Consider the following 57,671-nt stretch of genomic DNA (forward strand, 5'->3'; position numbering starts at 1 on the left):
GCTGATAAAGGATGGATTACTGCTGATGCGCAAGGAATTTCAATTATGACTGTACTATTATTTGGAGCTGGTACGGATTATTGTCTATTTCTAATTTCAAGATATCGAGAGTTTCTTCTTGTGGAGCAAAATAAATTTAAAGCGCTACAGCTTGCAATTAAAGAATCAGGTGGAGCTATCATTATGAGTGCTCTTACAGTTGTAGTAGGATTAGGTACTCTATTACTTGCTCATATAGGTTCTTTCCATAGATTTGCAGTACCTTTTAGCGTGGCTGTTTTCCTTATGGGAATCGCTTCTTTGACAATTTTACCAGCATTATTAGCTATTTTGGGGAGAGTAGCATTTTTCCCATTCATCCCAAGAACAACAGAAATGAATGAAGAATATGCTAAGAAAAAAAAGAAAACTATCAAGGTAAAGGAATCGAAAGGGTTCTTAAGCAAAAAACTTGGAGATCTTGTTATTCGTAAACCATGGACAATTATCCTGCTAACACTATTCTTATTAGGTGGATTGGCTTCATTTGTTCCACGTATCCAATTTACGTATGATTTATTAGAATCATTTCCAAAAGATATGCCTTCACGTGAAGGATTTGATTTAATCTCTGATCATTTTTCACCTGGTGAGTTAGCACCTGTACAAATTGTTGTTGATACAAAAGGAAAAGATGTACCTGTCAAAGAAGAATTAACAAAACTTTCTTTTATAGATCAAGTAACAGAACCAGTGCAAGGGAAACAGAATAATCAATTACAAATGTTTGAAGTTTCAATAAAAGATAATCCGTATTCTATTGAGGGGATGAATAAAATCCCTGAGTTAAGAAAAAGTTTGAAACAGGTAATGAAAAGTGCTGAAATAAGTGATGCTAATAACGACATATGGATTGGAGGAGAGACGGCTACATTATACGATACGAAACAAACAACTGAACGTGATCAAAATGTGATTATTCCTGTTATGATTGGTATTATCGCATTATTATTACTTGTATATTTACGTTCTGTTGTGGCGATGATCTACTTAATTGTAACAGTGGTATTATCATTCTTCTCTGCATTAGGGGCAGGATGGTTACTACTTCACTATGGTATGGATGCTCCTGCAATACAAGGAGCGATTCCTCTATATGCATTTGTGTTCTTGATAGCATTAGGAGAGGACTATAACATATTTATGGTTTCTGAAATATGGAAAAACAAAAGAAGCCAGCCACACCTTGAAGCAGTCAAAAACGGGGTGGTTCAAACAGGTAGTGTTATTACGTCTGCTGGTTTAATCTTAGCAGGAACATTTGCTGTATTAGCTACTTTACCAATCCAGGTACTTGTTCAATTTGGTATTGTTACAGCAATAGGAGTACTTCTGGATACATTTATAGTAAGACCTCTTCTTGTTCCTTCACTTACAGTCGTTTTAGGCCGTTTCGCTTTTTGGCCAGGAAAGCTTTGGAAGAAGAAAGAGACAAAAAAAGTAGATGCTTGATAGTATAATAAAATTAAAAAACCAAGGAAACTTTGATTGAACTGTACCCCGAATCGTGGACACTTAAAAAAAGTCCATGATTCGGGGTTTTTGTGTGTTTTCACACCGATTTCCTCGTTATAATGAAAACAATGATAAAAGTGAGGTACGGGGAATGAGTAACATTATTTTTAATGAAATTCAAATAAAACAATTAGAGAAGAATGAAAATGTAGTAAAAGTATCGGAACGTTCTATTACTTACCATGCTGATTTTAAAGTAAAAGCTGTGAAAGAAAATCAGAATGGGAAAGGGCCGAATCAAATCTTTTTAGAGAATGGATTCGATCTAGATATTATTGGCGAAAGAAAGCCAAATCAATGCTTAAAACGCTGGAGAAAGACGTATGAACAGTTTGGCGAAGAAGGATTTTATACAGAACGTCGCGGAAAAGGAAATGTCGGTCGTCCTTCCACAAAACAGTTATCTTCTGATGACAAGCTAAAGAAAGCGGAAGCGCGTATTGCTTTTTTAGAAGCGGAACTTGAATTTTTAAAAAAGTTAGACGAGCTCGAAAGGCAGGCGCTGAAAAAGAAACGCTAACACCGTGTGAGAAATATACGCTCATTGAACAAATGATTCGTCACTTCAATTTCCCACGAATGGTACGTTATTTTTGCGAACTAGCTGGTGTGAGTCGAAGTGGTTATTATGCTTGGCTCCAAAAAGCAGACATGTACACTGAAAAAGAATTATGTGATGAGAAAGATTATGAATTGATTCAGGAAATTTTCAACCAAAAGAAGAAAAAATGTGGTGCGAGATTTATCAAAATGACTTTAGAAAATACAAAGGGAATTAAAATGAATCTAAAGCGTATCTTTCGGATTATGCGGAAATACAATCTAGTGACAAAGACTCGTCGTGCGAATCCATACAAACAAATAGCTAAGGCGACGCAAGAACACAAGGCTTGTCCTAACCTACTCCAACGTCAATTCAATCAAGAAGAGCCGGAAAAAAGTATGTTAACTGATATTACATATTTATTTTATGGAAAAGGGAAGAAAGCTTATTTATCTTGCGTAAAAGATAGTACCACACGAGAGATTTTAGCCTATCACGTCTCTCCCTCTTTACAAATGGATATCGTCTATCAAACATTAGACAAATTGAAAGATAGATTAGGAGATACAATTCATCCTGAAGCACTTTTACATTCAGATCAAGGCACACATTACACGCATCCTGAATTTCAGCGACGTGTAAAAGAAATGGGGATAAAACAATCTATGTCACGTAGGGGAAACTGTCTGGATAATGCCCCGATGGAGTCCTTTTTTGGTCATATGAAGGATGAATTAGATTATAAAGATTGTCCAACGTTTCAATCTCTTCAACAGGTGATAGAGGAGTACATGAAGGATTATAATTACTATCGTTATCAGTGGACACTAAAAAAGATGGCTCCGGTACAGTGGTCTTACCCCTGTCAAGTAGACAGTAAAAGATTAGATGCCTTTTCATTAAGCAGCCTTAGTTCCAAATTCAGCAGGACTAAGGTTGTTTAATTTTTTTTGGAATCGTTTGTTATTGTAATACCTCATATATCTTCTAATGGCTTTGAAAACTTGCTCTTTTTCATGAAACTCATTTCTGTAAAAACATTCTGTCTTAAAATGACTAAAAAAACTCTCTACACATGCATTATCATAACAATTGCCCTTCCTAGACATACTTACATTCATTTTGTATTTTTTAAGTAATAGGTTGTATTTTTTGGACGTGTATTGATACCCTTGATCGCTATGTAATACTGTTCCGTGGACATTTCTTTTTCTTAAGGCCTTATTCACTGTGTCTATAACTAATTTTAAATTGTTGCTTTCGCTTACTTGGTAGGCTACAATTTCGTTATTATAAAGATCCATTATCACTGAAAGATACATACGCTTACCGTTAAAAGTGAGATAGGTTATATCTGTAACCCATTTTTCATTTGGCTTGCTGGCTGAAAATTCCCTGTTTAAACGATTTTTTGATACGACACATTGTTCTTTTAAGCCAAAATGCCTCCACTTTTTCTTTCGAATCTTAGCTTGTATCCCCATTTTCTTCATTAAACGGTACACTCTTTTATGATTTATCTGTAAACCACAATACTTTTTGAGCCATGTACAAACTCTTGGATAACCAAAACTACCATTTATATCTGGATCTAGTTCGCATTCCACTATTTTGGACATAATAAATTGGTCTTCCTTCATCTTTTCAGAGGGATTAGTTCTTCTTTTTTCCCATTTGTAATATCCACTTCTTGAGACCCCCGCAATTTCACAAAGAAACACAATTGGAAAGCTATGCTTTAATGTATGAATGATCTCGTATTCTATTGATTTGTCTCTTTTGACCTCATCTCCTTTTTCGCAGCTAAGAGCTTTTTTAAGTATGCATTTTCTACTTCTAATCGTTCTATTCTATCATCATGACTTGTTTTTATTGAACTTGCATTTGTTTGTCTAGATCTCCCTCGTTTTTCTTGTAGGCCAAGAATACCCTCACTATTGTAGTTTTTAATCCATCTGTCTATAACTGAATATGTAACTCCTAATTCCCTTCCAATTAATTTACTACCCATTCCTCTATGTAAGTACATTTCAATAGCTTTCATTTTAAAATCAATCGAAAAAGTTCTTCTAATTTTCCCCATAAAAAAATCCCCTCCATAATAAACAGTACAGTAACTTTCTTTCAACTGTCTACTATGAGGGGATAATACCAGATTATTTACTTCACTCTCTTTTCCTCATATCTCTTTACAACCCGATAAAAAATGGTTCGACTTGAGGGGAACGAAGAAACTTATATATCATTATTAAAGCATTTAAACAAGTAGGTGATAGTATGGGAACATTGTTAGAGGAATGTATTGAAGCTTTGGGCCAGAATATAAGAATCTTATCTAAAGAAGAAAGAGAAATGGTTCTTACAAATTTTGAAACTACTTTTCTTATTACACAATGGGGACGTATTGAATGGTCAAAAATAACTCAGTGCATTGAAATAAATACAATTGATGAAATAACTTCATATTTGAATAGTTGTTACGATGAATATAATAAGAAAGTTTATTTAATTTGGGATGAAGGGACATTACCAATTATTAAGACAGATTTAGATAAGGTTTTAGAAGTAATAGACGATGTTACTGCGGTTAGCTTTGATACTTGGATATATGCGCCTCATGTAGGTTATGCCATTGAGCTATATCATGATGGAAACATTAGAATAGGATTAAAATAACAATAAAAAGTCAGATTTCTGTATGCTATGCAGTATCTGGCTTTTTATTATGTTCCAAAAGGTATACCTTTTGGTACGGTACAAACCAATATATAAGGAGTACGGCAACGATTCGTACATTGACCCGCCATATCTATAAAAAACAGAATTTCTCTATCTTTTTTACTTTTATGAATTCGAAATACTCTATTTAAAATATTTTTTAACAACATATATATTAAATTTATCCCAATAGAATGTATTATGTTTTACATAAATGTTAAAAATTTATGTTTATTTTACACGTGTGTAAATTTTTAACATTTTTATTTTTCTCAATTCTATAACTTTATTCTTAAATTATACTTAATATGGAAGTCCAATATTAGTTGAAAGATTTTGAGATAAGACATTTATCTTAAATTCTTACTTAGAGGAGTGATTTATGTATGACTTAGGAATTAAATGGAGGTAATATGCATCTGGAAAAATTAAGAAAAGACTTGGAAGTTTTAGACTCCTATGCTTTTTATCGTATTCATCAAAAAATATAATCAATATTGTTCAAAATAAGTATTCATTTAATACATCCACTTGTAGAATTATTGAAAAAATTGGTATTTCATATGAACGTTAGAACGGATTTGAACGAAAGGACTGATTTATATGAATAGAAGAAAGAATGGTAGATTACAAAAAACAAAGAAAGTATTTATAACATCTGCTATTTTGACAACAACATTATTTACACCTATCGCTATAAATAGTTTGAATGTTTATGCTGAAACTGCAACGCAATATGAACAGAGGGAGTTCGACCTTCCAGGTACAGGTAGTTTTTGGGGTGAAGCAAAAAGGGAAAGAAGAAGTGAGCAAAAAAACTATATGCCAACAGGAATCTATGTAAAACCAAATGAACAGGTTACAATTGAAGTATCGGGAACGCAAAAGATTAGAGCGATTATTGGGACACATCAATATGATAAAGAATGGGGAAAAGAAATTGATCTTTCTCCTGGTTCTAATACCATCTCTTCTCCAAACGGCGGCTTATTAGGATTTGATAACTATCAAGATACAGGAACAGTTAAGGTGAAAGTAACACAAGGCGGTAGTCCTGTTCCATTCTTTGAATTAGGGAAGCACACGAAAGAAGACTGGATTGCCATGATGAACAAATATCCAGATGCACATGCGGTACAATTGAAATCAGAACGAGCAGTACTTACTGTCACTCGTAATAGTGCCAATAAATATATTGTGGATCAGAATCCTGAGCCTCTATTAAAAAAATATGATGAAATGATTCAAGCGCAAGATAAAATATCGGGATTATCTAAAACAGATCCTAATCCGTTACATCGTTCAACTCAGCGTATTTGGGCTTTTGTAGAAAATCCTAATAAACAAGAGTGGGGTATGTATGCAAGTTGGGATGGAGCCGTATTTACTACTGCTGGCGAAGCAATTAAAAGTACTTTAAATATAAATGAATTTGGATGGGGACAAATGCATGAAGCGGGACATGCAAGACAACAACACCCATGGACGTGGAATGATTTAAGAAATATGGGTGAAGTAACTGTTAATCTATATTCTTTAGCTGCACAAAAGCAATTATTCCCGAATCAACCAACACGTTTAGAAAAAGAGGGAGATTATGATAGAGCCTTTGCATACTTAAAACAAACGAATAAAGAATATAAAAATATTGATGACCTGTTTGTGAAACTTGTTATGATTTGGCAGCTTCATTTAGCATATGGCGATGATTTTTATCCAAATCTTCACAAACTATATCGAGAGTTACCAGAGGATCAACTTCCAAAAACGGACGAAGATAAAATACAAGCATTTATTTACAATACATCGAAAGTAGCAAAACAAAATTTACTTCCGTTTTTTGATAAATGGGGATTGAAAGCAACCCAAGAAACGAGACAAAAAGTAGAAGCTTTAAATAATCCAACATTAATTGCACCTATATGGGAAGCGACAGATGCTAAACCTGTTAAACCACTTGCTGTATTGTCCAAAAAAATAATGAAGGCAAGTGCCAACAGTGAGGAATCATGGCGTGATCCAGCAAGTAACGCAATTGATGATAATCCAAATACAATTTGGCATAGTCAATGGAGCACACCAAATCAATATCCATATAATTTAACGCTAGACCTCGGTGAAATACGAACGGTCACCCAAATAGCATGTCTCCCAAGACAAGATTGGTCGGAAAATGGTCGTATTTTAGGCTACAATATTTATACAAGCATGGATGGATCTAACTATAAAAAAGTATCTTCTGGAACATGGGAAAGTAATGGAGGAAAAGAATTTGCAACATTCGAACCTGTTTCTGCGAAATATGTAAAACTAGAAGTGACAAACGGAAGAAATGGATATGCTTCAGCAGCTGAAGTAGATATTCGGGGATACTAATCGTTTACACATATGAATGAGCACGTTATCGCAGGATGGATTTTCAAATGATTTGAGAAACAGCTCTGTGATAATGTGTTTTTTTAACATTTCATGTTTAGTTTTTACTTTGCAATTTCTGATACTGCTTTAGTACTCTAAAGTTTTTTTCGTAAATCATTACTATTTAAATGCCAATCAACAAAGCTTCGAAGTATTGTCTCAATTTTTCCCTTAGCATATTCATTTCTTATTAAATCTCCCTATGTCGGTTTATTAAATGGTACCGATAATCCAGCCGCAATATAAGTAGTCAGAGTGCAATATTATAAATTAGGGATGTTCAAAAAATTCGTTTTAAAATCGAATGAGAAATGGGACCAACTGTTTATAAAGGTATACCTTTATAAACGGTAGGTCCATATCTATGAAACATTGAAACATCAAGTTTATAAAGGTTATATAAAACATTTTATAAACGTTTATTTTCAATGAACAGCTTTATAAACGAAAATGGTATAATTGTGGTAACAAATGTAAGGAGAATACCAAACGTGGCAAATATTTATGGATATATACGTGTAAGCACAAAAGATCAAAATGAACAACGTCAATTACATAAGATGATGGAACGAGGAGTGGAAGCCCGACGTATTTTTGTCGATAAAGCAAGTGGACGACATTTTGATCGTCCTCAGTATCAATTATTACGAAAAATATTGAGTACAGGTGATATTATTTACATAGATGCCTTAGATCGTATGGGGCGTAATTATGATGAAGTAATTGCGGAGTGGAAATACATAACGAGAGAATTACAAGCAGATATAGTTGTTTTAGAAAATGAGACGCTGTTTGATAGTCGTAAATTCCGTGAGATGGGTGACATGGGACGATTAATGGAAGATCAATTTTTATCTTTGCTATCTTATGTTGCAGATCAAGAGCGTAAAAAGATTCACCAGAGACAAGCCGAAGGGATTGCAGTAGCAAAATCTCAAGGGAAGCATTTAGGACGTCCTCAGTTTAACCTTTCAACATTAAGCTCAAAGCAATTACTTCTAATAGAAGAAACTTATCCGAAGTGGAAAAATAGAGAAATAACTGGGGTTCAATTCATGGAGGTACTAGACTTGAAGAAAAATACTTTTTACAAAGTAATAAAAGAATATGAAAATACATTAAATGTCGGAGACTAAAATATGAAGAGTAAATTAATTATTGTGCTATGCCTTATAGGGATATTGGTTCCTAGTTCAAAAACTTTAGCAAATGGAGAAATTATTACAAAAAAAGAAGTGCGTAATTATTATTATATTGTAGATAAAGAAAACAACAATTATACGTGGAAAATTGGTTATAAAAGTTCTAATTCAATAATAAAGGAAAATAAGGAAAATGAGTCGAACTTAGAAGATTTTCGAAATGCCGTTAACAAATTAAGCCAACAAAATTTAGAATTGTATGTATCAATAGCATATTTGGTTATATTACTTTTAATTCTCTTAATATCTTTCATAAAAAAGAAGAATGATATTCCAAAATGGTTTTTGATATTCATGTTTGTTCTATTAATAATATCAATAAATGCTGTAGTGCAGACATCAATTAGTTTATCTGTAACAGATAAAGAAGTACAATTTCTTTATCTAAGACTAACTCACTAAAAAAAGATCCCCTAATATTGGGATCTTTTTTTTCAAAAGGCTAGTTTTTTGGTAACAAACTTTGCGCTTAAGGGGTACGTGAACATCGCCATCAAGCTAAGGTTTTGAAGTACCCCCTAAATGAAAATTTTCTTTCTCTACAGTTAGTTATTTTGAGAAGTCAGCTCATTTTTTTGTTTTGGGGGTGTTTACTTTTCTTAAGTTGATGGGCATGGGGTCTCGCCACATCGCTATCAAAACAATATTCCCTTAAAGTAAAAAAATACGCTATTCTTTCTGTAGAATCATAGGAAAGGATGGCGTTTTTGATATGAACTTATCGGTTTTTGATGAACTAGAATTGTTTTCTAAAGAGTTACAACGATATGTGTCACCTGATGCTTTAGAGCAATTAGCTAAAAATATAGGATTTGTTAAACGAAAAAGTAAATACCGCGCACAAGATTTAGTGGCCTTATGTATTTGGTTAAGTCAAAACATAGCTCATACGGTTCCGGTGCAAAAACTTCAAGATACATGCAAGTAACCTCTAAATTTTGGACATACTGATACTATTACTCTAAAAAAGGTGTGTGATCGGTATGAAAAAGGAAAATTTGTTCAAATGGAAGCATTATCAACCTGGTTCTGGTGCAAAAACTTAAGGACAATTGCAATGAATCTATAAATCTTGGACATACTGTTACTATTACTTTAGAAAGGGTGTGTGATTGGTATGGAAAAGGAAAATGTATTCAAATGGAAGGGTTCTGGTGCGAAAACTTCAAGATAATTGCAAGTAATCTCGAAATCTTGGACATACTGATACTATTACTCTAAAAAAGGTGCGTGATCAGTATGGAAAAGGGAAATTTATTCAAGTGGAAGCATTATCATCATGATATTATTTTGCAAACAGTAAGATGGTACCTACGGTACAACTTGAGCTTTCGTGATTTGGTGGAAATGATGGAGGAACGGGGCTTATCCGTTGCTCATACAACGATTATGCGTTGGGTTCATCAGTATGGTCCTGAATTAGACAAAAGAATCCGTCGTCATCTCAAGCAAACCAATGACTCTTGGAGAGTCGATGAAACATATATCAAAGTAAAAAGTCAATGGATGTACCTGTATCGTGCTGTCGATTCGAAAGGAAATACCATCGATTTTTACCTAAGCAAAGCAAGAAACCACAAGGCTGCAAAGCGATTCTTCAAGAAAGCTTTGCAGTCTTTTCATATTTCTGAGCCTCGTGTCGTGACAGTAGATAAGAATCCAGCTTATCCTATAGCAGTTGAAGAATTGAGAAAAGAAAAAAAGATGTCATTAGGCATCCAACTAAGGCAAGTGAAATATCTCAATAACATAGTGGAACAAGATCATCGGTTTATTAAAAAGCGAGTTCGTTCGATGTTAGGATTGAAATCCTTTCGCACAGCTACATCCATTATTTCTGGAATAGAAGCTATGCATATGGTAAAAAAAGGGCAACTTGTTTTACTGGACAAGTCTGTCCAAAATCAAGTGAAGTTCATCCATCAACTATTTGGAATTGCTGCTTAAGGCTAGATTCCACTAGGAAACTTTTCGCCTCTTTATATCTTTCCTAAGTATTTGCACCAGAACCGTTGTGTCCATATGATTATATTAACTCCAAATTTATGATATATTATAAAGAAGAATTCTAATTAGTTAATGCTCACTTAATAAAATACCTAGCTATGTATAAAACTAGTATATATTATATAAATCTTATTGATCTTTTATTCTAACCAAAGGGAAATGAACAATTAAATAGCTATAAGCATTTGAAGATAATATGTACATAGGGGAGTGATAATGTTGAAGTACATAGAAATAGGAATAGGAAATACTTGGTTAGTTAGGACGGAAACAGAGTTAAACGATGGAACTGAATATGAGGAAAAAGGTATAGTAAGACCGATAAAATTTCATTCATTATACGTAAGGATTTGGATTCGAAACACTGTATTTATATTCAACTTAAAAGAAGGCTTTAAAAAGGTAAAAAAAAATCGGAAAAAATTTAAAATCATTTTTGGTATAGTGAGTTTTTAGATGCTTTATTTGTAAACGATAACCTAAACATGTACACTTTTGTTTGTCTAAGGAAGTACAGAACCACTCATTCTTTTTATTCAAATAATCATTAATCTGATAAGATTTCCCAACAATGTCATTGACTGTGGTAGGGTGTAATATACGTTTTTCATAGCGCATATTAATCAACTAAAAGAACAGTTTTACATACTTCGGATTGATTGGAAAATAGCCAAATTTATCAATGATAAGTATTTTAGCTTAGATAAGTTTGTAAGCTTTTGACTTTGAATTTTGTTTGAATATTTAGCTTCATCTCTATATTAACCACTCAAGGTTAGTATGAAGGATTGAGTTAAAGTTGCCCATATTTAAGTTGTTATTTATATTATTGAATTTTTTATGGGAAATAGTAAAGTATAAAGAATTTTTTACACCGATTGATAATTCAATCGGTGTTTTCTATTTTAGAGTAGTTAAATAGATGGTTTATTGAACGTGTCTTATCCTTTACAGTGTGAGCAGGAGGATTAAAAAAGTGGAAATGCTTGATAATCGTGAACATTTCATCTTTAGATAAATATAAGGGGTATTTTTTTATTAGTCATTCAAAAGAATAATTTTTATTTTGTCAGCTTATATAAGTTAGGTATCGTTATAATAGACAGAATATTCTCTAGTTTATTTCTCAACTTCATGACATTGTAAATTTATTGTAAATTTATTGTAAATATTATAAATTATTATTTATATTTTATGATTTAGTCACATTGATAAATATTTAAAGAGGAGAGGGAAAAATGACAATTGTTCTATTAAATAGAGTAAGTAAAGAAAAAAAAAATTATATTGAATGGCTTAAAGATTCAAAAGAACAAATAATTATTTTAAATCATAAGGAAACCCTTCATACTTTTGATAGTAATGTCACAAAAAAAGGGTTTGACAACTTCTCTGATAATGGATTGGTGGATCTCGAAGTTATAGAATTACATAATAAAAAAGCAATTAAAGCTTTAATTGCTTTAGAGGAAAGTGAAATAATTAGGGCAGCTTCTTTGCGACAGTATTTAAATATTGAAGGACAACATTTAGAAAGTGCCCTTCATTTTCGAGATAAGTTTTTAATGAAATCACACTTGCAGAGGAATGGTGTTAAAATCCCTAATTTCAGAAAAATTAATAATCGGATAGACTTGATAGATTTTATAGAAAAAGAAAAATATCCTGTTATTGTAAAACCAAGAAGTAGTTGGTCATCTAAAGGTATACATGTACTATATGATAAGTATGATTTAAAAAAATGTTTATTAACGAATACTCTAGAAGATTATTTAGTAGAAAAATATATAGAAGCTCCAGTTTTTCATGTAGACGGATTGATTTTAAATAATAAGATAGAATTTATTTGCTCTTCAGCCTATATAAATACATGTCTTTCTTATAGGGAAAATATAGGAATGGGTTCAGTTTTATTTGAAGAGGATAATGAATTTGCAAATCAGTTAATGAATTTTGTAGAAGAAGCTCTTTTCAGAATGCCATTAGCTAAGGATATGTCTTTTCATGTTGAAGTTTTTTATGATAAGAGTAACGAAGAATTTCTAATATGTGAAATGGGGAGTAGAACTATTGGAGCTGGAACCGATAAGTTATTCGAATATTCCTTTAATTTAGATTTTGATAAAATAATAACTCAAGCTCAGTCTGATGTTGAAATAGATATGAATATTATCAAAAATAATGTATCTGGCCAACTGTTTATTCCCCCAAAAAAAGGCTTTCTAATGTCAATACCACAGGAGTTGCCTTTTGAATGGTGCTTTAATTATGAAATTAAAGGGATGATAGGTACATATTATGGAGGATCAAAAAAATCTACAGATTCATATGCAGTTGTCTATTTTGAAGGGCGAAATCAAGATGAACTTTTAAAGAGGGCTGAAGAAGTCGAAAAATACATTGTTGAGAATACTATTTGGGAGTTTAAATAGTATTTCTATTTAAACTTTATGTTTCGAATGAAGATAATAATTATAATAACTTTGTTGCATAATGCTAAGTGGCTTTATATGTTTTATTCTGAATAATAAAATAAAAGGGCGGTAGCGAACATGGGGGAAATTTTTACTGAGTCAAGTGTATGGGAATTCTTAAAACCAAGATTAGATAGTAATTTTACACCTTTAAGATCGATTAGGCTAAAAATAACTGATAGATGTCACTGGAATTGTTGGTGGTGTCATAATGAAGGAACAGGGGAAAGGAATCCTAAAATTACTAAAGATATTGAATTTAAAGGTGAATTTGCAGATGAGTTCTTGAATTTATGTGAAAAATTGAATATAAATGAGATTCATATTACTGGTGGGGAACCAAGTACGTACAAGGGACTGGTGGAATCTATAAAATTTTTAAAAAAGCATGGTTTTATAGTGAAAATGACTAGTATAGGAAATACCAAAGAAATAATGGATGAAATTTTTAATGCTGGAATAGATGGTATAAATTTTAGTTTACATGCGATTGAAACAGAAGAATTACACTCAACTCAAGTAGATCGTACTTTAAAGTGGACTAAAGTTCAACAAGATAGACAGTTTCAAAGTATACTATCTGCTAAAAAGGCAGGTATAAAGGTAAAGTTAAATACGGTAATGGCTTCACAAAAAGATATTCCTAGAATTAAACAAGTAATTGATTGGGCATTCGAAAACGATATTGATATGAGAATATTACCTGAAATTAATTTCTTGGAGAAGTCTGTAAATACCATTCGGAATTTTTTGAATTTTTATGGTGCAGTTGAAAAAAGAAGGCAATATACTCTGGGTGTTTCAAGTGGAACAATTTTTTATGATATACCAGGGAAAAAAGAAATAGGATTTAAAATTTTAATGCCTAGTTATTTAGATTCAATGTGTAATAGCTGTGATATGAAAAAGAATGGAACCTGCAGAGAATATTTCTATGGTATTCGTTTTGAAAATAAATTAGGTATGCACAATGTTCGTTTATGTGTACATAAGACTAATAGCGATACATATATGAGAATGGATGAATTTTTGGATAGTGAACAATTTAAAGAAATAAAAAATACACAGGAAGATTACAAAATGTAACCGTCAAGGCGAATTTTACACTTTAGGTTGTGATATAGCCCACTTGACATGGAGTCTCTACAGGTATGATAAATAGTCTTGAAGCCTTGGTGTTAAAAGAACCATGGCTGTTACAGAAAGGCTATCATACCTGTTTCTCTAAATAAGGTGGACGATAAATGTGGCTAAAAGTGTAAAGTTCATATTAGCGAAAACTGTAAAATTTATTCTGGCGTTTACACAAAAATTGTTTTTTTAATAAGTATGAAAAAAAGTGGGGTGCCTTTATGAAAGAAATTGAATTGAGATTTAAAATTGATGATGCAAATGAGATTTTGGACAAGTTGGAAAACTCAGAGTTTGAATTTTTGCTAGAAACGTTTCAAAAAGATGAATATTTTAAGCATAAAGGATTAGAAAAAGAAGAAGAAAAAAAAGGGGCATATATATATAGAATGAGACATGATTCTGTAAAAGGAATTAGTGCTGTTAAAAAGTTAACTTTTGAACCAGGGGTATGGGAAGAATTTGAAGTTAATGTAGAAGGGAAAAATGCAGAGTTTATCCAAATGTTATTAAAAGATTCTATGTCCTCTATTTTAACTATAGATAAATCTAGAAAGAGTTTTCAAAAAGATGACTTTTCTATAAATGTTGATGTTATTAAAGGGTTAGGAGAGTTTATTGAAGTAGAGTTACTTGCAGAGGATAATACGGAAAAAGAGATCAAAAGGATTGAAGCATTAATGATTTCTTTGGGTATAGATAAATCAAAGATTATTAAAGATGGTTATGTAACTTTAGTGAAAAAAGAGAAGGGGCTATTATGAACTATATGACATCTAAAGAAATTATTAATAAATTTATAAACTTTTTTTTAAACGTTAATTATAGTTTGTTAAGTGAAAAAAAAATTGTGCGTTCTAAAAAAGAAGAAACATATTTTAATATGTCTGCCATAGCAGCCAATATAGATTTATTTAATGATTTAAATAATGAGCAAGATATAAATAGAAACTTTGTTACTAAACAACAAGTTTTTTTTAGCAATAAGTTAGATGGAGTAGGAAACACACCTCTAGCTAATCCGACTGAAGTTTCGTTAAGCATTTTTAATAAACAAAATTACTCGCCTTCCTTAACAATAAAGCATATATTGGAATTTTTAGGGGAGATAGGGATACAAAAAGAAAAATTGTTATTCCGTATAGCTAATAATGATGTTATAAAAAATGCATACCTTTCTGAAGGTATAACTGAAAAACAAATATTTATTTGGGATAAAATGGAGGTTTTTAATATAGGGGATAATAGACCAAAAGGCTTTTATACATACCCTTATTATAAATATAAAAATGGCTGTGTCCCATTAGGGTCAATTTCCTTTATTAATCATAATGGTTATTGGACTTCTGATGTTGCAATTTTTCAAGAACGTCTTTCTTTAATTTTAAATAACTTGGACAAGGTAGTAGAAATAGATGCTATTTCACCATTATATGCTTATTTAAGCGAGGAGCTAAATTTTGATGATGAATACACTATGAGAATAACTTTATTTTTGAGAGCAATTGCATTTTTGGTGAAAGATGGTTTAACGGATGTAAGTAGCAGTTATCAAGGTCATTTTTTGAAAAAGTTAATGAGAGAAATCGGGGCGCTTTTGGGTAAAATGCAGTTTTCAAATCAGCAAAAAACAATAATCTTTAAATTATTGAACAATTGTTTATACTATCAAGGATATAATTTAGAAAAAAATGAACAACATATTATAAGAATCATAGATAATATTAATAAATATTCTCAAAATATTTCACTATCCATTGAACAAGAGGTGAAAAAATATAGAAGAGGTCAACAGATAGATATACCATATTTAAGCCAAACATTAGGAATAAAACCAGAGTGGTTAATTGTAGATAAAAATGTAGAAGAACAAATTAATGTGGAGGCAAAGAAATATATTAAGGTCAGGAATTCTATTCGAAATCGGGCTTTGAGCTTAGATGTATCTAAAAAAATTGATCTTGTCGAACTGTTATCGGAAAAATAATGTGTAAAGGAGAAATATTATGGAGAAACACATTTTAATTTTAGGTGGATTTTCAGAAATTCATAAGAGATTGAAGAAATTAGGAGTTCAAATTAGCATATTTAATGATACCAAGAGTATAAAGCCTTATTATTCTGAAATTTATGACAGGGTGATTGCAGTACCAACAATAGAGAGTGAAGAAGCCTTTGTAGAGTTTGCAAAAGTGTTACATAAAATAAAACCAATAGATTATATTACGACATTTCATGAAAATTTCCGTGAGACAGCAGTACAAATAGCAAAGGAATTAGATGTTAATTATGCATATCAGTTAGAAACGATAAAGTTAGTAAATAATAAGTTTTTTCTTAGGGAAAAATTGAGGGAATTAGGTATTGATAATACAAAAAGTGCAATTGTTAATTCTTTTGAAGAGTTGAGAAGATTTATAGAGAGAGTGAATGGTACTATTATATTAAAACCATTGAATTCTTCTGGAAGTACAGGTATATGGAAAATTGAAGGAGTATATGACGAGCTTGAAAAAGATTTTTTAAAGTATAAAAAAGCCTTTTCACAGTTTCAAATATGCGCAGAAGAATTTATTTATGGTAACGAATACAGTGTGGAAGCTTTTACTGAAAATAATGAACATAAAATTTACTGTATTACTCAAAAATATAAAAATGAAGAGAATTTTGTAGAGGTAGGACATACAGTTCCTAGTGTGTTAAGTGAGTCTCAAGAACAAGGGATAAAAAACTTTGTTACATCGATTTTAGATGCTATACAATTAACAAATGGCCCATCCCACACTGAAATAATATTAACTAGCGATGGTCCTAAGGTAGTAGAAACACATATTCGTTTAGGCGGAGACATGCTTACAAAATTATATGAGATCGTAAGTGAGGGAATAGATATTTTAGAGATGACAGCACGGAATGCAGTAGGTGAAAGTGTAATCGATAAAATAAGAGATATATCAAATTATAATCACTATGCTTCTATTTGGTATAAAGAAGGGCTGCCTGGAAAAATAGAAAAAATTAATACTGAAATAGATATTGAAACGGATAAAAATATTAAAGAAATATCTATTTTAGTAAGAGAAGGTGATATTATGAAGAATTTAAATAGCAGTGTTGGTAGAATGGCATATGTTATTGCTACAGGTGATTCGGATGAGAGTTCGGTATCAAGGGCAAAAAAAGCTATAGAAAAAATAAGCATCTCAATGATGTAGTATTGGTATAACTAATGAAGGAGAAAGATGGAATTTTAATATTCAAAGAATTTCATACTAATATAAAAATTAGATTAGTATGTTCGTTTTTTAATCGGTTGGCTACGAGAGCAATATTGCCTTTTATGGCATTGTATTTTTCTGAAGAACTAGGTAAGTTGATAACGGGTATGTTGATGACAATTAATATAATACTACAATTTGCCTCATCGCTTGTTGGTGGTTATTTAGCTGATAAATTTCCAAGAAAAAAAGTTTTATTAATTGGACAATTGAGTAACTCCATATGCTATTTGGGTATGGCCATTTTCATATATCCAAAATTTAATGTGGCTTGGGGAGTATTATTGTTTTTTATGTTAAGTGCTTGTGTTGGTAGCTTACATAAATCTGCTATGGATGCCATTATAGTAGATTCAACAGATGAACAGAATAGAAAAAAAGTGCTTACTTACGATTATTGGTTGGTTAACTTAGCTTTTGCTTTAGGGATGATTATGGGTGGTTTTTTTTATAAAAACTATAAATTTGAATTGTTTTCTATATTAACAATATTTTTGTTCGTTACCACATATGTATATCAGAAATATATAACAGAAAATAAAAATCATAATTTAGAGGAACTAGGACAATCTAGAGGTATTAAAGGTTTGTTTCATAATTATGTCTTAGCTATAAAAGATAAGCGATGGTTGCTGTTTGTTTGTGGTGGGATTTTTATATATTCAGCAGAATTTTCAATGGGTAATTATATAGGTGTACGTTTAGCAGAGGAGTTTATTCCAATTGAAGTATGGAAGTTTCAATTGGACGGTATAAAGATGTTGAGTTTATTACAGGTGGAAAATACGTTATTGGTAGTAACTCTAACCTTTGTAGTGAGTAATTTTACCAAAAGGTGTAATGAAAAAATTATTTTTATGGTAGGGTTATTAATGAATATATTAGGCTATGGAGTGGTAGCGTATTCGAATCAATGGGTTATATTGATAGTTTTCATTTTTATAGCCACTATAGGCGAATTAATATATTCCCCAATAAGACAGGTGAAACAAGTAGATTTGATACCGAAAAATAAAAGAGCTTCTTATTTTGCTTTAGGATCTTTTTCAATACAAGGGGCATCAATTATTGCTAGTATAGGTATTACTATGGGGGCGTTCTTACAATCGGAACTTATGTCTGTAGTTATTGTGTTTTTAGGGATTTTGGGTATTATATTAACATATAGTGCTGTGTATTTAAACAAAATAAAGAATTATCCTAAAAAAAAGTCAGTTTAGGAAGTTCTGGTGTGAAGAATGAGAAAATTATTGAAAGTAGAAAATATTAATCAGAGCTAATGAGAGTCATAGTATTTATCATGAATTAGATAAAGGATCAGTCCAATAATTTGAAATACGGTAATAAAAGGGTTCTGGTGCAAAAATAAATTATAAAAAAAGTAGGACCTGAATTTCCTACTAAATTACAGATTATGATGCGATACCAAACAATTTATCAATGAAATCTTTTTGATTTTGGGCAGACTTTACCCCTTGATGAAGTTGCTTCTTTTTCATCATATGCATCGCTTCTATGCCACTCAGTATGTAAGTGGCTGTACGAAATGATTTGAATCCTAACATCGAACGCACTCGCTTTTTAATAAATCGATGATCTTGTTCCACGATGTTATTGAGATATTTCACTCGCCTTATTTGGATGCCTACAGGCATCTTTTTTTCATTCTTCAACTCTTCAATTGCTATAGGATAGGCGGGATTCTTATCAATGGTTATCACACGAGGCTGTGAAACATGAAAAGACTGCAAAGCTTTCTTGAAGAAACGCTTTGCAGCCTTGTGATTTCTTGTTTTGCTTAGGTAGAAATCAATGGTGTTTCCTTCTGAATCAACTGCACGATATAAATACATCCACTTTCCTTTGACCTTAATATACGTCTCGTCTACTCGCCAAGAATCATTCGTTTTCTTAAGATGACGACGAACTCTCTTATCTAACTCAGGACCATATTGGTGAACCCAACGCATAATCGTTGTATGAGCAATGGATAAGCCCCGTTCCTCCATCATTTCGACTAAATCACGAAAACTGAGGTTGTACCGTAGGTACCATCTTACCGTTAATAAGATAACATCAGGCTGATAATGTTTCCACTTGAATACATGTTCCTTTGCCATACCGATCACACCTTTTCTAGAGTAATAGGATCAGTATGTCCAAGTGTTAGAGATTACTTACACGTATATTAAAGTTTTTGCACCAGAACCGTTTTTATATTTGAAGAAGTTGACTAATAGTAGTATACAAATACAATTGACGAGAACAATTCAAACAATATAGTAAAATATAAATAGTGAATAGAGGTAAATATATTATGATTTTAAAACTATTATTTATACTTTTTGGAGTAGTCTTAGTATTATGGGGTACATATAGAATGAAAACGGATGATGCATTTGTAGGAAAAACTCAAACAAGAAAAAATATATTCAATTTCTTAATTTTAGGAGAGGCGTCTGGACTCGGACAATTATTAGGTGGAATATTATGTATAATTTTAGGGGTTGTATCTTTTTTTATTAAGTAATTGATAAAATTAAGAATTAAGCGATGTTTTAACCGAACGTGGCTGGTTAGTAACGAAAGCAAAAGAGGAGATAATAGCTGAGATAGAACAGCGCTGGATTGAAAACATAGGTGCGGAACGAATGCAAATGCTCAAAGACGATTTAACAAAATTAGTTTATGAAGCAAATGAAGGTAAATTATCATCAAAGTTAAGACCTGTTTAGTAAATATAGAGTTTATAAAGGGGAGTAACCGTACACCCATTAACTTAAGAAACAGATAATACCCCAAACGATAAAAGTAAGCATTTTTCTATCCATATGGAAACAAAATTTTCGTTATGGGGGTATCTCAAAATCTTAGCTTGATGGGTATGGGGTAAGACCACATCGCTATCAAGCTAATAAAAAGAAATACCCTCAAAATGAATAAAATACGTTATTCTTTCTGTAGAATCATAGGAAAGGATGGCGTTTTTTGTATGTCTATTTCTGTATCTGATGAACTACAACTATTTGCACAGGAGATTCAGAGTCTTTTATCCCCAAATACCTTACAGAATCTAGCTAGAGATGTTGGGTTTGTACAGCGAACAAGTAAATACCAAGCAAAAGATTTAGTAGCTTTATGTGTATGGGTGAGCCAAAATGTAGCTATGACTTCTTTAACTCAGTTATCTAGCTGTTTAGAAGCATCAACAGCAGTACTCATCAGTCCTGAGGGACTGAATCAACGATTTAATAAGGAGGCCGTCCAACTTTTACAACACCTACTAGCCGAACTACTAAGCAAAAAATTGGCCGCATCTATGCCGATTTCTTCTCCATACACTTCTGTTTTCAAGCGTATTCGTATTTTAGATTCAACTGCATTTCAACTCCCGGATGTATTTTCATCGGTTTATCCAGGTGCAGGAGGCTGCAGCCATACAGCTGGGATAAAAATTCAACTTGAGTATGATTTGTTAAGTGGACAGTTCCTTCATATTCATACAGGTCCAGGTAAACAACATGATCGTACTTACGGCTCTCTGTGTGCCCCAACTGTGACAGCGAATGATTTATGTATCCGAGATTTAGGTTATTTTCATTTAAAAGACCTTCAATATATACAAGATAAAGAGGCCTACTATATCTCTCGTATCAAGTCGAATACACGTATTTATCAAAAAAATCCTAACCCTGATTATTTTCAAGATGGAAGAATTAAGAAAGGTACAGAGTATATACAGATAGATATGGAGACGTTAATGAACTCCCTTCAACCAGGACAAACATGTGAAATAGCTGATGCTTATGTAGGAATGATTGATAAAGTGCCAGCTCGTGTAATTGTTCATCGATTAACAAAACAACAGCAACAAAAACGATTACAAGATCAAGCTGTAAGAGAAAAAAAGAAAGGAATGAAGTATTCTCCTCGTAGTAAACGACTCAGTGGTATCAATGTATATATGACAAACACCCCTACAGATATTGTCCCGATGGGACAGGTACATGACTGGTATTCTTTGCGTTGGCAAATCGAAATTTTATTTAAAACGTGGAAATCATTCTTTCATATTCATCATTGTAAAAAGATAAAACGCGAACGATTGGAATGCCATTTGTATGGGCAACTAATTGCCATTCTACTCTGTTCTTCTACCATGTTTCAAATGCGGCAATTACTTCTTATAAAAAAGAAACGAGAACTGAGTGAATATAAGGCCATATATATGATTAAAGATTACTTTCTTCTTCTTTTCCAAGCTATACAGAAAGACACCCAAGAGCTATCAAAGATTCTGATTCGCTTGTTCAACCTTCTACAGCAAAACGGACAAAAATCTCATCGATATGAGAAGAAAACAGTCTTTGATATATTAGGTGTCGTTTACAATTGTACCATGTCTGATAATCAAGCGGCTTAATTCAAAAAAATGAAACCTGTTAGGGTTTATTTGGTATGCAAATCTTTAAATCCCTTACACGTAGCCTCTAAACAAAGAAACAACCTCTACTATAATTGACGTTGTATGAGCTTAGCTTGATAGTGATGGGGTAAGACCAACCAGTCTGTCCAAAATCAAAAAGAGTTCATCCACCAAGTGTTTGGACTTATAGCATAAAATACGATTCCGTTAGGAGTTTACTATTCTCCGTGTTATTCTTCATATTTTTGCACCAGAACCCTTTAGTCCACCTTTAGGCATGGGACATTCTGTCTTTCCTCTTACTTGGTAGCCATTTGGTGAAACTTTTTTACAAATAATTCAACTATGTTTCAAACCAACAATATTTTCTCTTTTTACAAATTATAGTTAAAAAGTTAGGCTTCAAACTCTTTCCTTTAAAAGTTCATAAAAATGTTTTAATATGTTTAATTATGCCATTTCCTTATTCAAGAAATTAGTCTATAATTTTCTAAGGAATATTATGGGGATAGAGGAGTTTATGCAAGAATATGGAGATAAGAAAGTTACATTATTTAATTGAAAAAAGAAAAGAAGAATTAATTGAGCTTGTTAAACACTATGGTTTTTGTCATCCTAGGGTGCTAAAATTTAGCCAAGATCTAGATAAATTAATTATTCGTATGATGAAGCAAAGTGAAATACGTGACATTATTACAAAAGCAAACATTAATACATGTAAAAAATAAAAATTCTATAATTTTACCTCTTATATTTATATATCAATCTATACAGAACTTATTTCGTGAAATGTTTATAAAATAAATATATTTCTAGATCCTTTTAACTGGTTCGGTTGAGGTGTAGGTACAAGCATTAAATAAGAACTGCATTCGTTAAAAATTAACAAAGAAAATTAACATAACTAATAGCAAAAAAAGAAGCGGAAACCGCTCTTTTTTGTTCATTCTCTAAGCGTTAGCATAGCAGGTGAGTAGTTCACGAGATGCTCACAATCTAATTTTATTTAAAAATGAAATCTTATTAATTGTAAATAATGCATAATCTAAAGTTGTAGTTCTAATTAATATACAATCTGATTCACCACTTTGTGTTCCTATCTTTACTAACTTTTTCTTTTCAGGAACATAGTCATTATCCTCAATAATCTCAACAATGTCCTCTAACAGAATATTAATTTCTGCAGTTTGCCATTCAATTGTTAATTGTTCATGTGTCTTTGTTACCTTAATATCTTGCATATAACTCTATTACCTACCTAATAAATTTAAATTTCATTATAAATGAATACAACGAAATTATATCAAAAAGTTATAAAAACAGCTACAATTTTTTATTCTTAAACAAAGCACCAAGATTCCTATTTGTTAATTAAAAAACCAGGGATTATTACCCCTGGTGTCTCAAAAAAAAATGTTTTAGACCATAGAAAAAAGTATTAAACTGTTAAAAAATAGTTGTAGACTGAAAAGGTGTTTTCTGTACATGAAAGCACTTTTCGCTAACATAAAACCAAAGGGTTCTGTTGCAAAGTTTCCGAAGACATAAAGAGATGGGGAATATTGCGGACCAGTTTTATGAAACTATTAATAATTCATGTAATGCGTTATACGTCGAAAAAACGAAGTTTGGTTGAAGACTTCGCTTTTGTTTGTATATGGCATGAACAGTTTCTATACCTTTAATAGTACGTGAGGCATGGCGAAGACTTTGAAAGCCTAAGGAACGGGAAAATCGACGTTTCACATGTCGATGATCTTGCTCGATGATATTATTGAGGTACTTTATTGTACGATGAAAGGTATTTTTGTAAAGACCTATCTCCTTTAATTTTTTGAATGCGGAAGCTAAAGAAGGAGCCTTATCTGTCGTCAGAACCGTTGGTTCTCCAAAAGTTCGAGCGAGTCTTTTCATAAAAGCATATGCTGCTTGTTTGTCTCGTTTTTGACGAAGTTGAATATCAAGTGTTTGTCCCTCTTTATCAATTGCTCGATATAAATAACACCACTTTCCTTTAATTTTGATATAGGTTTCATCCAAACGCCAAGATAACAATGTGTTTTTGTTTTTCTTCTTCCAAATTTGATAGATAAGATTTCCATATTCATGAACCCAGCGCATGATCGTTGTTGGATGAATCGAAATACCACGTTCCTTCAGAATTTCAGACACATCGCGATAACTTAAAGAAAAACGACAATAGTAGCCAACGGCTACCAAGATAATACCTTTCTCGAACTGTTTTCCTTTAAAATATCCCATCTGTTATGCTCCTCGTTTGCTTTTTCCAGAGTTTAGCCCAGTTTAGAAAACTTTGCAATAGAACCTAAAAGTTTCACTTTATAAAATAAAAGGTATAAAAAACAGAATGCAGTGATTTCACTCATAGTATCCTTTTTCAGCATAGTTTATCATTTAAGAGAAGAGTGAGTATGCAAAATTTATTTTATTCCGCTATTCGGGAGCAGTAATACTCCGATTGGTGGGGGAAGAACCTCCACTGATAGAAGTTTCACTTTATAGAGTTAATGATATGCATTCTTTTTGTTAGCATTGGTATATCAAATTGTTGATAAAGAATTTTGAGTGTGAGGTGTTGAAAGAATGAAATTGATTATTCCAAAGCAGCATGGAGCTTGGGGAATGTTGCTTATTCCTTTTGTTTTGGGTATTTTAATCGGTAAATGGACATGGTATCATATACCCCTTTTGTTAGCATGGTTATTTGTATACTTGGCTACATATCCTTTGTTAATGTATGTAAAACAACCAAGAAAGAAGTATTACTTACATTGTTTCTTTCTTTATTTTAGCGTGGCTTGTGTGTGTGCGATCATTGCTCTTATATATGAATGGCGTATAGTGTTCTTTTCTATTATTATGCTTCCATTTTTTTTCATAAATATTTATTTTTCTCGCAAAAAAAACGAACGAGCTTTACTAAATGATATATGTGCTATTATTTTGTTTTGTATAGGGGGAATCATTAGTTATTATTTCACAATGAAAACAGTTGATGAGAATATATTGATGATAGCGACTATATCATTTTTATATTTTATGGGAAGTACGTTTTATGTAAAAACGATGATTCGTGAAAAAAAGAATCCAACGTATCGCTTTGTTTCATGGTGGTATCATTCTTTACTTGTGATTGCTACTTTAATTGTATCGCCATGGGTTACCATTATTTTTATCCCAAGTTTGATACGGTCTATAGTTTTTTATGGTAGAAATATTTCGATTTTAAAAGTGGGTATTTTAGAGATTATAAATTCTATTTACTTTTTTATTGCAACAATATTAGTATTTGAATTTTTCATCTCGTAAAATCTCGATTGGTGAAAGCTAATAGTTTCTTACAATTATTAAAATACAGAAGCGTCTTAAGGTGTTTTGATTTAAATCAAAGTTGAATTAAATTTTCTTTCATATATTCATAATTATTCAAATACTAAATACTGAAAGGGCTGTATAAATAATGGCATTTTATCAAATATTAACGCCTTATTATGATGAAATTTTTCCGGTAAATGGAAAACAACTAAATTTTATTACCTCTTATTTACAAGAGGGAAATTCTGTACTTGATGTAGGTGCAGGAACAGGAAATGTAGCCAAAGCATTAGTTGAAAAGGGATTTACTGTTACGGCGATGGAGCCAGAGAAGATGATGGCTGCTAAAATTTGTGAGAAAGCTGCAATCCACGAAGGGAAATTTCATGTAAATACATTTGGAATGCAACAAATAGACAATGTACCTAGGATATTTGATTGTATTTATTGTATTGGAAATACCATCGTTCATTTAGATAATATGAAAGAAATTACTGATTTTCTTCAAAAATCTTTTAAAAAACTAAAAAAAAATGGAAAATTGATTATTCAAATTGTAAATTATGAAAAAGTATTAAATCAAAAAAAGTTCATTTTTCCAGTTATTAAGAAGAAACATTTCTCATTTAAGCGAGATTATGCAATAGAAGGAGAAAAAGTATTATTTACTGCAACATTGAATGTCGATGATAAAGAAATCTCAAATAGTATTCCATTATATCCTATTACAAAACAACAATTACTGCCAATATTAACAGAGTGTGGTTTTCAGTCAGTAGAAGCATATGCAAATTTCGAGAAAAAAGCATATTCATCTGATGGTCCAGCATTAGTTATTGTAGCTACAAAATAACTATCAAATAAAAAATACCTTAGTGAAGAATTTTTTCTTTTACTAAGGTATTTTTTATTTGTTCTTTCAGAATGTGATTCAAATCCTCTTTTTATCTTAGGAGAATATTTATAATAAATTTATTGTTAACAGATGACAATTAGGAGGAATAAAAAAATATGAACAGAGAAATTAAGCTAACAGAAGATATATATTGGGTTGGAAAGATTGATAATAGAGAGGTTCCGTTTCATCGTTTAATTTTAGCAAAAGGAACAACTTATAATGCATATCTTCTAAAAACTGAAAAACCAACAGTGATTGATACAGTTGATATAGAGTTTGGAAGAGAATTTGTAGACTCTTTAAGCAAATTAATTGATCCACAAGAAATTCAGTATATCGTAGTGAATCATACAGAACCTGATCATTCAGGCGGCTTGGCAGCATTAGCATCAAGAGCTACAAATGCTACAATTGTATGCACAGAAATTGCAGTACCTGAAATACAAGAAATGTATAAGCTGCATAATCGGAATTTTTTAATTGTAAAAGATGGTGATACATTAGATATTGGTGGAAAAACATTGAAATTTAAAGAAACTCCATATCTCCATACAGAAGAAACGATGATTACCTACTGCGTAGAGGATAAAATTTTATTTCCATGTGATATTTTTAGTACTCACGTAGCAAATAATGAAATGTTTAATGATGAAGTGAATGAGGATATTATAGATGATTTTATTGGCTATTATAATGCAATCATTCATCCACATAGAAGATATGTTAGAACGTTAATGGAGGCACTACAAGATTTAGACGTAAAAATGATTGCTCCATCTCATGGATACATTTTACGGAAAGATGTACAAAAATATATCGATTTATATGCAGAAATGAGCAAAGATACAACTCAAGGTAAAAAAGTAACAATTGTATATACAACAATTAAAAATAATACTAAAAAAATGGCGAATATCATTAAAGAAACATTTGAGGCAGAGAATATTAAAGTAAGAGTATTTAATGCTGATAAATCAGATAAAGCTGAAATTCTAGAAAGCATTCAAGAAGCAGATGCAGTTTTCTTTGGGTCTTCAACTAAATACGCAGATATGATTGGAAACTTAGAAGAAATTTTAAAAGAAATGAAAGAAATGAACCTAGAAGGGAAAATTGCAGCTGCGTTCGGGTCATATGGTTGGAGTGGTGAAGCAATTGAGGTAATACAAGATTATTTAAATGAGACAAACATGAATGTACAAAGTACATCAAATGTTATTAAATCTACAGGTATGACTCATGTTGAATTCCCTATTCGTATAAGATTCTCTCCGAAGGATGAAGAAAAAACACAAAGAATTAAACATGCAACAACATTTGTCACAGATTTATTATTAAGTTCTATTTAATAGAAAAATGCAGGTGAAAACATGGAAAAGAATTTTGTTATTATCGGAAGCGGAGTAGCTGCTGTAAATGCTGCAAAAACAGTTAGAGACCATGACAAGGATTCAAATATATTCATTTTTGGTGAAGAATCATCTTTACCCTATAACAGAATTAAACTATCAAAAGAGCTATATTCAGATTTACACAGTGAAAAAGTTTTAATTAAAAAAGAAAAGTGGTACCAAAACAATAATATATCAGTTTTCACAAATAAAAAGGTAGTAAACATTGATACAGAGCAGCAACATATTGTTACATCAAATAATGAAAAAATTTCTTATTACAAACTATTAATTTGTACAGGTGCAAATAATAAAAGACTACCAGTAGATGGAGTAAATAAAAAAATGTTTTTACTATTAGAGACATGCATGAAGCGGATAACTTTAAAACATGTTTAGAAGATAGAAAGAATGTTGTAAACATTGGCGGAGGTGTACAAGGATTAGAAACAGCTTGGTCTATCATGAAAGCTGGTAAAAAAGTATCCATTGTAGAAGTTGCCGCTACACTAATGGGAAGACAATTAGATGAAAAAACTTCTCTTCTATTAAAACAAAAAATTGAAAGTGCAGGAGTAAAAGTATATTTAAATACTACTATTGATTCTATTCTTGGAGAAGAAGAAGTAACCGGAATTAAAGTGAACGGTGATCAACTAATAGAATGTGATAGTGTTGTTTATTCAATTGGAATCACTCCTAACATTTCTTTAGTAAATAATACGCCTATTCATGTAAATAGAGGTATTGTTGTTAATGACAAAATGGAAACGAATGTGGCATCTGTATATGCTGCTGGTGATGTAGCATAGGTAAATGGTGAAACTGACGGGCTATGGGGACGAGCAATGGATCAAGGGAAAATCGCAGGAAGTAACATGGCTTCTATTCCTGCAACTTACAAGAAAGCAATCCCAACTACTATCTTTAATGCATTCAATGTATCTTTATTTTCAATTGGATTCGTTGATGAAAAACAATGTGATACAACTATCGTTGAAGAAGATGGTAAAGAGAAGTATACAAGATTATTTATCAAGGATAATAAAATAGTGGGTGTTATCTCATTGGAAGGAGTAGTTGCATCCATTCCTTACAAGTCTGCTATTGAAAAACAAGTATCATTAGAAGAGATTGATATGAAAAATACGAATATAAGTGAAATAATGAACAAAGTAAAAGAGAAACTATAATCTTAATATGATAATAGAAAGAGGGCATTATAATGAAAAAATATATTTGTTTACCATGTGGTTATATTTATGATCCAGAAATTGGAGATCCGGATGAAGATATAGAACCAGGAACAAGTTTTGAAGATTTACCAGAAGATTGGGTATGTCCAGTATGTGGAGAAGATACTGAACACTTTGCACCAGTAGAAGAATAGAAAAAGAAAAAGTAACGAGAAGATGGTATAATTTCTCGGGTTCTGGTGCAAATATTTGAAGAAGAACACGAATAATAGTAGATTCCTAGCGGAATCGTATTTTATGCTATAAGTCCAAACACTTGGTGGATGAACTCTTTTTGATTTTGGACAGACTGATTGATATTATCCCCTTAAGGTAGACAGTGTAAAAAGACCATGAATAGACATGGGTGTTACACTTTTACTTGGAGGGGATTTTATTATGGTTAAAAAAGTAGATACATTTCAAACGTATTCAAATGAATTAAAGATACAAGTTGTAAAAAGTTATTTAAATGGTGAGGGTAGCCAATCAGCTATAGCTAAAAAATATAAGCTAAAAAGTAGAACACAGTTAATGAATTGGGTTCGGAAATATCAAGAAACAGGCGACATTTCAGATTTACGAAGAAACAACGGTGGTAATAGTGGTTTAAAAAACCCCTTGAAAGGTCGTCTTCGTACGAAATTCAATAGTGTTGAAGAGGAATTAGAATATTACAAGGCTCAGGTAGCGTATTTAAAAAAGCGGTATCCAAATCTATAGGAGGTGTTCTTGCCCAAACAGCTAAGTATGAGATTATTGAAGAACTACGTTCTCAATATAAAGTAACATGGCTTGTCATCATTGCGCAGTTAAATCGCTCTAGTTACTATAAGTGGCGCTCAACATGTATACAAAGACAATTACGCCTTTCAAAAGATTATACACTGCGTGAACAGATTCAGGCCATTCATATAAAACACAAGGAATACGGTTATCCTCGCATGAAAGTTGCCTTGCGAGATGCTGGATTTTTAGTGAGCCACAAAAAGGTATACAGACTTATGCGAGAACTCCAAATTCAATCAATCATCCGTAAAAAGCGACGCTTTTTCAAAGGTAAATCCTCAAAGGTTTTTCCAAATGTAGTAGAACAACAATTCCGAAATCGAAAGCCAAATGAGGTACTTGTTACAGATATCACTTATTTGTCATTCAAAGATAAATTTCTCTATTTATCAGTCGTTCAAGACATTTATAACAATGAAATCGTAGCTTGGAAACTCTCGCATCGCAATGATTTACAACTTGTTCTAAAAACATTAGGTTTAGCAGCACAAAAAAGAGATGTGTATGGAACCATCATCCACTCAGATCAAGGATCAAGGATTCCAATATACATCTCGTGCTTATTATCATGCGCTTCAACAACTAGGTGCCATCGGCAGCCACTCTCGCAAAGGAAACTGCCATGATAATGCTTGCATTGAATCATTCTTCTCTCATTTTAAATCTGAAATGTTTAATCTTAATTCTTATTAAAACGAGAAATAACTCATTCAAACAATTGAAACCTACATCTATCACTATAATTACAAACGATTTCAAAAAAGACTCAACCATCGAGCTCCAATTGAATATCGAATTTCGATGGCTGCATAGTCTTTTTTACAGTTGTCTACTTGACGGGGGTAAGACCAATCAGTCTGTCCAAAATCAAAAAGAGTTCATCCACCAAGTGTTTGGACTTATAGCATAAAATACGATTCCGCTAGAAATCTACTATTATCCGTGTTCTTCTTCATATATTTGCACCAGAACCCTCGATCCCCGTTCGAGAAAAAATCGTCCTCCTTTATATCTGCATCGACACCAAATTGGTTACGTTGAGCAGCACACTGACTTTGAGTATTGTATAATGGAAATATCCTCAGAATATAGTTGTTTCAGGATTGAAGTACCTGTTTTTTGTTGAATTCTTTTGCTCCTCGATGGGTCAATATGCAGCATATGATGCAACATACAGTTGCCGCTAGTAATACATAGAAACCACCATTCCATCCTACCTTGTCAACCATTACACCAAAGAGGGTAGTACCTAAAGATGCACCTAGAATGTAACTCATAAAACCTCGCAAACCAACTGCAGAACCAACGGCGAAAGGTGGAACCACCTCCATAGTTTGTACTGAAGCCAGAAACTGCGGAATGTAAATCAAGCATCCAATAATAGCAGCGAAAATAGTGACCCAATGTAAAGATGTACTTTGCCAGTAACCAATGATACAGATGAATATCAATGTCATAGCAATGATTGCTGGCGGCATGCGGTGCCCTTTGAATAACTTGTCTGATAGATAACCGGCTAGAAGAGTAGAAGGAATGGCTGCCCATTCAAAGAATAAAAAGGCAACACTCATCTCTTCTTTAGTGAAATGTTTTACATTCAACAAATAAATGGGCAACCAGCTTATAATGCCGAAACGAACCATGTAAACAAAAACATCCACCAAGGAAACGAACCATGCATTTTTGTTAAATAAAACATAATTCCTAAAAATCTGCCAAGCATTCATGTCTACTGGCGGTTTGGAATCAGCCCTTTGTTGCATTTTCGAATCGGGTTCATCCTTGATGATTTCGCTTAACGGAGGCAGGCCCTCGCTTACCGGTGAGCCTTTAATAAGGGTTAGTATCACCATTGCAATAACAATAGCTACTGCAGCCGGAACCTGGTAGTTTGCTGCTTGCCAGTGATTGGAGCCTAACATAGCAAAACTGACACCAACGATAGGCGCTACGATGCCTCCACCTATATTGTGCGAAATATTCCATATGGCACCGACAGTTCCTCTTTCCTTACGCGGGAACCAGTTTGCAATAGTAATAAAGCTAGGTCCAACTCCCATTCCCTGAAAAAATCCATTGAGAACAACGAGAACTGCAAACATCCAGAATGCCGTGCTGAAGCCCATCATAATATTGACCATAGCGCACAGAAGCAAACCAAGCACCATATACCTTTTAGGATTAGCTTTGTCTGCTATACTACTCATTAAACCCTTACTAATTCCATAAGCGATAAGCATGGAACTGCTTAATAATCCTACTTCTGTAGCACTAAGATTGAGTTGTTCCTTCAGATAAGGAGTAGATAAGGCAAAATTGTTACGTACTATATAGTAAGCTATATAACCGAAGAACACGCCTAATAAAGATTGTAGCCGGAAAAGCCTATAGGTTTTTTGAACCTGGTCTGATGCTATTTTTGTAGTAGCGATTTTAGGTTTCAAAAATGAGAACATACTATCTACCTCGATTTCTTTACTTTGATTTACGGAAAAAACTTAGATTGGCATAAAATTTAGTATTTCAATAGAGGCCAACTTGTCGGAAACGTTTTCAAAAATACTTGTGTTATATCATCCCTCCTTTGTTAAATTATCTTATATGTCAACTCGTTAAACTATCAGCAAATATCTGATTTTATGTAAGATAATATCCTACATAAAAACATTTATGGCTATTTGCTGTCACAACTTCGACATGAATAGTAGTTTTGTATACAATCTTCCATAGATTTCGTGGATCGTTCTGAAGTAATATATAAATATGAATTTTGAAAACCCTGAATCGAGTAGGATTCGGTAAATCGGATTCAATTAGGGTATTTTCACATAATACATAAATCCCTCGCCTGCAAGAATGGAGGAAAGTATGATAAACTGGTTGAGGCTTTTTTTTATATTGCTTATTACTTTACTTTCAATAGGATGTCAGCATGAGCGTTCAAGCCCTCAAATTATTTTCTCCGAATCTGACACCATGCCTGTTGGTTCACAAGATGACAAGCCCTCTCCTGTACGGATCGCAATTTCAAGTGTGTTATCACCGACTGATACAATTATGTACTATAGGAAAATAGCTAACTATATTGGAGAGAAGCTTCATAGACCTGTAATTCTAATTCAGCGCAAGAGTTATAATGAAATTAGTATGTTGATGATGAATGGAGGTGCTGATATAGCCATACTTTCAACAGGAGCATATATTACCTACAGACATGTTGAAGGACTTGAAGCAATTGCCATGCAAGAGCGAATGGGAGTTCCATATTATTATGGTTATGTCGTCGTAAACCGCAAAAATGAACTATCCAGTATACATGATTTAAGAGGGAAAAATGTTGCTTTTAGCGATCCAACCAGTTATTCCGGATATATTTTTGTGAGGAAAAAATTAGCTGAATTAAGTGAAACGCCCGAGCATTTCTTTGGTCGTTATGTTTTTACATATAATCATGAAAGCTCCCTAAGCGCTGTGATAAATGGTGTTGTTGACGCTGCAGCTGTTGATAGCTTAGTCTTTGAGCGTACCAAACTTAAAAATCCAGAACTGATTAAGGATTTGAAAATTATTGAAAAAACGGAACCGATTGGTACCGGTCCTGTTGTCATCAGCAGTAATTTACCTAATGAAGAGAAGCGAATTATCAAGGAAAGTTTCATTTCTATGCACGAACAAGAAATAATAAAACCAGCGTTTCAGGGACTGTTCATTGATCGTTTTGTTCCATTTGAACCCCAATTATATGAGGGTCACCTATGAAATGGATGAATAAATTACAAATAAACCAAAAGATATTTGGAGCTATATTCGTTTCGCTACTCTTTCTCGCTCTAGTATTGGGATGTATCATTTGGGAATCACTCACAAAAATCATGACAGAGGACCTTAAAAAACGTGGTGTAAATATTGCTGAAAATATTGCGGCATTGTCTTCGGATTACATTCTGACTGATGACTACTATTCGATTCATCTTCTCATTACCCGGGCACAGGAAGCTAACAAAGACGTTCGTTATATACTGGTCATTAACAATAATAATGTTCTTGTCGGAAATACATTCTCCAAACACTTACCGAAAGGAATATTAAACGCACATAAGCCTGATGATATCAATACTGGAAATTACGCTATACTAACTTCAGATGAAGGAAATATCCATGACATACTGGTTCCAATCGAAGAGGGAGATGTAGGATTTGTTAGAGTTGGAATGGCAGAAAAACAGGCGAAAAGCTATATTTTTACTAAAATAATAGAATTGGTTGTTGCTACATTTTTGGTCTGTATGGTGGCTGCAGGTATAGCTTATTATGTGACTCGTATCATTACTCGACCAATCAATAGTTTAGTTGATACAGCAACAGGCATATCAGCCGGTAATTTATCCTTAAGGGCTAAAGCAGAGGGTGACGATGAAGTTGGAAAATTAGCACGGGCTTTTAATGAAATGGCTGACAACCTAATTAGTTCCAGCACTGCAGTAGAAAAATTATTGAAGGAACTTCAAGAAAAGGATGCCCTTCGAGATACGTTGATTTTGAAACTACTATCCGCTCATGAGGAGGAGAGAAAAAGAATTTCTCGTGAACTTCATGATGAAACAAGCCAAGCCCTTACTTTTCTAATGGTTACAATGCGGATTTTGGCTAATGAAGCTAAAGATATCGAGCAACAGGAGCTACTTAATGTAAGCCGAGAAACTGCGGCAAGTATTTTGCGAGAAATTAGAGATTTAGCGGTAGAATTAAGACCACCCATCCTTGATGATATAGGTTTAATTCCGGCATTAAGGAAACATGCAAGAAAGTTTGAAGAAAAATTCGCTCTTACTGTAATTCTACACGTTCCCGATGATGACATTGCTGCCATAGATAGTCATATTGCTGTAGCGCTATACCGACTTGTTCAAGAAAGTCTTACCAATGTAGTGAAACATACAGTAGCAACTAAGATTGTGATTAACATGGAAATCAAGGATTGTTCTATCGAGTTGAGCATCCATGATAACGGTCATGGTATACGTGAGACCGATTTTGAAAAAGCTCGCCAGCAAAATCGGATCGGAATATATGGAATGAAGGAAAGAGCCGAATTACTGGGTGGTTCATTTTTTATCAAAACTCACAATATCGGTGGGACCGAAGTTATGGTGTCTATCCCATTAAAACAGAGAGAAGGGTGTCATGATGAAAAAGACAATCAACATAATGCTAGTTGATGACCACGCCTTGATGAGATCAGGTTTAAAACTACTATTGCAAAAAAGACCGTCCTTAAAAGTTGTAGGTGAAGCCTCTGATGGACTTGAAGCACTCCGGCTTTACGATATTTTAAGGCCCGATATTCTGATATTGGATATATCTTTGCCGCGCTTAGATGGAATCCAAGTTCTCACAAAGATTAAATTACGTTATGAACAAGCGAAAGTCATAGTGCTCACCATGCACGAAGACGAAGACTATATAACATTAATCATGAACGCGGGAGCTTCAGGTTACGTCCCTAAAGCAGCCGTAGATGAAGAATTATACACTGCTATTGATTCCGTTATGGATGGATACCTATACCTTCGCCCAAAGGAAATTTCAACGATGCTAAAAAGATTGCAAAACGAAACAGAGTCTCGAAATCCTTATGTAATTCTAAGCCCACGTGAACGGGAGGTATTGCAGTTTCTTGTTAAAGGATTTTCATTGTCTGAAATTGCTCAAGAATTAACTATCAGTATAAAAACGGTTGATACTCATAAGACGAGAATGTTGAACAAACTTAATCTTTCTAAAAAAAGTGAACTTGTTCAATATGCCATAAAGTATAATTTAATAAACATGATATAACGGGGTAATGTATGTTATAAAAGATCTTATCTCTTCCGACATCCTTATCATATAGCTTTTTTATAATAGGATAGCGTCACATCGCTATCAAGCTAAGGTTAGGAAAGTTCAGTTTCAGAAGAAATTTTCTTCTTTTTCTTCTTCCATATTTGATAGATCAAGTTACCATATTCATGAACCCAGCGCATGATGGTTGTTGGGTAAACAGACACCCCACGGTCCTTCAGTATTTCAGTTACATCGCGATAGCTTAAAGAAAAACGACAATAGTAGCCGACGGCTACTATTGTCGTTTTTCTTTAAAATATCCCATTTGTTACGCTCCCGTTCATCTTTTTCCAAAGTGTACTTGAGTTTCGAAAACTTTGCACCAGAACCCTTATGATTTCTTTTTTTGCTTAAATAAAAATCAATTGTATTTCCTTTTGAGTCAACAGCACGATATAGGTACATCCATTGACCTTTGACTTTTACATACGTCTCATCAACTCGCCAAGAATCATTAGTTGGTTTAAGATGACGTCGTACTCGCTCATCTAATTCGGGGCCATATTGATGAACCCATCGCATGATTGTTGTATGAGCAAGGAATAGTCCACGCCCTTCCATCATTTCGACTAAATCACGAAAACTAAGGTTGTATCGTAGGTACCATCTCACAGTTAATAAAATCATATCTGGTTGATAATGTTTCCATTTGAATAGATTTTACTTTTCCATACCGATCACACACCTTTTTTAGAGTAATAGTATCAGTATGTCCGAGTTTAGGAGATTACTTGCAAGTGTTTTGGATTTTTTGCACCAGAACCGGATTTCTTAAGTTGATTGGCATGTATGGTGCACCCACAGAGCGAGGCGAGGGGTTCATCACTGCTTCCGTGGTCGATCCCTTTGGGAACATCCTAGGCATTATGTACAATAAGCACTATTGCTTACTGTGCTAAAATCGCACCGTAATGTCCATCAACTGTAAGAGTAACAGTTCCGTTTTGTACTGTATAAGTTTTACTAGTCAGTTTGTCTGTGACAACACTTCCATTTTGCATGCTTAACTGCCATACAGGAACAGTTACGCTATGGCTTACAGAATCATTGTTAAGTACAACTGCAATTCTGTTTGTTTTGTCAAAGCGGCCATAAGAATATATTTTATTTGTATCATCTGTTTGCAGCGTCATAAATGAGCCTGTTCTAAGTGCCGGATATTGGTTACGGATACTAGTGAGCTTTTGTGTTAAAGCTACAGCGCTATTAGAAGTAGAAGCTTGGGACCAATCAAACGTCCGGCGATTATCTGGGTCTGCACCGCCTATCATTCCATATTCATCTCCGTAATAAATCGTTGGCGTACCAACATAAGTCATTTGGAAAATAAGCGCTAAATATGTCTTCCAAATATCGCCGCCAGCACGTTCGCCAAAACGTGAAATATCATGATTGGATAGATGATTACTCATAGCTTGCTGAACATTTGATGGATAATTAGCACGCGTGCCTCTTAGCCAGCTGTCAAATTGAGAAGTAGATATAGAAGTTGCATTGTTGCTGTAGTCTCTTCCTGTTATCCACTGAGAAACTGGTTGTGTAAATCCATCAAAATTCGTAGCACTGTCCCATTGGTTCCCTTGACCTGTCCAAGGATTTGCATCTCCCCAGTATTCGCCAAATATTGCTGCATTCGGGTTAACAGCCTTAACTGCACTTCGGAATTCAGACCAAATTTGGTGGTTTACAAAATTACTTCCATTTCCTCCGCCAGCATCTGTGTATTGACATGCATCTAATCGCCAGCCATCAATATTATATGGGGCTTTTAAATACGTTTTTGCTACAGAGTCGCTATTATTATATATTTGATTTCTTACTGGTGAACCACTAGCTCCATAATCTAACTTAGGCAAGCTATTGTATCCTAAAAAGCTAGCGTATGTGTTTGGCCAAGATTGAAATGTATAATAATTAGACCATTGGCTAGATTGAGATTCAAAAGCTCCTAAAGAGGGAGAATCATTGTACTTATCGAACCATGTATGAGTGTCTCCAGTATGGTTAAATACACCATCTAATACTAAATATCCTTTCTCCCCGTTTGCTGTGCTATGAATGTTTGATGACAACGTTTGCAAAGTTGTGTTTGTTCCAAATGCAGGATCCACAGTCATATAGTCCTGTGTATCATACTTATGGTTAGAAGGAGCTTTAAAAATCGGGTTTAAATAGACAATGTTAGCTCCTAACGTTTGTTTAATATAGCTAAGTTTCTGGTCTATCCCTGCTAAATCACCGCCGAAAAACACAAGGTTGTTCGTATGGCCAGGATTGGCATAGACACTGCTTCCCCAAGCTTTTTTCTCAGTTGGTGTACCGTCGTAAGTATATGCATTCGTTTGCACATCATTCGATGGGTCACCATTATAAAAACGATCAGGGAAAATCTGATACATGACACCATTCTTCATCCAATCCGGTGTTTTAAAATTCGGGATAATATAAAAATCTCCTGACGATGGTTCAGATGTAGAAGGACCGTTAGCATTGTACCAAACAGAAGCAGATCCATCAGTAATTTGGAAACGGTAATATTTCTGCGAAGAACTAGCAGGAATTGTTCCTTGCCAATAATCAAACGTCCCTGTAGAATCGCTAGACACCCCTGACATAGGAACTACATGAAATGATTCATCAGCAGTATCATAGTACTTTATATTAACACCGGTAATATCCCCTTTAAAAGTACGGAATTTCAGTGTCACACTTTGAACTGATGTCAGTTCTGGCGCGCTGTCATAAACAGGACCTTGGTCGTGAAATAAACCATTCCACTCCACATTACTATCATTAGTTGCGGCATAGGCCGAAGATGAAGGTGGTGTATACAGTAAGGATGTACCTAAAACAAGAGTAGATAGTGCAATCGTTTGCGCAAGTGTGCGCTTTTTTCTGCTTTTCTTTAATCTTCTCATCATAACCCCCCTAAAAATGTAAGTGCTTTCAAATCTATTATATAAGTAATCTATTAAAAGTAAATGGATTACTTTTTCCAAAATAAAAAAGGTTCTGGTGCAAAAACTTCAGGACCATTGTAATGAATCTATAGACCTTGGACATACTGATACTATTACTCTGGAAAGGGTGCGTGATTGGTATGGAAAAGGAAAATGTATTCAAATGGAAGCATTACCAGCCTGAGATGATCCTTCTTACAGTGAGATGGTACCTACGGTATAATCTCAGCTTTCGTGATTTGGTGGAAATGATGGAGGAACGGGGCTTATCCGTTGCTCATACAACGATTATGCGTTGGGTTCATCAGTATGGTCCTGAATTAGACAAAAGAATCCGTCGTCATCTCAAGCAAACCAATGACTCTTGGAGAGTCGATGAAACATATATCAAAGTAAAAAGTCAATGGATGTACCTGTATCGTGCTGTCGATTCGAAAGGAAATACCATCGATTTTTACCTAAGCAAAGCAAGAAACCACAAGGCTGCAAAGCGATTCTTCAAGAAAGCTTTGCAGTCTTTTCATATTTCTGAGCCTCGTGTCGTGACAGTAGATAAGAATCCAGCTTATCCTATAGCAGTTGAAGAATTGAGAAAAGAAAAAAAGATGCCATTAGGCATCCAACTAAGGCAAGTGAAATATCTCAATAACATAGTGGAACAAGATCATCGGTTTATTAAAAAGCGAGTTCGTTCGATGTTAGGATTGAAATCCTTTCGCACAGCTACATCCATTATTTCTGGAATAGAAGCTATGCATATGGTAAAAAAAGGGCAACTTGTTTTACTGGACAAGTCTGTCCAAAATCAAGTGAAGTTCATCCATCAACTATTTGGAATTGCTGCTTAAGACTAGATTCCACTAGGAAACTTTTCGCCTCTTTATATCTTTCCTAAGTATTTGCACCAGAACCGGAAATATTAATGATCAGATTCAAAAAGTAATTTCATATTAAATTTCTAGAACCTTCTTCAACTATCGGGCGCTATTCTTTTATAGAGAAAGCGTCTTTTTCTTGTATTTCAAGTGTTCTCATGGTTAAGTAATTTTTCATTTTCTACGATTGTTGAATAACTAGCGTATAAAAGAGACTTCCCTTGAACATAATAAAATCTAGATTAATTGATTCATAGAATGGGAGAGTGGAGAATAATGTTATTATCTGAGGCATGGGAACAGTATCAATTAGATAAAAAAATTGAGGGATATTCACCTCTGACTTTAAAAACATATTGTTTTCAATATAATCTCTTATTACGTTATTTTGGTGACATTAACATGAGTGAATTTACTACAGAAAAACTAAAGGGTTACTTAATTGAGGCAGGAGAACACTTAAAGCCATCTAGTTTAGGACACCGAGTTCGTTGCATCAAATCACTTTTTAGATGGACACATGATGAAGGCTTTATTCTTAAAAACCCTGCTGCTAAATTAAAAGAACCGAAGTTAGGCAAAAGAATCCCAAAATCCCTTTCGGAACTAGAGATTGAACACCTTAGGGAAGCATGTCATAACTCAATAGAGAATGCATTATTTGAATTTTTGTATTCTACTGGCTGCCGTATTGGGGAAGTCGTAAAACTGAATCGTGACGATATTAACTTCTCAACGAATTCTGTCATTGTACATGGAAAAGGTGATAAAGAAAGGGGAGTATACTTTAATACTCGTTGCACCATTTGGTTAAAAAGGTATCTAGATGAAAGAGATGATGAGGAGCCCTGTTTGTTTATTACGGAAAGAAGTCCAAAAAGACGTATGAGTATTGATAACCTAAGATTTATTATCAAACGTATATCGAATCGTGCTGGGATTAAAAAGAGTATTCATCCTCATCAATTACGTCACAGCTATGCTACACATATGATTAACAACGGTGCGCCACTTGAAGTAATACAAAGCTTACTTGGTCATGAGAAGAGTGAAACCACGAGAATATATGCTCAGCTGAGCGGAAAGTTGAGACACGATTTTTATAGTAAATATTTTTGAAAGCTACTGATCTTAATCTTTAATCAAAATCGAGGCGTGCTATATAAAGACGTATCTTTTTGAATTGGGCCAGTTTGTGGAGGATTTTAACAGGTTTTTTTAGAGTTATTATTTTAAAAAAGATTTTGAAGTCTTTTGGTGAAAATTAAATATTAAATCTATAAAAGATGGAGGTTGTTGTGATGTTGAAACTGTTTCAATATAACTGGCAAGTTCGTGATGATTGGTTTACATTGTGCGAAGACATACCGGATGAAGAACTTTTAAAGAAACGGGTCGGTGGGTTCGGCAGTAGCCTACATACCCTATTTCACATTGTAGATGTGGAATATATGTGGATCTTAGGTTTGCGAGGTGAACCAGTGCCTGAGGAGCCATTATTTGAGGATTATGCTAGCTTACAAAAAGTGAAAAATCTTTCAGCTCAATACCATGAGAAAGTGAAGCCATTTGTGACATCTTGGACAAATGAAATGGATTCTCGGAAACTTTCAGAAACTGATTTCAATGAAGAACCAATTAGCTCTAGAGATGCACCAATCAGGCGCCGAGTCATTGAATGTACACACGGAGAGATTATACGTCATGTCATTGTCCACGAAATCCACCATATTGGCCAATTATCTATATGGGCACGTGAAATAGGAAAGGAGCCTGTTTCCGCAAATCTGAGAGGAAGAGGGCTATTCGATAATTAGACTGCCTTTGCCAATTTCACAAACGGGCGCTGTCCTGGAATAAGGATAGGCGCTCATTTTACATTTTAGGGCCCTTTTCTTGAATAAGAGAAGGGATTATTCGTAAGTAAATCGAAGTAAAATCAGAAGATGTTATTTAGTTTATGGTAACTAGAAATGTAGATGGTCTACAGGTTTAGTTTACATAAAGGAAGTTTTTTTTGTAAATGAAGATACAACTCGCGAAATATACGAACTTATGCAAGCGGCAGAGGCGTGAATTACATGATACTAGCAAAAACTATTTTCTAGTAATTGGAAACTATCTGACGGATTAGAGCAAGAACCCTGTCACTCGGCCTATTAGGAGGAGATTGAATTGAAATTATTACAAATTAGACTGTTGGTTAATGATTTTAAAAAAAGCTCCAATTTTTACAAAGATTTATTAGGACTATCAATAAGTTGGTACGAGGAAGAAATGGAATATGCACTTTTCAATAATGGAGAAACGAAAATCGAGCTTTTATCCCGAAAAGCCATGGCAGAAGTGGTCGGAGGGGAAAATTTTTTTTTAGAAGGGGAATCTCAATCAAAATTTCTACTTCAATTTGAAGTAGAAGATGTTGGGTTCTGTTGCAAAGTTTTCGAAACTCAAGTACACTTTGGAAAAAGATGAACGGGAGCGTAACAAATGGGATATTTTAAAGGAAAACAATTCAAACAAGCTATTATTTTAGTAGCCGTCGGCTACTATTGTCGTTTTTCTTTAAGCTATCGCGATGTAACTGAAATACTGAAGGAACGTGGGGTGTCTGTTCACCCAACAACCATCATGCGCTGGGTTCATGAATATGGTAACTTGATCTATCAAATATGGAAGAAGAAAAAGAAGAACGTACACTTATCTTGGAAACTGGATGAAACCTATATAAAAGTCAAAGGAAAATGGTGTTATTTATATCGTGCGATTGATAAAGAAGGCCATACGCTTGATATTCAACTTCGTAAAAAGCGAGATAATCAGGCGGCATATGCCTTTATGAAAAGATTGGTAAAAACTTTTGGGGAACCAACGGTTCTGACAACAGATAAGGCGCCAGCGTTACTTTGTGCATTCAAAAAGTTAAAGGAGAAAGGCTTTTACAAAAGCACCGTTCATTGTACCGTTAAACATATGAATAATCGTATAGAACAAGACCACCGACATGTGAAACGTCGTTTTGCTAGGTCATCGGGATTTCAAACTCTCCGGCATGCTTCTCGTACAATAAAAGGCATTGAAACCATTCATGCCCTATACAAACAAAGGCGAAGTCTTCAAATAGGCTCCGCCTTTTCGGTGTATAACGAATTACAGGAATTATTAATGGTTGCATAACCATTTAACGATGCAACCCTAGATTCTCTATGTTTTGGGTAACTTTGCAACAGAACCCTTGATCTTCAAAGGATTCTCCATTTTTTGCATCGTAATAAGAATATTCACCTGCAATAATATTTGGTCTAGTAATTGTATTTTTAATAAATTGTAAAATGTTATTTCCTTTAATCGGATATTTATCTGTAGGATTCGGTCCATGCTGCTTATTTGATTCCATAGATATTCACTACCTTTCAAGGTTTTTATACAAAGCTTAACCGGCCTAACTTATTGCATTCCTCAGCGAACCACAAGGCCTTGTCAGGTCCTACTACCATACCATGTGGCTCCGCATTTTTCGTAGGAATAGGATATTCCGTAATTTCACCGTTTATTGTAATCCGACCTATTTGATTACTTCCCCATTCAGTGAACCATAAAGCACGATCAGGGCCGGTTACAATTGCGTGTGGACGAGCATTCGGAGTAGGAATGGTAAACTCACTTATTATTCCAGAAGTAGTAATTCTGCCAATTTTATTTCCGTTAATTTCTACAAACCAAAGTGCACCATCCGGTCCATTTGTAATACCCACAGGACCAGCCTGTTTTGTGGGTAACTTATATGTAGTCACTTCCCCGCCTATCGTAATCCGACCTATTTGATTACTCTGATTCTGAGTAAACCATAGAGCATGATCAGATCCAGCCACAATAAAAGAGGGATAAGAATCAGGAACTGGCAAACTATACTCAATAATGTCACCTGATGATAAGATTCTCCCTATTCTATTTCCGTTCATTTCTGTAAACCAAATGTCTCCATTATGTCCTTGCGTGATTCCAAAAGGTCCAGAATCGCTGTTCGGTAGCGTATATTCAGTGATTCCACCTGTTACTGCTAGTTTTCCAATTTTATTTGTCCTATTTTCAGTAAACCATATATCACCCTGATCTGTAGAAGTTATAGATAGCACACCTGCATTGATAGTAGGAAGATCAATATGAGTCACTTTACCATCAACAGTCATTCGACCTATTTGATTCGCTTTATGTTGTGTAAACCATAGGGCACCATCTTTTCCCCTTGTAATTCCATAAGGACCGGAATCCATATGAGGAAGTTCAAATTCTTCAATTTTTATTCTCACGTTAATTCCTCCTTTTTCTTGTATAAAATTATTCTAGTAATTCGTTATAAAATAATTTAATTCCTGCGAAAAAAAGTTTTGTATAAGGTGCATTTTCAGTTAACATAATTCGCTGTTATTGGTAGCAATACAAATAACTCCGTTCGAATAATTTGAAACGGAGTTACTATTAGTGTTGAAAAATTCCTAATCAATTACAGCATTTTATATATTTCAATAAGGTTCCTATCTGGGTCTCGAAAATGTGCAATACGTGATCTCCATTCTTTACGATCGTGTGGTTTAGTAATAAATTCAATCCCATTTTCTCTTAAACGGTTATAAGTCTTATCAACATCTGGTTCTGTTGCAAAGTTACCCAAAACATAGAGAATCTAGGGTTGCATCGTTAAATGGTTATGCAACCATTAATAATTCCTGTAATTCGTTATACACCGAAAAGGCGGAGCCTATTTGAAGACTTCGCCTTTGTTTGTATAGGGCATGAATGGTTTCAATGCCTTTTATTGTACGAGAAGCATGCCGGAGAGTTTGAAATCCCGATGACCTAGCAAAACGACGTTTCACATGTCGGTGGTCTTGTTCTATACGATTATTCATATGTTTAACGGTACAATGAACGGTGCTTTTGTAAAAGCCTTTCTCCTTTAACTTTTTGAATGCACAAAGTAACGCTGGCGCCTTATCTGTTGTCAGAACCGTTGGTTCCCCAAAAGTTTTTACCAATCTTTTCATAAAGGCATATGCCGCCTGATTATCTCGCTTTTTACGAAGTTGAATATCAAGCGTATGGCCTTCTTTATCAATCGCACGATATAAATAACACCATTTTCCTTTGACTTTTATATAGGTTTCATCCAGTTTCCAAGATAAGTGTACGTTCTTCTTTTTCTTCTTCCATATTTGATAGATCAAGTTACCATATTCATGAACCCAGCGCATGATGGTTGTTGGGTGAACAGACACCCCACGTTCCTTCAGTATTTCAGTTACATCGCGATAGCTTAAAGAAAAACGACAATAGTAGCCGACGGCTACTAAAATAATAGCTTGTTTGAATTGTTTTCCTTTAAAATATCCCATTTGTTACGCTCCCGTTCATCTTTTTCCAAAGTGTACTTGAGTTTCGAAAACTTTGCAACAGAACCTAAAGTGGATTCTATTGAGTAATAATGGATATCCAAGATATTAAAATCAACAAAAGTTTTTCATTTTTTAACAAAATATTCAGTTAATAATTTTTTATTCCTATAAATGTATATTCACCTTACATCTAGTTTCAAATATACATAAAATATATTATTTGTGTATATTTATTCTTTTTCGACTTTTAGCAATTAAATGTATCTCTAATTAAATTGTTTACCTCCTCTGTATAGAAATATATACTTTGGAATGTAAGGGTAATATCTTATAAAAATATAAAGGAGGTTTTTTAAATGAAAAAAATGAAAAAGTTGACGAACATTGCTTTAGCTGGAGCTATCGGTTTAGGAGGATTAGGAGCGTTTGCACCAACAGATGCAAGTGCGGCCGAGATCTCTCCTTCTACAACAAATGTTCCTACTAACCTATCTACTGAATTACCTATTAATTTTGTTGAATCTCAATTACCAAAAGAAGCGAAAGCTAGTGCAAATTTAAGTGTAAATGTAGACGTATTGGGTATTGCTAATATGATTAGAGATTCTATCAATACTCAAACTAATCGTTCAGGATTTGTAAAAGGCGTAATGGAATCAGCATTTTATGCTGCAGGTCAACGCTATAATGTTATGGTTTTTAATTTAAATCAAAACTATGATGATCATTTTAACGGTGTTAAATTCTTCGGCACAACGGTATATGATGGAATCACTTTTGGAATTTGGGTATTTGAAGATGGGGAATTTACGAATCAAGGTGATGGCGGATGGATTAACTGGGCATTTAGAGGTTGGTTCGATCGTAATGGTAGCCATGTTAAATTTTATCGTGGATAAAAACAAACCACAAAATCAGCCAATTTTGCGGTTTGTTAAATAAAAAACGTTATTAAACCTAGGAGAATATACTTTAAACTCAACTCCTAGTAAACAGTATAGATGATATTTATTAAAAAGAAAAGCACTCTGAGGAGTGTTTTTCTTTTTTGATTAAAAGTAAATTATTACATATGAATCTTTTCATTCGAAATATCCATTACCTACTAATATTAATGCTTCCAATTGTTTTCGGACTTAAAATTCAACGAGAAAATAAGTATATTATATGGTAGTAAAGGGGGTGATTCGTATGATACCATTTCATCCATGGTTTGTATATTTAAATTTATAAGTTTAGAAAGGATAAAAACTGATATTAGGGGTCACTATACATGCCCATCAAGCTAAGATCTTGAAGTACCCCCTAAACGAAATTTTTACTTTTCTACAGTTATTTATGTGAATTCAACTCGTTTTTTTCGTTTTGGGGGTGATTGATTTCTTAGGTTGATGGCGATGTGGCGAGACCCATTACCTAATATGCAAATATGCAAATATGCAATTTTACATATTTGCGTATTAGGTAATGGTATGTAGAATACTATGTTATTATTTTACAAGCATTTTTAAATTAATCATTTAAAATGTTTAATTTATATAAATCCATTTTAATTTTTCAACATATAAGTCGCTGCTATGCAGAATAAAACATGACATGCACTTGCTTTCTCCTTTTGTTTTAAACCATTCCTGTGGCAGGGAAAGGCGCTTACCGCTTCTATGTATGGCCAGATACTCTCGTCCCCCTAAAAGAAAGGGGTTTTTAGGTCATTTTGTTCAATTTGTATTTATATAAAAACAGTTTACTTTCAGTGAGTTTATCAGATTATAATGAGTTTGTTTAATGGAATAAAGCTATATTATTATACTTTTCGTTGTGTTTTTTTAGATTTAATAATGTATGTACAGTGTTTAACTTAGAATTACTATATGCTAGATTAGAGGTTTACACTCAAAGTCTATAATGTTTTAATGGAAGTAACAGCCATATATATCCATTTCAATTCTTCGACATACCTACTATGCAGAATACAACATGATCTGCACTTGCTTTCTCATTTTGATGTGGTGGGAAAAGTCATGACCGTTTCTATACGCGGTCAGATGCTCCCCTTCAAAATTATATATAGGTATAATTTTGACTTGTATGAAATAAGAGAGGGGGGATAAGTAAATTTAAGAAGTAGCCATAGTAAGAAGAATTATTATTGCATTAACGTAATAAAAGGATATAAAGGGCTAGTAAGGAAATCGACGTTTCGTATGAACGTTAGAATGGATTTAAATGAAAGGACTGATTTATATGAGTAGAAGAAAGAATCATAGATTACAAAAACCAATGAAAGTACTTATGGCATCTGCTGTTTTGACAACGACATTATTTACATCTATGACTGTAAATAGTTTGAACATTCATGCTGAAACTACACAAACCCAGGCACAATATGAAGAGAGAAAGTTTGAACTTCCAAGTACAGGACATTATATGGGTGAAGCAGCAAGAGAAAGAAGAAGTGAGCAACGAAACTATGTGCCAACAGGAATTTATGTAAAACCGAATGAGCAAGTCACAATTGAAGTATCGGGACTATCAGGATTAGAAAAGCTTGGAGCAACTATTGGGACAAATGAATATGATAAAGAAGGGGGAAAAGCATTTCGTCTTTCTCCTGGTTCTAACACCATCTCCTCTCCAAACGGTGGTTTATTAGGGTTTGATAACTCTGAAGGGAAAGGAACTGTTAAGGTGAAAGTAACACAAGGCGGGAGCCCTGTTCCATTCTTTGAATTAGGGAAGCATACGAAAGAGGACTGGATTGCTATGATGGACAAGTATCCAGATGCGCATGCTGTTCAATTAAAGTCAAAGAAAGCAGTACTTACTGTTACTCGTGATAGTGCCAAGAAATATATTGTGGATCAAGATCCTGTTCCCCTATTAGAAAAATACGATGAAATGATTCGAGCGCAAGATAAAATATCGGGACTTTCTGAAACAAGTTCTAATCCGTTACATCGTTCAACTCGCCGTCTTTGGGCTTTTGTAGAGAACCCTAACAACCCACCGGGCATGTACATGTATGCAGGTCGGGATGGAGTCGTATTTACTACTGCTTATGACGCAATTAAAAGTGCTTTAAATGTAAATGAATTTGGATGGGGACAAATGCATGAAGCAGGACACACAAGGCAACAAAACCCTTGGACGTGGGCTTCGAATGGAATGACTGAAGTCACTGTTAATATATATTCCTTAGCTGCACAAAAACAATTATTCCCGAATCAACCAACGCGTTTAGAAAAAGAAGGGGACTACGATAGAGCCTTTGCATACTTAAAACAAGCAGATAAAGAGTATAAAGATATTGATGACTTGTTTGTAAAACTTGTTATGTTTTGGCAACTTCATTTAGCATATGGGGAAGATTTTTATCCGAACCTTCACAAACTATATCGAGAGTTACCAAAGGATAAACTTCCAGAAACTGATGAAGATGAAATACAAGCATTTATTTTCAATACATCGAAAGTAGCGAAACAAAATGTACTTCCATTTTTTGATCAATGGGGACTGAAAGCATCACAAGAAACGAGAAAAAAAGTAGAAGCATTGAACTATCCAACATTAACTGCCCCTATATGGGAAGCGACGGATGCGAAACCTGTTAAACCAATTGCCGCGTATGGCCCAAGAAAATAATGAAAGCAAGTGTGTGATCTAGCTAGTAATGCAATCGATGACAATCCAAATACAATTTGGCATAGCTAATAGGCCTCACCATACATACCCATCGGTTCTGGTGCAAAAACTATAAGGCTCATGTAACGAATCTTCGAAACTTGGACATACTGATACTAGTACTTTAAAAAAGGACGTGATTAGTATGGAAAAGCAAAACTTATTCAAGTGGAAACACTATCAGCCTGAACTCATCTTATTAACAGTAAGATGGTACCTGCGGTACAATTTAAGCTTTCGTAACCTGGTGGAAATGATGGAAGAACGAGGAGTATCAATCGCTCACACAACCATTATGCGTTGGGTTCATCAATATGGGCCTCAATTAGAAGAGAAAGTACGATATCATCTTAAATCAACAAATGACTCATGGAGAGTTGATGAAACCTATATCAAAGTAAAAGGTCAATGGATGTATTTATATCGTGCTGTAGATTCCGAAGGGAACACCATTGATTTTTATCTTAGTAAATCAAGAGATAAACAAGCAGCCAAGCGCTTTTTCAAGAAAGCCTTGGCTTTTTCGTATGTTTCTAAACCTCGCGTGATAACAGTAGATAAGAACCCCGCTTATCCTGTAGCAATTCGAGCGTTGAAAGAAGAAAAGCATATGCCTGAAGGCATAGAGCTAAGGCAAGTTAGATATCTCAATAACATAGTGGAACAAGATCATCGTTTTATTAAGAAACGTGTTCGTTCTATGTTAGGGTTCAAGTCTTTTGGCACAGCTACATCCATTCTTGCAGGAGTGGAAGCTATGCATATGATTAAAAAAGAACAGATTGATTTACGGGATCAGTCTGTCCAAAACCAGAAAGAATTCATCCATCGATTGTTTGGGCTTACAGCATAAAATAGAATTCCGCTAGAAATATAGAACCTAAAAGTCTATAATAGCAGTGCATCTCGCATATGTGTAGCTTTAGAATAAAGATTGATCAAATTAATACTAATAGCCTTGATAAACAAGCAAAAAGAAAGAGCGTGTTTTGAAAAAAGATTAATCAAAACACGCTCTTAATATATTTTATTGAATCATTCTTTTATAAAAAAGTTTGATCATTTCTATGATATTTCCTCCATTAAAGCGCCCGATTGCGGAAGATCAAGAAAATGATTATGATTGCTGCTTATAGCTTGTTGAACTAACGCACCCGTTACTTTAAGTGAATTGATTCACAATCTTACTGGGAATTTACCTAAAAAAGCTGAATTAACTTAATAAAAAAAGGACTCCCTTTTTGGGAATCCAATTCATTCAGTGTCACTTTGGTTAAAGTCTAATCTTCTCGGTTCGCAACACTGTCATTAGCCTCATTGGCACCTTCGCCGACTTTGTTACCCATCGCTCCTCCTGCAACAGCTCCTGCAACGGTACCAAGTGGACCAAGAACAGAACCCAAAGCAGCTCCAGCGACAGCACCGACACCAGTTCCTACCGCTTCGCCAGCATCATTATCGACACGGTTACGTTCGTTTTTATCAGCCACTCATCTCACTCCTTATTTAGAATAGGCAAGTGCTTTCCAGCACAATATCTTACATATTTTGCCCTATAAGGACAGATTTATGTGAAGTTTAAATCTGTCCTTAAAACTTTGCAATTTTCACTATCCTTCACGTTGTACAATAAGAAAAGCTGCCATAATGACAGCTAGATCTTAAACTATTGCAACCTTTAGTTCAAGTAGTACTAGTGCAACTTTTATTTATTCATCTACTCCTGCATCTATTTTCCAGCTATTTTGCAACTTCCGGATATAAATGATCTGGCCAATATGATATGCGTTATGAGTTGACACATTTCCAAGTATTGCCCACCATTTCACGTGTCCAGGATAACCATTAACTTCTCTCTCAACTTTTTCTTCAGATAATAACTCTTGCCAACGTAAAAGCACCTCTAATAGTTGTTTTTTTAAGGCAGCAAAAGTATGATTTTCAGGAATAATAAAGCTGTTATTATTATTTCCTATTGAAGGCACAGCATCAACGTGAGATTTTTGGTACCTTGTTTGCCATGTTTGATTCCAATATAGTAGATGCTGCACAATTTCAGCAATACTATTACTTTCTTCGTTTGGCGTCCAAAATGCATGTTCCTCAGACAATCTTTCTACTGAATCTGAAAATGGTAGGTACCAACTTGGGTCATTAGCATTTGCCAACAACTGATCCGATAAAACATCTTTTGCATGAGCCATAACCAACACTCCTAATTGTAGCTTTATAATAAAGTTTGATCAAAAATACCTCGCAAACCCATATTTTACGTTAAATTAATAGAACCCGTTTTGAAAAAAGATTGATCAAAACGGATTCATTCTATATGAAAAATTATACAATATTTATAAAAAAGTTTGATCATTTTATAGATGTGAAATTCCACAATCGCTCCCTATTGTTGAAGATCGATTAATTTAATTCAACTGGTGTTTATTGCATAACTTTCATAAAGTGTCTTATCGGCAAAAAAGGTTGGATATCTAAAAAAGTACCTAACCTTTTTTGTTACCATAACGAGTTATAGGCAGTTGTTATTTTATCATATTTTATTTTTCAGGTTTTCTAGATTGTCTATATCTCCATTTACTATCAAACCAATATGATCAGAAATAATTTCAATATCTAAATCCCACCATTTTATTTCTAGCAATTTGCTAATGATTTCTTCTGAGAAACGGGTTTTAATTTTCTTTGCAGGATTTCCTCCAACAATTGTGTATGGTTCTACGTCTTTAGTAATAACTGATTTGGCTCCTATAATAGCACCATCACCTATGTTGATTCCAGGCATAATGACCGTATCCATCCCAATCCAGACGTCATTTCCAATTATCGTGTCCCCTTTAAACGGCAATTGATCTAGCGTTGGTGTGTATTTCTCCCAACCTTGTCCAAAAATATTGAACGGATAAGTGGAGAAGCCATCCATCCTATGATTAGCTCCATTCATAATAAACGTTACACCGGGTGCTATGGCACAAAATTTCCCTATAACAAGTCGATCACCAAAAAATTCGTAATGATACAACACTTGATCTGGTTCTGGTGCAAAAATAAAATAAAAGAGAATAAAGCGCATATATTCCTAACGGAATCGTATCTTATGCTGCAAGTCCAAACAATTGATGGATGAATTCTTTCTGATTTTGGACAGACTGATCCCGTAAATCAAGCTGTTCTTTTTTAATCATATGCATGGCTTCTACTCCAGAAAGAATGGATGTAGCTGTGTCAAAACATTTGAACCCTAGCATAGAACGGATTCGCTTCTTTATAAAGCGATGATCTTGTTCTACTATGTTATTCAAGTACTTTTGTTGTCTAAGTTGCATACCATCAGGTATGCTTTTTTCTTTTTTCAACTGTTCAATTGCTATAGGATAAGCCGGGTTCTTATCGACTGTTATAACACGTGGCTTTGAAACATGAAAAGACCGCAAAGCTTTCTTGAAAAAGCGCTTTGCAGCCTTCTGGTCTCTTGTTTTGTTTAGGAAAAAATCAATTGTGTTTCCTTTTGAATCAACAGCACGATACAAATACATCCATTGACCTTTTACTTTGATATATGTTTCATCGACTCTCCAAGAGTCATTTGTTTGTTTGAGGTGACGACGGATTCGTTTGTCCAATTCAGGACCATACTGATGAACCCAACGCATAATCGTTGTATGAGAAATGGATAAACCCCGTTCTTCTAGCATTTCCACCAAATCACGAAAACTAAGGTTGTACCGTAGGTACCATCTTACCGTTAACAAAATAATATCAGGCTGATAATGCTTCCATTTGAATACATTTTCCTTTTCCATACCAATCACACACCCTTTCTAAAGTAATAGTAACAGTATGTCCAAGATTTATAGATTCATTGCAATTGTCCTTAAGTTTTTGCACCAGAACCTTAAATATTCCCCCTTGTTATATTTAATAGGAATAAATGTGAGGAGAGTAGAAGATGCAAAAATTTTTTTCAGGAAGTTTAGTAGCATTTGCAATACTAACGAGTATGTCTTTTGAACATAACGAAGTTGCAACGAATTCTAAAGAAGAAACTGAAGAGGTAGATTTAATGTCTATCTTGCCATTTGAGTATTAAAAAAGAAACAATTACTAATGATAAACATAATGCCTTAATAATTAATGTCTTTTTCAAAATAAATCCTCTCTAAAATATATTATTTATTTATATCTATTATTGGTTATGCTTTCTTAGTGTTATTCAGATTCGAAAAAGGCGAAACGTCAAGTAACTCCAGAATATACAATAAAGGTTGATTTTAGAGTTACATTTTGTTTGCTTCACTTCTTTTCGGTACTTTGCAACTAGGCCTAGTGACAGCGTAGCTGTTCTTATCTGTCATAAAATATCCGTGAAATGATAATTAATCATATAAGTACAGCTTTGAATACAGAATTTAATAACACTTTAAAAAGAAACATCCCAATTAGGTACACTCTATTGGGATGACGGACTATTTATTGATTTTCCTAAGGTGAAAGTGTCTCAAATGACTTGTACCAAAAGTTAAATTGGAAAATTTTTCAGATGTGGCGGGTTATTCCTTGAATCGTTGCCGTATGCCTTTTAGAGTCATACTATTAGTATGTCCAAGTTTAGGAGACTGCTTGCAGGAATCTTGGAGTTTTTGCACCAGAACCAAAAATGTTAATGCCGTAATTACATAAAGAAAAAGAATCCCTTATGATTTCTGGGATTCTTTTTCTTGTTTAAAGTTTGCTCACACAAATGATCTGCACATCAATTCATTCTTGATATACAGATCATTTGTATGATATTTTTTTACATATAATTGCAATTGCGGAATAATGAACTTACATTACTGCTTTTAAAAGCTCTGCTACGAACGGGATGATTCCACCTAAAAATTTTAAAACTGCCATTGCGATTGCCATATTATTTCCTCCTCTTATTTTGTATAGTAAGATGTTGTAAATCTTTATATCCTTATTATAGTCAGCGTTTACATATATATCAATAAATTTTAATATACAATATTTCATATAATGCAAGCTGGTTTTATTGCTATAATCGAAAAGGGAAATTCTACAGCATTTTTCGATATACCGAAAAACTAATGAGCATGAAAGTTCCAGTAGGTAAAAAGGGAAAAGAATGTTTATCATTCTTTTCCCTCTTTGTATTTTCATGCACCTCACAGGTTCTGTTGCAAAGTTTCCGAAGACATAAAGAGATGGGGAATATTGCGGACCAGTTTTATGAAACTATTAATAATTCATGTAATGCGTTATACGTCGAAAAAACGAAGTTTGGTTGAAGACTTCGCTTTTGTTTGTATATGGCATGAACAGTTTCTATACCTTTAATAGGGTTCTGGTGCAAAAACTTAAGGACAATTGCAATGAATCTATAAATCTTGGACATACTGTTACTATTACTTTAGAAAGGGTGTGTGATTGGTATGGAAAAGGAAAATGTATTCAAATGGAAGCATTATCAGCCTGATATTATTTTGTTAACGGTAAGATGGTACCTACGGTACAACCTTAGTTTTCGTGATTTGGTGGAAATGCTAGAAGAACGGGGTTTATCCATTTCTCATACAACGATTATGCGTTGGGTTCATCAGTATGGTCCTGAATTGGACAAACGAATCCGTCGTCACCTCAAACAAACAAATGACTCTTGGAGAGTCGATGAAACATATATCAAAGTAAAAGGTCAATGGATGTATTTGTATCGTGCTGTTGATTCAAAAGGAAACACAATTGATTTTTTCCTAAACAAAACAAGAGACCAGAAGGCTGCAAAGCGCTTTTTCAAGAAAGCTTTGCGGTCTTTTCATGTTTCAAAGCCACGTGTTATAACAGTCGATAAGAACCCGGCTTATCCTATAGCAATTGAACAGTTGAAAAAAGAAAAAAGCATACCTGATGGTATGCAACTTAGACAACAAAAGTACTTGAATAACATAGTAGAACAAGATCATCGCTTTATAAAGAAGCGAATCCGTTCTATGCTAGGGTTCAAATGTTTTGACACAGCTACATCCATTCTTTCTGGAGTAGAAGCCATGCATATGATTAAAAAAGAACAGCTTGATTTACGGGATCAGTCTGTCCAAAATCAGAAAGAATTCATCCATCAATTGTTTGGACTTGCAGCATAAGATACGATTCCGTTAGGAATATATGCGCTTTATTCTCTTTTATTTTATTTTTGCACCAGAACCATATTTAATAGGAATAGAAATACTTATTTTATCATTTGATGTCAACAAATAATTGTAACAAGGGAACCCCCCATGCCCATCAACTTAAGAAATTGGTAGTTCCCCAAAACCAAAAAAACAAGTTAAATCCCCATAGATAACTATCAGAAAAAGGCATATCTATTTAGGAGACCACTGAAAAAATCCGCATAGTTTAACTAGTAAAAGACAATGTACATGATACTTTCCGTATTTAATTCCATCAACAAAATTAAATTTACAATTAATTAAACACCGTATTATATGATATGATAATATAAGAATATTATGCTTACAGGAGGATTCAAATTGGTTAAAAACTTACCTTTACTAATGGTTATTTTAATAATAGGTGTAAGTTCTTCTACACTAAGTATGAACGGGTACTTTTCTCCAGTTATAGAATGGTCTTTAATGATTATAAGCATTATTTTAAACATTACAGCCGTTATAGGTTTATCACTACACGTCTTTGTATATCAGCCTATGAAAAGGTTTGAAAAAAATTTAAAAGAGACTTTCAAATAAAATAATTATATATTTTACACCATATCAGTTACCATAACCTCACTTACCGGTAGCAAATCAGAAAAAACGGCATCTACATAGATGCCGTTTTTTCTGGTAATTTTTTCGTACATTGATATAAAGCAATTGCACCTAAAATAACAAGTATACCTTCAGGAGCATCTAATAACACAGTTTGCCATGTTCCAGAAATTAGTAATGCATTACCTGTATATCCCTCTATATAGCCAATAGTAAATTGAATTACAGATAAAAAGATATATAAACCTAAACCAATTCGAATCCCTTTTTTATTTGTAAACATATTTATCCCTCACTAATAAATATATATCTTTATATTTAATTATTATAAATATAGTTCAATATTCTGTCAATAAATCTGGAATAAAAGGAATTTTTAAATATCCCCTTATTTCTTTTGGTTATTTTTATCCATAAAGGTATATCAAAAGGTACACCTTTTGATACGTTATAAATTAAGATAAAAAAGTGTTCTCAAATGTCAAAATCTCAATTTTGGAACACTCCTAAAAAACAGATACCTTTAGGTACACATTTTCTCGTTTCAAAGAGCAACCGTTTATAAAGGTATACCTTTTGGAACTACGCAAATTAATGCTAACATAGCATTCCAAAACATCAAAAATATATTTTAGGAACGTTCTTAAAATATCAATACCTTTCGGTACATGTTTGCTTGGGGTTCAGCCGAGATACGTGTAAAAACGGGTCATAGGCTTACTTTTATTTCCAGCAGATGACCCGTTTTATGTTTATACCGGTATATTTTCCTCTACTGGTTGAGGGATGCTTTGTGAATCGATGACATAATCACCAAAACGTTTAATGTGCCTTGTAAGGTATGGACTCAGCATAACAAGATCTTCTCGTGAAAACTTATACCCTTCATTTATGGGGCGAATTTATTAAGCAAACAGAAAAGCTGAAGAGAGCTCTTTTATTTTTGTTCCGCAATCGGGCCATATTCTGGAAAAAGGAAGGGATTTAGATAGGGCATCTAGAAAGCTAAATTCATTCCCCAAAAAGGGCAGTATTTTCGCCCTGCTCGGCTCCAATGGGGCGGGCAAGACAACGGTTGTAGAATAAACGTCTGATGAACACATGGCTCTATGCTAAGTGCAGGACATATCTCGATTCTGATAACCCAGAAAAGGAAGTGAGTCAGATTTTGATTGCCAATATTCATTCTCTTTGATGCATCGAATCCACCTTTTTGACAAAGGGCTTTCAAGCATGAATAACAAAAGAGAATTTGTAGTTTTAAAACAATAGGGCTGATAAAAAAGTAAAAAGAGGGAAACCAAATGAAAAAGATTACAACAGAAGATTTTCGTTCATCAGAAAATGGGAAAAAAAGGAGAGATTCATGATGGGACAAAGTAACAAAGGCTTCTCCGAAACAGGGCTGCACAAAATGCGCAACGTGTTGGCACGACATGTCGATTCCGGGAAGATTCCTGGGGTCGTCGCCTTAGTCAGCCGGAACGGTGAGACGCACGTCGAAGCGCTCGGCACGATGCGCCATGATGGTGGTGCGCCGATGCGCCGGGACACGATCTTTCGGATGGCCTCGACGTCCAAGCCGCTTGCGATTGCGGCGGCAATGATCCTGCTCGACGAGTGCAGGCTGCGGCTGGATGACCTGGTAGAGACGTGGCTACCGGAACTCGCTGACCGGCGGGTGCTGAAGCGGATCGACGGCCCGCTGGACGATACCGTGCCAGCGCGGCGGCCAATCACCGTACGGGACCTGCTGACTTCCACGTTCGGGATCGGCATGGATATTACGTCGCTGGGCACTCCGATCATGAACGCGATCTTCGAGAAGGGGCTTACGCCCGATCTACCGGTGCCGATGCCCGAGCCGGATGAGTGGATGCGCCGCCTTGGCGAGCTTCCGCTGATGCACCAGCCTGGAGAGCGCTGGCAATACCACATCAGCAACGATCTACTCGGCGTGCTCGTCGCCAGGGTCACGGGCCAGTCGTTTGAGACGTTCCTGCGCGAACGCATTTTCGACCCCCTAGGCATGAAGGACACCGGTTTCCACGTGCCCGCCAACAAGATCGACCGGTTGCCGACCCTCTACGCCCCCGACCCGCAGACCGGAGAGTTCATCGTGTGGGATGAGGCCAAGGGGGGACGCTGGAGCCAGCTTCCGGCGTTCCAGGGCGGCGGCGGTGGGCTGGTCTCCACCGTCGACGATTACAACGCGTATTTACGGATGCTGCTGAATCACGGGATGCACGAAAGCGAACGGATCCTGTCCCGGCCCGCCGTCCAGCTGATGACCACCAACCGCCTCACGCCCGAGCAACAAGCCGCTCGAAACGCCATGGCCACCAACAACGTCCATGTGTCATTCGGCCAAGGGCAGCACGGCGGCTGGGGCTTCGGGATGGCGGTGCGCACCTACCGTGGCGACTACGCGCCCATCGGCCAGTTCGGCTGGGACGGCGGAAGCGGCACTACGACCTACGCCGACCCGGACAACCAGCTTACCGGAATCCTGCTTACCCAGGTCGGGCTGTCAGTCCCGAATTCGGCACGGCTTATCCACGACTTCTGGACCATGGTCTACCAGGCAATCGAAGACTGACACCGAGCCCGCGGTTCGTCGTTCGTTTAAAAAAAGGCCGGTGAATTTCATCGACCTTATTGGGGCAGAATCAGGACGTGACGCGGAGTTG

The 57,671-nt window shown here is 34.4% G+C and carries 52 protein-coding genes and 10 pseudogenes (1 of these 62 only partly in view); 42 read left to right on the forward strand and 20 right to left on the reverse strand.

Annotated features, from left to right (window positions below):
* A protein-coding gene (locus tag QUF99_RS00445) for an MMPL family transporter (protein WP_289368027.1) crosses the window boundary here: on the forward strand, positions 1-1,491 show its 3' portion. It extends 738 nt beyond the left edge of the window; only the last 1,491 of its 2,229 coding nucleotides appear in the window; its start codon lies off the left edge, out of view; the stop codon is at positions 1,489-1,491.
* A gap of 154 nt (positions 1,492-1,645) precedes the next feature.
* A pseudogene (locus QUF99_RS00450) lies at positions 1,646-2,952 on the forward strand (IS3 family transposase); the annotation flags it as partial.
* A gap of 45 nt (positions 2,953-2,997) precedes the next feature.
* On the opposite strand, the gene QUF99_RS00455 reads toward QUF99_RS00450, so the two are convergent.
* Both QUF99_RS00455 and QUF99_RS00460 read right to left on the reverse strand, forming a co-directional pair.
* Complete coding sequence (locus tag QUF99_RS00455) at positions 2,998-3,939, reverse strand: IS3 family transposase (RefSeq protein WP_353958373.1); 942 nt, start codon at positions 3,937-3,939, stop codon at positions 2,998-3,000.
* Positions 3,861-4,181, reverse strand: coding sequence for a helix-turn-helix domain-containing protein (locus tag QUF99_RS00460; protein WP_289368028.1), 321 nt, complete (start codon positions 4,179-4,181; stop codon positions 3,861-3,863). Before QUF99_RS00460 ends, QUF99_RS00455 begins: the two co-directional genes overlap by 79 nt.
* Positions 4,182-4,375: 194 nt before the next feature.
* Here QUF99_RS00460 and QUF99_RS00465 point away from each other — a divergent pair, with 194 nt between their 5' ends.
* The 13 genes and pseudogenes from QUF99_RS00465 (at position 4,376) to QUF99_RS00525 (ending at position 18,546) form a co-directional block, all read left to right on the forward strand.
* Entirely contained in the window at positions 4,376-4,774 is a 399-nt protein-coding gene (locus QUF99_RS00465; RefSeq protein WP_289368029.1) for a CDI toxin immunity protein, read from the forward strand.
* 645 nt (positions 4,775-5,419) lie between these two features.
* Positions 5,420-7,192, forward strand: a complete 1,773-nt coding sequence (locus QUF99_RS00470; protein ID WP_289368030.1) for a M60 family metallopeptidase — start codon at positions 5,420-5,422, stop codon at positions 7,190-7,192.
* 503 nt (positions 7,193-7,695) lie between these two features.
* On the forward strand, positions 7,696-8,370 hold the full coding sequence (locus tag QUF99_RS00475; RefSeq protein ID WP_289368031.1) for a recombinase family protein: 675 nt from the start codon (positions 7,696-7,698) through the stop codon (positions 8,368-8,370).
* A gap of 3 nt (positions 8,371-8,373) precedes the next feature.
* Positions 8,374-8,838: a hypothetical protein gene (locus QUF99_RS00480; protein WP_289368032.1), complete on the forward strand. Its 465-nt coding sequence runs from the start codon at positions 8,374-8,376 to the stop codon at positions 8,836-8,838.
* A gap of 310 nt (positions 8,839-9,148) precedes the next feature.
* A pseudogene (locus tag QUF99_RS00485) lies at positions 9,149-9,328 on the forward strand (IS4 family transposase); the annotation flags it as partial.
* A 347-nt stretch (positions 9,329-9,675) separates the two neighbouring features.
* Complete coding sequence (locus QUF99_RS00490) at positions 9,676-10,383, forward strand: IS6 family transposase (RefSeq protein ID WP_289368033.1); 708 nt, start codon at positions 9,676-9,678, stop codon at positions 10,381-10,383.
* A gap of 279 nt (positions 10,384-10,662) precedes the next feature.
* Positions 10,663-10,899, forward strand: coding sequence for a DUF3977 family protein (locus QUF99_RS00495; protein WP_289368370.1), 237 nt, complete (start codon positions 10,663-10,665; stop codon positions 10,897-10,899).
* Positions 10,900-11,681: 782 nt separating this feature from the next.
* The gene (locus QUF99_RS00500; RefSeq protein WP_289368034.1) at positions 11,682-12,875 is read left to right on the forward strand and encodes an ATP-grasp domain-containing protein; all 1,194 of its coding nucleotides are present in this window, start codon (positions 11,682-11,684) and stop codon (positions 12,873-12,875) included.
* Positions 12,876-12,995: 120 nt separating this feature from the next.
* Positions 12,996-14,003 (forward strand): radical SAM protein, encoded by a 1,008-nt coding sequence (locus tag QUF99_RS00505; RefSeq protein ID WP_289368035.1) that lies wholly within the window; start codon positions 12,996-12,998, stop codon positions 14,001-14,003.
* A gap of 266 nt (positions 14,004-14,269) precedes the next feature.
* Complete coding sequence (cyaB, locus tag QUF99_RS00510) at positions 14,270-14,812, forward strand: class IV adenylate cyclase (protein WP_289368036.1); 543 nt, start codon at positions 14,270-14,272, stop codon at positions 14,810-14,812.
* Positions 14,809-16,035, forward strand: coding sequence for a hypothetical protein (locus QUF99_RS00515; protein WP_289368037.1), 1,227 nt, complete (start codon positions 14,809-14,811; stop codon positions 16,033-16,035). The genes cyaB and QUF99_RS00515 overlap by 4 nt, the downstream gene beginning before the upstream one ends.
* A gap of 19 nt (positions 16,036-16,054) precedes the next feature.
* Entirely contained in the window at positions 16,055-17,263 is a 1,209-nt protein-coding gene (locus tag QUF99_RS00520) for an ATP-grasp domain-containing protein (RefSeq protein WP_289368038.1), read from the forward strand.
* 14 nt (positions 17,264-17,277) lie between these two features.
* The gene (locus QUF99_RS00525) at positions 17,278-18,546 is read left to right on the forward strand and encodes an MDR family MFS transporter (RefSeq protein ID WP_289368039.1); all 1,269 of its coding nucleotides are present in this window, start codon (positions 17,278-17,280) and stop codon (positions 18,544-18,546) included.
* A 192-nt stretch (positions 18,547-18,738) separates the two neighbouring features.
* Here the strand turns inward: QUF99_RS00525 and QUF99_RS00530 are convergent, their stop codons facing one another.
* Entirely contained in the window at positions 18,739-19,446 is a 708-nt protein-coding gene (locus QUF99_RS00530; RefSeq protein ID WP_286125542.1) for an IS6 family transposase, read from the reverse strand.
* A gap of 197 nt (positions 19,447-19,643) precedes the next feature.
* Between QUF99_RS00530 and QUF99_RS00535 the strand changes: the two genes are divergently transcribed.
* The 4 genes and pseudogenes from QUF99_RS00535 (at position 19,644) to QUF99_RS00550 (ending at position 22,480) form a co-directional block, all read left to right on the forward strand.
* Entirely contained in the window at positions 19,644-19,856 is a 213-nt protein-coding gene (locus QUF99_RS00535) for a hypothetical protein (protein WP_289368040.1), read from the forward strand.
* Between the two features lie 25 nt (positions 19,857-19,881).
* Positions 19,882-20,061 (forward strand): annotated as a pseudogene (locus QUF99_RS00540) (MarR family winged helix-turn-helix transcriptional regulator); the annotation flags it as partial.
* Between the two features lie 257 nt (positions 20,062-20,318).
* Positions 20,319-21,749 (forward strand): IS4 family transposase, encoded by a 1,431-nt coding sequence (locus QUF99_RS00545; RefSeq protein WP_289368041.1) that lies wholly within the window; start codon positions 20,319-20,321, stop codon positions 21,747-21,749.
* Between the two features lie 533 nt (positions 21,750-22,282).
* On the forward strand, positions 22,283-22,480 hold the full coding sequence (locus QUF99_RS00550) for an aspartyl-phosphate phosphatase Spo0E family protein (RefSeq protein WP_289368043.1): 198 nt from the start codon (positions 22,283-22,285) through the stop codon (positions 22,478-22,480).
* Positions 22,481-22,741: 261 nt separating this feature from the next.
* On the opposite strand, the gene QUF99_RS00555 is transcribed toward QUF99_RS00550, so the two are convergent.
* Together QUF99_RS00555 and QUF99_RS00560 are read right to left on the reverse strand one after the other, a co-directional pair.
* Positions 22,742-22,993, reverse strand: coding sequence for a SunI/YnzG family protein (locus QUF99_RS00555; protein WP_289368044.1), 252 nt, complete (start codon positions 22,991-22,993; stop codon positions 22,742-22,744).
* Between the two features lie 334 nt (positions 22,994-23,327).
* Positions 23,328-24,014: an IS6 family transposase gene (locus tag QUF99_RS00560; RefSeq protein WP_289368046.1), complete on the reverse strand. Its 687-nt coding sequence runs from the start codon at positions 24,012-24,014 to the stop codon at positions 23,328-23,330.
* 342 nt (positions 24,015-24,356) lie between these two features.
* Here QUF99_RS00560 and QUF99_RS00565 point away from each other — a divergent pair, with 342 nt between their 5' ends.
* The 8 genes and pseudogenes from QUF99_RS00565 to QUF99_RS28385 all read left to right on the forward strand — a co-directional run bounded on the left by QUF99_RS00565 (position 24,357) and on the right by QUF99_RS28385 (position 30,214).
* Entirely contained in the window at positions 24,357-25,082 is a 726-nt protein-coding gene (locus QUF99_RS00565) for a YwiC-like family protein (protein WP_289368047.1), read from the forward strand.
* A 151-nt stretch (positions 25,083-25,233) separates the two neighbouring features.
* The gene (locus QUF99_RS00570; protein WP_289368048.1) at positions 25,234-25,941 is read left to right on the forward strand and encodes a class I SAM-dependent methyltransferase; all 708 of its coding nucleotides are present in this window, start codon (positions 25,234-25,236) and stop codon (positions 25,939-25,941) included.
* Positions 25,942-26,099: 158 nt separating this feature from the next.
* Positions 26,100-27,335 (forward strand): FprA family A-type flavoprotein, encoded by a 1,236-nt coding sequence (locus tag QUF99_RS00575; protein ID WP_289368050.1) that lies wholly within the window; start codon positions 26,100-26,102, stop codon positions 27,333-27,335.
* A 21-nt stretch (positions 27,336-27,356) separates the two neighbouring features.
* Positions 27,357-28,570: pseudogene (locus QUF99_RS00580) on the forward strand (NAD(P)/FAD-dependent oxidoreductase).
* Between the two features lie 32 nt (positions 28,571-28,602).
* Complete coding sequence (gene rd, locus QUF99_RS00585; protein ID WP_000759862.1) at positions 28,603-28,767, forward strand: rubredoxin; 165 nt, start codon at positions 28,603-28,605, stop codon at positions 28,765-28,767.
* Positions 28,768-29,011: 244 nt separating this feature from the next.
* On the forward strand, positions 29,012-29,335 hold the full coding sequence (locus tag QUF99_RS00590) for a helix-turn-helix domain-containing protein (RefSeq protein WP_286125494.1): 324 nt from the start codon (positions 29,012-29,014) through the stop codon (positions 29,333-29,335).
* A 32-nt stretch (positions 29,336-29,367) separates the two neighbouring features.
* A complete protein-coding gene (locus QUF99_RS00595; protein ID WP_289368372.1) occupies positions 29,368-30,027 on the forward strand; it encodes an IS3 family transposase in 660 nt (219 codons plus the stop codon).
* A gap of 91 nt (positions 30,028-30,118) precedes the next feature.
* Positions 30,119-30,214 carry an IS3 family transposase gene (locus QUF99_RS28385; protein ID WP_353958374.1) on the forward strand — a complete coding sequence of 32 codons (96 nt, stop codon included), beginning with the start codon at positions 30,119-30,121 and terminating at the stop codon, positions 30,212-30,214.
* A gap of 284 nt (positions 30,215-30,498) precedes the next feature.
* Here the strand turns inward: QUF99_RS28385 and pgtP are convergent, their stop codons facing one another.
* Positions 30,499-31,857, reverse strand: coding sequence for a phosphoglycerate transporter PgtP (pgtP, locus tag QUF99_RS00600; RefSeq protein WP_289368054.1), 1,359 nt, complete (start codon positions 31,855-31,857; stop codon positions 30,499-30,501).
* Positions 31,858-32,269: 412 nt separating this feature from the next.
* Here pgtP and QUF99_RS00605 point away from each other — a divergent pair, with 412 nt between their 5' ends.
* The 3 genes from QUF99_RS00605 to QUF99_RS00615 are packed head-to-tail and all read left to right on the forward strand — an operon-like array spanning position 32,270 to position 35,239.
* Positions 32,270-33,160, forward strand: a complete 891-nt coding sequence (locus QUF99_RS00605) for a substrate-binding domain-containing protein (RefSeq protein ID WP_286125554.1) — start codon at positions 32,270-32,272, stop codon at positions 33,158-33,160.
* Positions 33,157-34,620, forward strand: a complete 1,464-nt coding sequence (locus QUF99_RS00610) for a HAMP domain-containing sensor histidine kinase (protein ID WP_289368055.1) — start codon at positions 33,157-33,159, stop codon at positions 34,618-34,620. The genes QUF99_RS00605 and QUF99_RS00610 overlap by 4 nt, the downstream gene beginning before the upstream one ends.
* The gene (locus QUF99_RS00615; protein ID WP_286125570.1) at positions 34,589-35,239 is read left to right on the forward strand and encodes a response regulator; all 651 of its coding nucleotides are present in this window, start codon (positions 34,589-34,591) and stop codon (positions 35,237-35,239) included. Before QUF99_RS00610 ends, QUF99_RS00615 begins: the two co-directional genes overlap by 32 nt.
* A gap of 125 nt (positions 35,240-35,364) precedes the next feature.
* Here the strand turns inward: QUF99_RS00615 and QUF99_RS00620 are convergent.
* The 3 genes and pseudogenes from QUF99_RS00620 to QUF99_RS00630 form a co-directional block, all read right to left on the reverse strand.
* Positions 35,365-35,552 (reverse strand): annotated as a pseudogene (locus tag QUF99_RS00620) (IS6 family transposase); the annotation flags it as partial.
* Between the two features lie 35 nt (positions 35,553-35,587).
* A pseudogene (locus tag QUF99_RS00625) lies at positions 35,588-35,947 on the reverse strand (IS6 family transposase); the annotation flags it as partial.
* Positions 35,948-36,174: 227 nt separating this feature from the next.
* Positions 36,175-38,205: a glycoside hydrolase family 13 protein gene (locus QUF99_RS00630; RefSeq protein ID WP_289368060.1), complete on the reverse strand. Its 2,031-nt coding sequence runs from the start codon at positions 38,203-38,205 to the stop codon at positions 36,175-36,177.
* Positions 38,206-38,387: 182 nt separating this feature from the next.
* Between QUF99_RS00630 and QUF99_RS00635 the strand changes: the two genes are divergently transcribed.
* The 5 genes from QUF99_RS00635 to QUF99_RS00655 all read left to right on the forward strand — a co-directional run bounded on the left by QUF99_RS00635 (position 38,388) and on the right by QUF99_RS00655 (position 42,299).
* Entirely contained in the window at positions 38,388-39,095 is a 708-nt protein-coding gene (locus QUF99_RS00635; protein ID WP_289368062.1) for an IS6 family transposase, read from the forward strand.
* Positions 39,096-39,398: 303 nt separating this feature from the next.
* Positions 39,399-40,241: a site-specific tyrosine recombinase/integron integrase gene (gene xerA, locus QUF99_RS00640; protein WP_289368064.1), complete on the forward strand. Its 843-nt coding sequence runs from the start codon at positions 39,399-39,401 to the stop codon at positions 40,239-40,241.
* Positions 40,242-40,423: 182 nt separating this feature from the next.
* On the forward strand, positions 40,424-40,939 hold the full coding sequence (locus tag QUF99_RS00645) for a DinB family protein (protein ID WP_289368066.1): 516 nt from the start codon (positions 40,424-40,426) through the stop codon (positions 40,937-40,939).
* A gap of 358 nt (positions 40,940-41,297) precedes the next feature.
* Complete coding sequence (locus tag QUF99_RS00650) at positions 41,298-41,597, forward strand: VOC family protein (protein ID WP_289368067.1); 300 nt, start codon at positions 41,298-41,300, stop codon at positions 41,595-41,597.
* Positions 41,598-41,612: 15 nt separating this feature from the next.
* Positions 41,613-42,299 (forward strand): IS6 family transposase, encoded by a 687-nt coding sequence (locus QUF99_RS00655; RefSeq protein WP_289368069.1) that lies wholly within the window; start codon positions 41,613-41,615, stop codon positions 42,297-42,299.
* A gap of 58 nt (positions 42,300-42,357) precedes the next feature.
* Here the strand turns inward: QUF99_RS00655 and QUF99_RS00660 are convergent.
* The 4 genes and pseudogenes from QUF99_RS00660 to QUF99_RS00675 all read right to left on the reverse strand — a co-directional run.
* Positions 42,358-42,519, reverse strand: a pseudogene (locus QUF99_RS00660) (acetyltransferase); the annotation flags it as partial.
* Positions 42,520-42,544: 25 nt separating this feature from the next.
* A complete protein-coding gene (locus QUF99_RS00665) occupies positions 42,545-43,432 on the reverse strand; it encodes a Vgb family protein (RefSeq protein WP_289368072.1) in 888 nt (295 codons plus the stop codon).
* A gap of 194 nt (positions 43,433-43,626) precedes the next feature.
* A pseudogene (locus QUF99_RS00670) lies at positions 43,627-43,770 on the reverse strand (VOC family protein); the annotation flags it as partial.
* Between the two features lie 58 nt (positions 43,771-43,828).
* Positions 43,829-44,515 (reverse strand): IS6 family transposase, encoded by a 687-nt coding sequence (locus QUF99_RS00675; RefSeq protein ID WP_289368069.1) that lies wholly within the window; start codon positions 44,513-44,515, stop codon positions 43,829-43,831.
* Between the two features lie 356 nt (positions 44,516-44,871).
* Between QUF99_RS00675 and QUF99_RS00680 the strand changes: the two genes are divergently transcribed.
* From QUF99_RS00680 to QUF99_RS00690, 3 genes are all read left to right on the forward strand, one after another.
* Entirely contained in the window at positions 44,872-45,414 is a 543-nt protein-coding gene (locus QUF99_RS00680; RefSeq protein ID WP_286125565.1) for a stress protein, read from the forward strand.
* A 1,345-nt stretch (positions 45,415-46,759) separates the two neighbouring features.
* Positions 46,760-48,157: a M60 family metallopeptidase gene (locus tag QUF99_RS00685; RefSeq protein ID WP_289368073.1), complete on the forward strand. Its 1,398-nt coding sequence runs from the start codon at positions 46,760-46,762 to the stop codon at positions 48,155-48,157.
* 184 nt (positions 48,158-48,341) lie between these two features.
* Entirely contained in the window at positions 48,342-49,049 is a 708-nt protein-coding gene (locus QUF99_RS00690; protein ID WP_286125523.1) for an IS6 family transposase, read from the forward strand.
* Positions 49,050-49,476: 427 nt separating this feature from the next.
* Here QUF99_RS00690 and QUF99_RS00695 read toward each other — a convergent pair whose 3' ends face one another.
* The 4 genes and pseudogenes from QUF99_RS00695 to QUF99_RS00710 all read right to left on the reverse strand — a co-directional run bounded on the left by QUF99_RS00695 (position 49,477) and on the right by QUF99_RS00710 (position 52,011).
* Positions 49,477-49,686 carry a glycine zipper domain-containing protein gene (locus QUF99_RS00695; protein ID WP_248733400.1) on the reverse strand — a complete coding sequence of 70 codons (210 nt, stop codon included), beginning with the start codon at positions 49,684-49,686 and terminating at the stop codon, positions 49,477-49,479.
* A 219-nt stretch (positions 49,687-49,905) separates the two neighbouring features.
* Entirely contained in the window at positions 49,906-50,400 is a 495-nt protein-coding gene (locus QUF99_RS00700; RefSeq protein WP_105585721.1) for a DinB family protein, read from the reverse strand.
* Between the two features lie 341 nt (positions 50,401-50,741).
* Positions 50,742-51,236, reverse strand: a pseudogene (locus QUF99_RS00705) (CatB-related O-acetyltransferase); the annotation flags it as partial.
* Positions 51,237-51,303: 67 nt separating this feature from the next.
* Positions 51,304-52,011 (reverse strand): IS6 family transposase, encoded by a 708-nt coding sequence (locus QUF99_RS00710; protein WP_002187387.1) that lies wholly within the window; start codon positions 52,009-52,011, stop codon positions 51,304-51,306.
* Positions 52,012-52,157: 146 nt separating this feature from the next.
* Between QUF99_RS00710 and QUF99_RS00715 the strand changes: the two genes are divergently transcribed.
* Positions 52,158-52,298, forward strand: a complete 141-nt coding sequence (locus QUF99_RS00715; protein ID WP_289368087.1) for a hypothetical protein — start codon at positions 52,158-52,160, stop codon at positions 52,296-52,298.
* Between the two features lie 737 nt (positions 52,299-53,035).
* On the opposite strand, the gene QUF99_RS28620 is transcribed toward QUF99_RS00715, so the two are convergent.
* Both QUF99_RS28620 and QUF99_RS00725 read right to left on the reverse strand, forming a co-directional pair.
* Complete coding sequence (locus QUF99_RS28620) at positions 53,036-53,347, reverse strand: hypothetical protein (RefSeq protein ID WP_289368089.1); 312 nt, start codon at positions 53,345-53,347, stop codon at positions 53,036-53,038.
* Positions 53,348-53,438: 91 nt separating this feature from the next.
* A pseudogene (locus QUF99_RS00725) lies at positions 53,439-53,549 on the reverse strand (IS6 family transposase); the annotation flags it as partial.
* 94 nt (positions 53,550-53,643) lie between these two features.
* Here QUF99_RS00725 and QUF99_RS00730 point away from each other — a divergent pair.
* Both QUF99_RS00730 and QUF99_RS00735 read left to right on the forward strand, forming a co-directional pair.
* On the forward strand, positions 53,644-54,351 hold the full coding sequence (locus QUF99_RS00730; RefSeq protein WP_002187387.1) for an IS6 family transposase: 708 nt from the start codon (positions 53,644-53,646) through the stop codon (positions 54,349-54,351).
* Between the two features lie 390 nt (positions 54,352-54,741).
* Entirely contained in the window at positions 54,742-54,960 is a 219-nt protein-coding gene (locus QUF99_RS00735) for a hypothetical protein (RefSeq protein ID WP_289368090.1), read from the forward strand.
* A 73-nt stretch (positions 54,961-55,033) separates the two neighbouring features.
* On the opposite strand, the gene QUF99_RS00740 is transcribed toward QUF99_RS00735, so the two are convergent.
* Positions 55,034-55,264 carry a DUF3937 family protein gene (locus tag QUF99_RS00740; RefSeq protein WP_289368092.1) on the reverse strand — a complete coding sequence of 77 codons (231 nt, stop codon included), beginning with the start codon at positions 55,262-55,264 and terminating at the stop codon, positions 55,034-55,036.
* 1,086 nt (positions 55,265-56,350) lie between these two features.
* Here QUF99_RS00740 and QUF99_RS00745 point away from each other — a divergent pair.
* Positions 56,351-57,580, forward strand: a complete 1,230-nt coding sequence (locus tag QUF99_RS00745; protein ID WP_289368094.1) for a serine hydrolase domain-containing protein — start codon at positions 56,351-56,353, stop codon at positions 57,578-57,580.
* Positions 57,581-57,671 lie beyond the last annotated feature (91 nt).

The organism is Bacillus sp. DX4.1, assembly GCF_030348195.1.
GTDB lineage: Bacteria > Bacillota > Bacilli > Bacillales > Bacillaceae_G > Bacillus_A.

Coding starts and splice junctions, on each gene's coding strand:
- QUF99_RS00535 (WP_289368040.1), top strand. CDS start 19,644: ATGATTTTAAAACTATTATTTATACTTTTTGGAGTAGTCTTAGTATTA.
- cyaB (WP_289368036.1), top strand. CDS start 14,270: ATGAAAGAAATTGAATTGAGATTTAAAATTGATGATGCAAATGAGATT.
- QUF99_RS00570 (WP_289368048.1), top strand. CDS start 25,234: ATGGCATTTTATCAAATATTAACGCCTTATTATGATGAAATTTTTCCG.
- QUF99_RS00700 (WP_105585721.1), bottom strand. CDS start 50,400: ATGGCTCATGCAAAAGATGTTTTATCGGATCAGTTGTTGGCAAATGCT.
- QUF99_RS00545 (WP_289368041.1), top strand. CDS start 20,319: ATGTCTATTTCTGTATCTGATGAACTACAACTATTTGCACAGGAGATT.
- QUF99_RS00675 (WP_289368069.1), bottom strand. CDS start 44,515: ATGGGATATTTTAAAGGAAAACAATTCAAACAAGCTATTATTTTAGTA.
- QUF99_RS00550 (WP_289368043.1), top strand. CDS start 22,283: ATGGAGATAAGAAAGTTACATTATTTAATTGAAAAAAGAAAAGAAGAA.
- QUF99_RS00740 (WP_289368092.1), bottom strand. CDS start 55,264: ATGTTTACAAATAAAAAAGGGATTCGAATTGGTTTAGGTTTATATATC.
- QUF99_RS00605 (WP_286125554.1), top strand. CDS start 32,270: ATGATAAACTGGTTGAGGCTTTTTTTTATATTGCTTATTACTTTACTT.
- QUF99_RS00490 (WP_289368033.1), top strand. CDS start 9,676: ATGGAAAAGGGAAATTTATTCAAGTGGAAGCATTATCATCATGATATT.
- QUF99_RS28620 (WP_289368089.1), bottom strand. CDS start 53,347: ATGATAAACATTCTTTTCCCTTTTTACCTACTGGAACTTTCATGCTCA.
- QUF99_RS00690 (WP_286125523.1), top strand. CDS start 48,342: ATGGAAAAGCAAAACTTATTCAAGTGGAAACACTATCAGCCTGAACTC.
- QUF99_RS00710 (WP_002187387.1), bottom strand. CDS start 52,011: ATGGAAAAGGAAAATGTATTCAAATGGAAGCATTATCAGCCTGATATT.
- QUF99_RS00730 (WP_002187387.1), top strand. CDS start 53,644: ATGGAAAAGGAAAATGTATTCAAATGGAAGCATTATCAGCCTGATATT.
- QUF99_RS00715 (WP_289368087.1), top strand. CDS start 52,158: ATGCAAAAATTTTTTTCAGGAAGTTTAGTAGCATTTGCAATACTAACG.
- QUF99_RS00515 (WP_289368037.1), top strand. CDS start 14,809: ATGAACTATATGACATCTAAAGAAATTATTAATAAATTTATAAACTTT.
- QUF99_RS00520 (WP_289368038.1), top strand. CDS start 16,055: ATGGAGAAACACATTTTAATTTTAGGTGGATTTTCAGAAATTCATAAG.
- QUF99_RS00575 (WP_289368050.1), top strand. CDS start 26,100: ATGAACAGAGAAATTAAGCTAACAGAAGATATATATTGGGTTGGAAAG.
- xerA (WP_289368064.1), top strand. CDS start 39,399: ATGTTATTATCTGAGGCATGGGAACAGTATCAATTAGATAAAAAAATT.
- QUF99_RS00460 (WP_289368028.1), bottom strand. CDS start 4,181: ATGGGGAAAATTAGAAGAACTTTTTCGATTGATTTTAAAATGAAAGCT.
- QUF99_RS00745 (WP_289368094.1), top strand. CDS start 56,351: ATGGGACAAAGTAACAAAGGCTTCTCCGAAACAGGGCTGCACAAAATG.
- QUF99_RS00655 (WP_289368069.1), top strand. CDS start 41,613: ATGGGATATTTTAAAGGAAAACAATTCAAACAAGCTATTATTTTAGTA.
- pgtP (WP_289368054.1), bottom strand. CDS start 31,857: ATGTTCTCATTTTTGAAACCTAAAATCGCTACTACAAAAATAGCATCA.
- QUF99_RS00685 (WP_289368073.1), top strand. CDS start 46,760: ATGAGTAGAAGAAAGAATCATAGATTACAAAAACCAATGAAAGTACTT.
- QUF99_RS00525 (WP_289368039.1), top strand. CDS start 17,278: ATGAAGGAGAAAGATGGAATTTTAATATTCAAAGAATTTCATACTAAT.
- QUF99_RS00635 (WP_289368062.1), top strand. CDS start 38,388: ATGGAAAAGGAAAATGTATTCAAATGGAAGCATTACCAGCCTGAGATG.
- QUF99_RS00500 (WP_289368034.1), top strand. CDS start 11,682: ATGACAATTGTTCTATTAAATAGAGTAAGTAAAGAAAAAAAAAATTAT.
- QUF99_RS00470 (WP_289368030.1), top strand. CDS start 5,420: ATGAATAGAAGAAAGAATGGTAGATTACAAAAAACAAAGAAAGTATTT.
- QUF99_RS00530 (WP_286125542.1), bottom strand. CDS start 19,446: ATGGCAAAGGAACATGTATTCAAGTGGAAACATTATCAGCCTGATGTT.
- QUF99_RS00610 (WP_289368055.1), top strand. CDS start 33,157: ATGAAATGGATGAATAAATTACAAATAAACCAAAAGATATTTGGAGCT.
- QUF99_RS00565 (WP_289368047.1), top strand. CDS start 24,357: ATGAAATTGATTATTCCAAAGCAGCATGGAGCTTGGGGAATGTTGCTT.
- QUF99_RS00645 (WP_289368066.1), top strand. CDS start 40,424: ATGTTGAAACTGTTTCAATATAACTGGCAAGTTCGTGATGATTGGTTT.
- QUF99_RS00465 (WP_289368029.1), top strand. CDS start 4,376: ATGGGAACATTGTTAGAGGAATGTATTGAAGCTTTGGGCCAGAATATA.
- QUF99_RS00480 (WP_289368032.1), top strand. CDS start 8,374: ATGAAGAGTAAATTAATTATTGTGCTATGCCTTATAGGGATATTGGTT.
- QUF99_RS00560 (WP_289368046.1), bottom strand. CDS start 24,014: ATGGGATATTTTAAAGGAAAACAGTTCGAGAAAGGTATTATCTTGGTA.
- QUF99_RS00590 (WP_286125494.1), top strand. CDS start 29,012: ATGGTTAAAAAAGTAGATACATTTCAAACGTATTCAAATGAATTAAAG.
- QUF99_RS00630 (WP_289368060.1), bottom strand. CDS start 38,205: ATGAGAAGATTAAAGAAAAGCAGAAAAAAGCGCACACTTGCGCAAACG.
- QUF99_RS00680 (WP_286125565.1), top strand. CDS start 44,872: ATGAAAAAAATGAAAAAGTTGACGAACATTGCTTTAGCTGGAGCTATC.
- rd (WP_000759862.1), top strand. CDS start 28,603: ATGAAAAAATATATTTGTTTACCATGTGGTTATATTTATGATCCAGAA.
- QUF99_RS00505 (WP_289368035.1), top strand. CDS start 12,996: ATGGGGGAAATTTTTACTGAGTCAAGTGTATGGGAATTCTTAAAACCA.
- QUF99_RS00555 (WP_289368044.1), bottom strand. CDS start 22,993: ATGCAAGATATTAAGGTAACAAAGACACATGAACAATTAACAATTGAA.
- QUF99_RS00615 (WP_286125570.1), top strand. CDS start 34,589: ATGAAAAAGACAATCAACATAATGCTAGTTGATGACCACGCCTTGATG.